The sequence below is a fragment of the Rhodococcus sp. H36-A4 genome (genome assembly GCF_027158005.1).
Taxonomy (GTDB): Bacteria; Actinomycetota; Actinomycetes; order Mycobacteriales; family Mycobacteriaceae; genus Rhodococcoides.
This window is the reverse complement of record NZ_JAPVLQ010000005.1, coordinates 226088-283758: the sequence shown is the minus strand read 5'-3', so window position 1 is coordinate 283758 and position 57671 is coordinate 226088. Positions and strand designations below refer to the sequence as shown.

The following is a 57671-nucleotide window of genomic DNA, read 5'->3' as shown; positions in this document are numbered from 1 at the left end:
GAAGTACGGTCCAGGCTCGCCGGCGGAGGCCTCGGCCGAATCCTGGCTCGACGGCGCCGCGTCGTCACCGGTTCCGCAGCCGGCCAGCAGAATGCCGCACACCGCCAGGCCGATGGCTACTCTCCCCCGCATGCCCAGGACTCTACTGAATGTCCGTCGGAAGAATTAACCCTTGTGTAGGGCGGTCACGGTGTCGTCCTGGCGAATCCGAAGGGACGCGTCGAGGACGCCCGCCCAGGCCCGAACGATCTCGGCGCGCCGTCGCGAGTCGTCGCTGAGTACATCGGCCAACCCCAAGCCGCGGGCCAGGTCGAGCGTCGCCTGTACCAACCGATGGGTCTGCGGATCACGATCGTCGGCACCGAGATGTGCGACGGCAGTGCGATGTGCGACGCGACCGAACTTGTCCTCCAGTGGCAAGACCCTGGCGCGCATCTCCGGATCCGCCGCGGCCGCGGTCCACACCTGCAGCGCTGCCTTGAACAGTGGCCCGGTGTAGTAGTTCACGAGCCGATCCACCACGGCCTCGGTTCTTGCCGGACCGACCGGCAGTGCCACCGCTTCGCGTCCGGCGTGCTCCATTCGGGTATCGAACATGTACTCGAGGGCAGCAGTGATCAGGTCTTCGCGCGTCGGAAAGTGATGTTGCGTAGCACCGCGAGACACCCCTGCTCGTTCTGCCACGACGCTCACCGTCGTGGCGCCCCAGCCCTGCTCGGCGAGAGAGTCGATCGTTGCTTCGAGCAGCCGCAACCGCGTGGCCCTACTACGGTCCTGTTTGGGTTCACGCGGCGACGCCATCTTCCTTACTTCTTCCCTGTGTTCGGTATCGCCCAACTCGGTGGACGCTTCTGTAGAAAGGCCATCATCCCTTCTCGCGCCTCCGCCGACGTGAACAGCCTCGCCGAATGTGCGGCGAGCTCCTCGCCGCGACGATCGAATTCGGCAAGTATAGAAGCGGTGGTCAACCACTTCGACTCCGACAACCCTTGCGGTGACGCCTGCGAAATCGATGCGATAAGTTCCTCGATCAGCGACTCGGGATCCGGGCCTGCTGCACTGATCAGCCCGATGGCCTCGGCCTCATGGGCCCCGAACTTCTCGCCGGTCAGAAAGTACCGGCTCGCCGCTCGCGAATCGAGTCGCGGAAGGACAGTGAGCGAGATGACGGACGGCGCAAGCCCAAGCCGCGCCTCGGTGAGCGCGAACGTACTGCCAGGCCCGGCCACGACGATGTCACAGGCACCGACGAGTCCCATTCCTCCCGCACGTACGTGGCCATCGATCTTCCCGATGACCGGCTTGGGTGTCTCCAGAATCAGTCGTAGCAAGCCGAGCATCTGAGCGGTTCTGCTCTCGACCGATCCGCCCGCCTCGGACATATCGGCTCCGGCGCAGAAGGTATTGCCCGTGTGCGCGAGTACGACCGCACGAATATCGATGTCCTTGCCCGCATCGACAAGTCCGGCGGTCAGTTCGTCGACCAGGACGGTGGATAACGCGTTTCGATTGTGCGGTGCATCCAGGGTCAGCGTGGTAACCGCATCTGCGGTATGAACCTGCACTGCCATCAGTACGACCTCGGCAAACCCAGCGAATGCTGCGAGACGAAGTTCAGGATCATCTCGCGGCTGACCGGCGCAACGCGGCCGATGCGAACGGCGCCGAGCATCGAAGCCAGTCCGTACTCCTCGGTCAGTCCCGCGCCGCCATGGGTCTGAATGGCCTGATCGAGTGCTTTGATGCTCGCCTCTGCTGCTGCGTACTTGGCCATGTTGGCGGCCTCCGCGGCACCGAAATCGTCACCGCTGTCGTAGAGAACTGCTGCCTTCTGCATCATCAGCTTGGCGAGCTCGAGCTCTATCTTGACCTGCGCGAGGGGATGCGCAATGCCCTGGTGCGCTCCGATCGGCGTCTTCCACACGGTGCGTTCGTTCGCGTATTTGACCGCTTTGTCGATCGCGTAGCGGCCCATACCGACCGCCATCGCGGCACCGAGGATGCGTTCAGGATTGAGCCCGGCGAACAGTTGCATGAGCGCGGCATCGGCTTCACCGACAAGGGCGTCGGCCGGCAACCGAACATCATCGAGGAACAACGTGAACTGGTGATCCGGCTCGATGATGTCCATCTGCATCCGAGTCTTCTGGAATCCCTCGGCGTCCGTCGGCACGACGAACAGAGCCGGCTTCAACTTGCCGCTCTTGCTGTCTTCCGTCCTGGCGACGATGAGTACGGCATCGGCCTGATCGACCCCGGAGATGTAGATCTTGCTGCCGTTGACGATCCAGTCGTCGCCATCTCGTCTGGCCGTGGTCGTGATCTGATGCGAGTTCGATCCGGCGTCGGGCTCGGTGATACCGAAAGCCATGATCTTCGACCCGTCGGCAAGCGCGGTCAACCATGTCTGCTTCTGGTCCTCGGTGCCGTACTTACCGATGATGGTGCCGCAGATCGCCGGGCTCACCACAACCAGGAGCAGACCTGCCCCATGGGCAGAGAGTTCTTCCTGCACGAGCGCGAGCTCGTAAATGCCTGCTCCACCACCGCCGTACTCCTCGGGAAGGTTCACCCCCAGGAATCCGAGCTTGCCGGCTTCGTTCCACAATTCGGTCAGCGGTTCACCGCGCCGCGCTTTGGGGAGCACATAGTCGATGTAATTGAAGCGCTTGCCGAGAGAAGAGACTGCCGTACGTAGCGCCTTCTGCTCCTCGGTTTCGATGAAGCTCATATGCTCTCCTCTTCGTTCACTACTGCTTCGGTGACTGCTGCTTCTGTGACTTCTACTTCGGTGACCACGGCGAGTAAGGCGCCGACTTCTACCTGCTGTCCCACTTCGACATTCAGCTCGGTGAGTATGCCCGCTGCTGGAGCGGTGACCGTGTGTTCCATCTTCATCGCTTCGAGCCACAGAATCGGCTGACCGGCCGTCACCGTGTCACCTGCTACTGCGCCGACGCGAACGACGTTGCCCGGCATCGGAGCAAGCAATGATCCCGCCGCCACTTCCTCGCTCGGGTCGGTGAAGCGCGGTGTCCTGACCAACCGAACAGGCCCGAGAGAAGAGTCGACGAAGATGTCGTCGCCGTATCGTGCGACGTCGAAGAACCGACGAATACCGTTCTCGTCGAGCACTACTCGCGTAGGCGAAGTGGACACCAAGGTGATGCCGTCCAGACCTGTCGTGAGCCCATACCGGCCGAGCGTGTATTCGACGGTGATATCACCGGACTCGACCTCACCCAACGACGCGTCAATCCGATAGGACTTCCGCTGCGGCTGGGAGGGCAGGTTGCGCCACCCGCTCGGCAACCCTTTCTCGACCCGTGCCGTACTGCGATTGACGGCGGCATCGGCGAGCGCGGCGGCGAGCGCCGAGAGCTGCACTGCGTGGGTGCCTCCTACCGGACGAGCGAGAGTACCTAGCCCATGGGTGTCGAAGAACGCAGTGTCGGTGTCCCCTGCCACGAAAGCCGGATGGCGCAGTACATTGACCAGGAGGTCACGGTTGGTCTTCAGACCGTGAATCTGCGCATTCTGCAACGCTTTCGCCAGCAGCTTCGACGCCTGCTCACGGGTGGGTGCATAGGAGATGACCTTGGCCAGCATCGGATCGTAATGAACGCCGACGACATTGCCACTCTCGATGCCCGAATCGACCCTGATACCTGCCTTCTCGAGGACCGCGAAATGCGCACCCGGAATGTCGAACCGATGAACCGGCCCACTCTGTGGTTGCCAATCCTGCGACGGGTCCTCCGCGTAGAGCCGAACTTCGATCGAATGGCCCGAGGCGTCAGGCTGGTCTGTGGGCAACGAACCGCCCCCGGCAACGTGGATCTGCAATGCGACCAGATCCAATCCCGTCGTACATTCGGTGACGGGATGCTCCACCTGAAGGCGAGTGTTCATCTCGAGGAAGAAAAAGTTCCCACTTTCGTCCGCCAGGAATTCGACGGTTCCGGCTCCCTCGTACCGGATGGCCTCGGTGGCCAAGCGGGCCGCGTCGAAAAGCCGTGTGCGCATACCCGGAACCCGCTCGACGAGTGGCGACGGCGCCTCCTCTACGACTTTCTGGTGCCGACGCTGCAGCGAGCACTCTCGCTCGCCGACGGTCCACACGTTGCCCTGACGGTCGGCCATGACCTGTACCTCGATATGACGACCGGTTTCGATGTATCGCTCGCAGAACACCGTCGAGTCACCGAATGCCGACAGCGCTTCCCGCTGTGCCGCTTCGATTTCTGCATGCAGCGCGGCGAGTTCACGCACAATCCGCATACCTCGTCCGCCGCCACCCGCCGATGCCTTGACGAGAACCGGGAGATCGTCCTCGCCGATCGCGGCGGGATCGAGCTGCGTCAGCACCGGTACCCCGGCGTCGGCCATCATCTTCTTTGACTCGACCTTGCTGCCCATCAGTTCGATGGCCTCGGCCGGCGGTCCGATCCAGGTCAACCCCGCGTCCTGCACTTGTCGTGCGAAATCCGCGTTCTCGGAAAGGAATCCGTAGCCGGGGTGGATAGCATCGGCACCAGCGCGAATCGCTGCTGCGATGACGAGTTCGCCGCGCAGGTACGTCTCGGCCGAGGAATTTCCCGGCAGACGTACCGCGGCGTCGGCTTCCCGCACGTGCGGAGAATCGGCGTCTGCGTCGGAGAAAACGGCGACCGTGTCGATTCCCTCCCGACGGCAGGTGGCGAAAACGCGTCGAGCAATTTCGCCGCGGTTGGCGACCAGGATCGAGTTGACAGTCATGGCGTCACATCCGGAAGACACCGAATTTTGCGGTGCCTTCGATCGGGGCAGAGGCGATGGCCGAGAGGCACATTCCCACTACCGTACGGGTGTCACGGGGGTCGATCACGCCGTCGTCGTACAGGCGTCCGGAGAGGAACAGCGGCAGCGACTCCGCGTCGATCTGCTTCTCGATCATCGCGCGCATGCCTGCGTCTGCTGCTTCGTCGAACACCTGGCCGCGCCCTTCGGCAGCGGCGCGTCCGACGATGGAGATGACACCCGCGAGTTGGGCACCGCCCATGACTGCGGACTTGCTCGACGGCCAGGCGAACAGGAAGCGCGGGTCGAATGCTCGCCCACACATGCCGTAGTGGCCCGCGCCGTACGACGCGCCCAGCAGGATCGAGATGTGCGGGACGGTGGAGTTGGAGACGGCGTTGATCATCATCGAACCGTGCTTGATCATGCCGCCTTCCTCGTACTCCTTGCCGACCATGTAGCCGGTGGTGTTGTGCAGGAAGAGAAGTGGCGTGTTCGAGCGGTTCGCAAGCTGGATGAACTGCGTCGCCTTCTGTGATTCCTCACTGAACAGGACGCCTCGGGCGTTGGCGAGGATGCCGATCGGGTAGCCGTGCAGTTCGGCCCAGCCGGTGACGAGTGAAGATCCGTACATCGGCTTGAACTCGTCGAAGTCGGAGCCGTCGACGATGCGGGCGATGACCTCGCGCGGGTCGAACGGAATCTTCAGGTCGGTGGGAACTATGCCGAGGAGTTCTTCGGGATCCACCAGGGGCTCGATGACGTCGGCGCGCGGTTCCGGGCCCTGCTTCTTCCAGTTCAAACGCTCGACGATACTGCGACCGATGCGAATGGCGTCCTGCTCATCGGCGGCGAAATAGTCTGCGAGACCCGACTTTCGGGCATGCATTTCGGCACCTCCGAGTGACTCGTCGTCGGAGTCCTCGCCGGTAGCCATTTTGACCAGCGGTGGTCCGGCCAAAAATACCTTGGACTGTTCCTTGATCATGACGACGTGGTCCGATAGACCGGGAATGTATGCACCACCTGCGGTGGAGTTACCGAAGACGAGGGCGATGGTGGGGATGCCCGCAGCGGACAGTTGCGTGAGGTCACGGAACATTCGCCCGCCAGGAATGAAGACTTCCTTCTGCGTCGGCAGATCGGCACCACCGGACTCGACGAGCGAGATGACCGGCAGACGGTTCTGGGTGGCGATGTCGTTGGCGCGAAATCCCTTCTTCAACGTCCACGGGTTGCTGGCGCCGCCGCGGACCGTCGGATCATTTGCCACAATCAGGCATTCCACGCCGCAGACGACGCCGATGCCCACCACGGTGCTGGCGCCGACCGGAAAGTCGCTGCCCCAGGCGGCAAGTGGGCACAGTTCAAGGAAAGCCGAGTCCTCGTCGACGAGTAATTCGATGCGCTCGCGAGCTAGGAGTTTGCCGCGCCCCCGATGACGCTCGATGTATTTCTCGCCACCGCCGAGCAGTGCCTTGGTGTGCTCGGCATCGATCTCGGCAAGTTTGGTGTTCATCGCCTCGGTTGCCTCGACATACTGCGCGGAGGCAGTGTCGAGAGTGGACTTCAGCACGCTCATGCTTGATACCCCAATCGTTTTGCTGCGAGTCCGGTCAGAATTTCGGTCGTGCCTCCGCCGATGCCGAGGATGCGCATGTCGCGGTATTGCCGCTCGACTTCGCTTTCGCACATGTAGCCCAGGCCACCGAACAGCTGAACCGCCTGGTTGGCTACCCATTCGCCGGACTCGACGGCAGTGTTCTTCGCGAAACACACCTCGGCGATGAAATCGTTGTTCTCCTGCATCGAACGCTCGACGATGCTGCGGGTGTACACGCGGGCGATGTCGATCTTGCGGGCCATCTCGGTGACGGTGTTCTGCACTGATTGCCGGGCGATGAGTGGCTTCCCGAAAGTCTCACGATCACGGACCCACTGCAAAGTCAGATCCAAGCACCGTTGGGCACTGGAGTACGCCTGCGCGGCGAGAGCGATACGTTCGGTGAGGAAGGCCTGCGCGATCTGCGCAAAACCGGAGTTCTCGGCCCCCACGAGATTGCCCACCGGTACACGTGCGTCGACGAACGACAGCTCCGCGGTATCGGAGGCACGCCAGCCCATCTTCTCGAGTCTGCTGGTCACCTCGAAACCTGGTGTGTCCTTCTCGATCACGAGCAGAGACACCCCCGCTGCCCCTTCGCCGCCGGTACGCACCGCCGTCACGACGAAGTCCGCGCGGCAGCCCGAGGTGATGTATGTTTTGGCGCCGTTCACCACATAGTGGTCACCGTCTTTCACGGCCTTTGTTCGTAGATGCCCGACGTCGGAGCCGCCGCCGGGTTCGGTGATGGCCAGCGAACCGATCTTCTCGCCGGCGAGAGTCGGTCGAACCCACTTGTCGACCTGCTCGGCGTCGCCTGCGGCCACCAGGTGCGGCAGCGCGATTCCGGCGGTGAACAGCGACGCGAACAACCCACCAGAAGCACCGGCCTGGTGGATTTCCTCGCAGATGACGACGGCGTCGGCGAAATCCCCGCCCTCACCACCGACGCTCTCCGGGAACCCGGCGCCGAGCAAACCGAGTGCCGCCGCTTTCCGATGTAGCTCGCGGGGTAGCTCCCCCGCTGCTTCCCAATCGTTCAGGTACGGCGCGATATCGTGTTCGACGAAGCTACGCACGGTCTTTCGGAGTTGTTCGCGCTCCGGAGTGTTCCACATTGTCATGAGAGTGTCCCTGTGAAGACGAGAGTTTCGGGGATGTCGATGTGGCGCGAACGCAGCCATTCACCGAGCCCCTTGGCCTGTGGATCGAAACGAGCCTGCGACGCGACGCCTTCCCCGAGGATGCCTTCGATGACGAAGTTGACGGCCCGAAGTTTCGGAAGAACATGTCTGGTGACGACGAGATCCGCGGTCTCCGGCAGCATGAGTGCGACCTGCTCGACTGTCAGAGCGTGTGCCAGCCAAGCAAATTCGTCGTCCGTGCGAACCCAGACACCGACGTTCGCGTTCCCACCCTTGTCTCCGCTGCGTGCGGCGGCGATGGTGCCGAGTGGAACGCGAATGGTCGGTTCCGTCTCTCGCGCCGGTGGTAGTTCCGGTTCGGTCAGCGGTTCGAGTTCGAGCGTCTCGGTCGCGGGTCCGATTTCCCGTTGCGTTCCGTCCGGAAGCACGACCACGTGGGGCACTTCGCCGATCGGCACATAACCGGCGGTGAACACGCCGTACGGCGCACCGTTCCCTGGAGGCGCCGTCACCGAAAGCCCCGGATAGCTGGCCAGTGCCAGCTCGACCGCCACCGAGGAGAACTGCCGCCCGACAACATTCGGATCGGTGTCGCGAACGACGCACCGGAGCAAGGCACTCGCGGTCTCCTCGGTCTCGGCGTCGGGCTTGTCGGTGCGCACGAGCGTCCAGTCGAGTTCGGTCGGCCGCGACGGAAGCCACGACTCGAACTGCTGCTGCGCAAGTGTGGCTTTGGCCTCGATGTCGAGGCCGGTCAGGATCAGGGTGAACTCGTTGCGGAATCCGCCGAGTGCATTGAGCGAAACCTTGGCAGTGGGCGGGGGCGCTTCACCCTTCACTCCGCTGACCAGGACACGATCGGCTCCGACCTGTGACACCGACGCAGTGTCGATTCGAGCGGTGACATCGGGGTTCGCGTAGCGGCCACCGGTGATCTCGTACAGCAGCTGAGCTGTGACGGTACCGACGCTCACCGCTCCCGACGTGCCTTCGTGTTTGGTGATGAAGGACGATCCGTCGGCCTCGATCTCCGCGATCGGAAATCCTGGCCGCGACATATCCGCGATCTCGGTGAAGAACGAGTAGTTGCCACCGGTAGCCTGCGTACCGCATTCGATGATGTGCCCGGCAACAACGGCTCCGGCGAGAGAGTCGTAATCGGTTTTACTCCAACCGAAGTGGGCGGCTGCTGGTCCGACGATGACGGAAGCGTCGGTGACTCGCCCGGTGACGACAACGTCGGCGCCTGCGTTCAGGGCCTCGACGATGCCCCAGGCGCCGAGGTACGCATTGGCGGTGAGCGGACTACCGAGGCCGAGTTCTTGGGCTCGCGGGAGCAAGTCGTCGCCGTGCACATAGGCGATTTCGGCGCCTGTGCCGAGCCTGTCGAGTGCCTCGACCAGGCCGCTCGGGTTGAGGCCACCAGCGTTCGAGACGATTTTGACGCCCTTGTCGAGCGCGAGCCCCAGGCAGTCCTCGGCCTGGCGGAGGAAAGTCTTCGCGTAGCCTCGCGACTTATCCTTCGCCCGGTCACGGCCCAGGATGAGCATCGTCAACTCCGCGAGGTAATCGCCGGTGAGATAGTCGAGTTCGCCACCCTCGAGCATCTCGCGCATCGCCGAGAGTCGGTCGCCGTAGAAGCCGGAACAATTGCCGATTCTGACTGTCATCTTTTGGGTCGTCCTGGTCCTGGAGGGCCTGCGAAGGCTTGAGCGATGGTCAGCCAATGCTGAGCGTCCGGTCCGACGGCCTCGATGTCGAGATTCTCGGGGTGCGCCCGCTGCGTCACCAGCAGACAGAAATCCGCTGCCGAGCCGGTGACGCGTTGAGCAGCGTCACCGGGGCCCCAGGTCCACAGCTCACCCAAGGGGGAGGTCAGCTCGACTCGGAACGGCTCGGACGGCGGAGTCTGTTGGTTGATCACATACGCAAAATCACGGGTACGGACGCCGATGTGCGCGACGGCTTCGATGCGCTCGGTCGGCTCGCGGGTGATGCCGAGTGCATCGGCGACGTCCTGGCCGTGGGCCCATGTTTCCATGAGGCGAGCGGTTGCCATCGAAGCAGCGCTCATGGGCGGTCCGAACCACGGAATCTTCACACCGGACGGGACACGTTTCAGCGCATCGGTCATGGCATGCCTGCGGGTACGCCAGAGCGCGAGAAGATCAGAATTTCCGGCCTCCTCCGCTGCGGCGCTGTCGACGAAACCAGCGGGATCGGACCATGCCGCCTTCAGCACGCCGTCGAACTCTGCAGCAGCGGTCGCGTCCCCCGATGCCCCCGAGGTGGTGCGTTCGGCAACATTGTCGGTCCAGGACAGATGCGCGATCTGATGCGCGACGGTCCAGCCCGGCGCAGGTGTGAGCGTCGCCCATTGGTCTTCGGTCAGTCCAGCTACGAGAGTGTCGAGCGCATCACCCTCGGCGCGGAGGTCATCGACGATCGAGTCGAGGTCGGCCATGGAGAAAGTTTCACATCTGATCGATAAAAAAGCAAGCACGCTTGCTTGTTAATAATGCGATGGCTTTGTGATGGCCGGGGGTGCGGTTCTTGCGCGAGCGCTCGTTCGCAATCAGTCCGGGCTGCGCGATGCGTCGAGGTTGGGCGGAGGAGAACGTCGAGGCTGGCCGGAGCCCCGGGGCCGACCGGAGGGAGAAAGTCGAGACTGGCGGGTGAGAGACAGGGGCCGGCCGCAGTGAGAGGGCTTGCCGGAGTGAGAGGGCTTGCCGGAGCGAGTGGGGCTTACGACACGATCAGCACCCGCAGCCGATAGAAGCCAGGGCGTGCACAGGCCGCGAGCAGATCGACCACGAGCAAGTGCGGACTGACAGAAGACCACAGGGTGCGAGCTCAGCACGGGGGCTGAATGAACACACAACAAGAGCGAGCCGGCCGACCGCAGGCCAACAGGCTTCCGGCTGAAATGTCGGCGACATGGCGTAGGCACGCGAGTTTCGCATTCGACTGCACTACAGGCGAATCAGAGAAGAAACCCCTTGACGGGGACCTCAACACTCGATATTATCGAACATACGTTCTAACGTCGACTTGCCGGGGGGCTTCGATTCATGGGTTCGAGTCGCAGAGGTGCTTTCGCTTCATACGTAGGTCCACAGCCCACGCCGGTCATTGATCGATCAACACTTCAAGGACTGTCTGACACGGCCGTGATCGAGAACCAGGCCTGCGCACGCAAAGTTCGGCTTGCCGCGTCGATCTGGGATTCGTGCATTCACCAGAACGTCCAAGTCGGTGACGTGATCATGGATGCGGGGAGCTATGCGGCATCGGAGACAGCGAAGGCGCTGGGGTGCTCGAAGGCTGTGGCGGACACTTATGCGGAGATCGGTATGGATCTCCGGCTCCGATTGCCCAGGGTCAGAGCAGCTTTCGACGCCGGCGAGTTGGATCTCGCGCGGGTACGGGCGATCTATCGGAACACCAGCCCGCTCTCACTCGAAGTTGCCGTCCGCATCGAATCTGAAGTACTCCACGCAGCGCGCCGCCTCTCCCCCGGGCCACTCGCCACCGAAATCTGTGAAATCGTGCAGCGCGTTGCGCCGGAGGAGGCCGCTGCGCTTCGCAAAGATCTCGTCAAGCTCACCCGAGTTCGATACCGCGACAGAGACATGATCGCCACCATCGAGGCGGACCTCGAAGCAGGTGACGCCGCGGCGTGTTGGCAACTGGTCAACGAAATGGCGAACACTCTGTGCCACCGTGATCCGCGTACTCGCGGCCAGCGACTCGCGGCCGCATACGTGACGCTCATGCATCAAGAGATATTTGTTCCGTGCGCGTGCGAACAGGATGAAGACAACCCGTGCACTGCCCGCCGGGAGTTGCCTGACCGCCGTAGCCCACTGACGACCGTGACGATCGATCTGCCGACGCTTGCCGGACTCGCCGACCTACCCGGATACCTCGCAGGACACGGACTGATCGATGCGGACTATGCCCGCGAACTTGCTGCAAACGGAGACTGGCAGCTACTGCTGACCGAAGCTGCCGACCTCGCAGCCTCACTCGGTCTTATAGACGTGATCCCTGATCAAGATGTCGATGTTCGGTCGGAGCGTGGAGAGGGTGACGGTGTGTCTGACGAGCGGACGGGTGCGGGCGAGGGTCGAATTGCAGGTGATGGTACCGAAGGCTGTGGACCCAGCGAGAGTGTCGGGGCAGGCGGGATTGGAGGGTCCAGTAGGAGCGACAGGGCCGTTCAGGGTGACAAGGCCATTCAGGGTGACGAGGCCGTTCAGGGTGACAAGGCCGTTCGAAACAGAACAGTTCAAAACGTGGCAGGTGAAATTGTCGAACCCGGTGATTGCGCAGGCAGCGGCGATGGCACTGGCGCTGACACCGATCTCGGTAAGCACACGGTGCTCAATCCGTTGGGTCATGGGCGCCGCAGGCGCGGACTCACCTTTCCAAAGCGTCCGGCAAAGTTGCAACCGTGCACGACACTGCCGAACGCGACTGAGTCCGTTACCGATTACATCGGGTCCTACACGCTGACAGCGCATATCGAAGAAATTGTTGCAACTGATCCGGCGATTGCTGAGGCTCTGAACCCCGATGGCCACGGCGGATTCCTTGAACCACCCGACGGTGCGCTCACTTATCGCCCGAGTAGCGAACTTGCCAAATGCGTTCGACAACGGGATCGCACCTGCCGCCATCCGGGATGTGATGTTACGGCCGCAGCCTGCGAAATCGACCATGTGGTGCCCTATCGCCACCACGACCCGAAACACGGCGGATGGACGGTATTGACCAATCTGCATTGCCTTTGCCGCTATCACCACATGCTCAAGACGATGGGCGTCTGGGTTCCTGTCATGCTTCCGCGGGGTATCGACTACTGGACCTCGAGTTCCGGATCAACGGCGATCACTCTGCCTGGGGGCACAGTCGGGACGACCGATCTCTCCGACTACCGCCTGATCCCCCACATTCCACGCAAGCGACGCCCCCACTGCAGCCTCAAGCCTGCGAACACGAACAAGACGGACACCGAACTCACCGCACCTGACGAACCGGGCGCACCGTTCGCCGATCGCCCGGCCGCGCAATCGGGCCGGCACAGCGGAAGCCAGCGCGACGCAGCGCGCAGCAATAAGACGTCCGCGAGCAGCAGCAGTCCCAACAGTCCGAGGAGTCCCGGAAGTCCCGCGAGCACGGAGGATGCAGATGGCCCTGCGCAGTTCTGAACTGTGAAAACAGGAGGTCCCTCGTAACCATCGAAGGGTTACGAGGGACCTGAGAGTGTTCCGAGGGATCGATCTCTTTCCTGAGCGCAGCTTTCGCTAAAGATCCCCGCCTGCTCTTGCAGCCTCGACCTTTGCCGTGTCACCCCTGACAGCTTCGTCCTTGGCAGCCTCGTCCTTCGCAGCTTCGTCCTTCGCAGCTTCGTCCTTAGCAGCCTCGTCGCGTTCTTGCTGGGCCGCCGCGAGGCCGGACATCGTCCGCAGCGGCACCTCCTTGACGAAGATGACCAGCACGAATCCGATAACCATCAAGATGGAGACGGCAAGGAAGACATAGTCCATGGCATCGGAGAATCCGACGCGGAATGGTTCTGCCAGCGCACTGTCGAGCTTTTGCATGAAGGAACTGTCGACCAATGCACTACCAGCGATCGACGAGTCCTGCGCAATGATCGCGTCGGCGAAGCCCTTCTCCAGTGGGTCCGTACTCGTCGACGCGGACTGGACGGCTTGCTGGAACTCCGGCGTCGAACTGGCCGCGACCAGCGCGTCAGTGGTCTTCGGCGTGAGCTGTGTGAACAGCATCGACAGGAAGACTGCGACACCGAGCGTCGCACCGATCTGGCGGAAGAAGGTCGCAGCAGCAGTCGACACTCCCATGTCCTTGGGCGGCATCGCATTCTGAATTGCCAATGTCAGCGGCTGCATCATAGAACCGAGACCGATGCCGAACAATGCCATGACCAGCATGGTCTGCCACAGCGGAGTATCTGCGTGCACATAGTGGAAGAGGAACATCGCGATCGCCATCAGCGCTGTGCCAACTACTGGAAAAATCTTGTAGCGGCCTGTTTTCGAGATCATGCGACCCGACACGATCGACGAAATCATGAGGGCCCCCACCATCGGAAGTGTCTGATAGCCGGCGAGCGTCGGCGAAGACCCCTTGACGACCTGCAAATACTGCGGCAGCAACGAAATGCCACCGAACATTGCCGCACCAGCGATGACACTGACCGCGATACACAACGCGAACAGTCGATTACGGAAGAAGCGCATCGGGATCAAGGCCTCGTCGCCCATCTTTATTTCCACGAAAACGAATGCGAGGACACCCACGACACCGATCGCAAAACACGTCAACGCGAGCGGCGAAGTCCAACCCCACACCCGGCCTTGTTCGGCGATGATGAGCAACGGGACAAGACCGACCGACAACAGGAGCGCGCCCCACCAGTCGACGCGTGCCTCGCGTCGGAACACCGGAAGGTTCAGCACGCGCCACACGACGACAAGCGCGATAATTCCGAGAGGGACGTTGATGTAGAACACCCACCGCCAACCCGTGATGCCGAGAATCGTGGACTGGCCGGCGAGCAGACCGCCGATGACCGGACCGAGCACACTCGAAGTACCGAACACAGCAAGAAAGTAGCCCTGATATTTCGCGCGCTCACGCGGCGGAACGATGTCCCCGATAATGGCGAGCGCCATCGACATCAACCCACCGGCGCCGAGGCCCTGCACCGCCCGGAATGCCGCGAGCTCGTACATCGACGTCGAGATTCCGCACAGCATCGAGCCGATGACGAAGATCGAAATCGCCGTCATGAAGAACGGTTTACGGCCGTAGAGGTCGGAGAGCTTTCCGTACAGCGGCGTCGATATCGTCGAGGTGATCAGGTACGCCGTGGTGACCCATGCGAGTACCGAGAATCCGTTGAGGTCGTCGGCGATCGTGCGGACCGACGTAGACACGATCGTCTGATCGAGTGCTGCGAGGAACATGCCCATCATCAGCCCCGACAGGATCGTCATGATCTGCCGGTGCGAGAGTTCGCCGGACGCAGGCTGCGTCACTTCTTGTTCGGTTACCACCGCTTGGTCACACCTTTACGATATGTTTGCTTGCAACACACAAGTAAATTGGGAACACCAGCATGCTCTCGGAAACTCGAGATTGCAATCCGATTTGTCAGACGTGCAGCCCTGCCACCGCGGCGTCCAATTACGATTCTCGACGCGACTCCATGATCTCCCGCATCGTGCGCGGACGGATCCCTTCCTCTGCCAACTGACGTCGAGTCTTGCAACGCGTCAGCAAGACTCCGGTGATCGCAACCACCCGCACCGGATACTGCGCGAGAAACGCCAACCGAAACCCCTCGAAGGTATACCCACCGTTCGCTTGCAGAATCGCCCCGATGGACGCAATCACGAGCAACGAAGCCAGGAACCCCCGATGTTCACCATTCCCTGGGCAGTGCCCAGATTGGCGCGGCCGCGTTCAGGCCTGCCACTCCGAACGCGGTGCGGTGCAGGACGGCGACGATGTACGCGAAGACGCCCACACCCCATACCAGCCACACACCTTTCACTAGGACAGTGCGTCGACGACCTGTGAAATGATCTCCTTCGGAAGTACGCGCCCTGAATGAAAGTGAGCAATCACATGGTCGGCGACTCGAGCGCAGCCCTAGGACACATCCTCGTGCTCAACGGACCGAACCTGAACATGCTCGGCACTCGCCAACCCGAGGTGTACGGCCACGAAACCCTCGCCGACGTCGTCGCACTGTGCGAGAAGACCGCCGCTGCACACGGCCGAACCATACGTGCCGAGCAGTCCAATCACGAGGGACAGCTCATCGACTGGATACACCAAGCACGCGGTACCGCGTCGGGAATCGTCATCAATCCCGGCGGTCTGACGCACACATCCGTGGCATTGCGCGACGCGCTCGTCATTCCCGAAGTCCCCATCATCGAGGTGCACATCAGCAATGTGCACGCTCGCGAGGACTTCCGTCACCACTCGTTCGTTTCCGCCATAGCCAGTGGCGTCATCGCCGGCCTCGGAGTGGCGGGTTACGGATTCGCCGTCGAACGAATCATCTCGCTGACCTGACAGTCCTTCGCTCAGCCTGACCTCAGGTTTACCCGCCTATGATTGTGCCGGACTTCATTGGTCGGGCGAGCAAGGGATCTGCAGTGAGCAACGAAAGCAAGAAGAAGGCACAGGCTGCCACAGCTGCCATGCAAGGAAAAGACAAGAAGCGACGCACGCTGATCCAGATCGGAATCGCCGTCGTACTCGTCGCCTTGATTGCCGTCATCGGATTCTCCATCGCATCGAAGAACTCCGACTCCGACGCACCGGCCGCCGCCCCCTCGTCGACTCAGGACAACGGGGCGATTCGAATTGGTGATCCGAATGCCGCCGTCGTCGTCAGCGTCGTCGAGGACTTCCAGTGCCCGGCGTGCAAGCAGTTCGAGTCGATCAGCGGTGACACCCTCGCCGAACTGGTCGCGGACAACACCATTGCCGTCGACTACCGTCCGATCGCGATCCTCGACCGTATGTCCTCGACCAACTACTCCACGCGCGCCGCGAACGCGAGCCTGTGTGTCGCCGAGGCCGATGTCTCCGCGTGGCCGGTCTGGCACAAGGCGATGTTCGATCAGCAGCCCACCGAGGGTGGTGCGGGCCTCAGCGACGACGAACTCTTGGCCATCACCCAGCAGGCAGGCATCGAAAGTCCAGAGCTGTCGAGCTGCATCTCCGACGGGACCTACTCCGACTACGTGACGAGTCAGACGAAGGCCGCGCTCGACGAGGGGATCTCGAGCACACCGACCGTCTCCGTCAACGGGACCGTCGTGTCGAACCCGACTCCGGACGGACTGCGCGCCGCAATCACCGCTGCACAGTAACTATGCGACGTAAGAGGACGGGTGCGAAGTGAGAGCGAGTAGAGCCACCGCCTGGGTCCTCACGATCGGCGGCTTTCTCGGTCTCCTCGGGGCGCTGACCCTGACTATCGAACGAATCAAACTGCTCGAAGACAGCGCATACGTACCGTCCTGCAATCTCAATCCAGTGCTGTCCTGCGGGTCGGTCATGACGACCGAGCAGGCTGCGTTGTTCGGGTTTCCGAATCCGATCATCGGAATCGTTGCCTTCACCGTGGTGCTGATGACGGGGATTCTGACGTTCGGCCGAATCGCGCTGCCGCACTGGTATTGGCTCGGTCTCAGCACCGGCACGGCACTCGGTGTGGTGTTCGTGCACTGGCTGATCTACCAGAGCCTCTACGAGATCCATGCGCTGTGCCCGTACTGCATGGTCGTGTGGGCGGTGACGATACCGATCTTCATCGTCTCGCTGTCCCAACTGGTCGACCGCGAACGCGCAGGCACCCTCACCCGAGCTCTCCTCGAATGGCGATGGACGATCTTGGCCGTCTGGTACGCCATCATCATCACCGCGATCGGAATCGAGTTCTCCGACTACTGGTCGACCCTCGTCTAAAGCACCGCGATCGCATCGATCTCGATCAGCAACTCGTCCATCGCGAGCCTGCTGATTTCGACAACGGTCTGCGCAGGCCTGCTCTCGACGAACAGCTCACCCAAAATGCCGGTGTACGTGTCCAAGTCATCGAGGTCGGTGAAGTACACGGTCAGTTTGACGACGTTGGCCAAGGTGCCGCCGGCCGCGTCGAGAATGAGACGAATGTTCTCGAACGCCAACCGGATCTGAGCCGAGACGTCCCCGATGCCCGCGAACTGACCATCTGCGGTGATCGACGTCTGGCCGGACAGATACAGCGTGCGGTCGGCGTTCTCCACGACGACGCACTGCGACAGTAGCTGTGCACCGGGGTCCCACACGGTCTCGGGCGACAGCACGTATTTGTCGATGATCTTCGCTCCCCTTGCTCGGATAGTCGATAGTGATTTCTCACCGCCAACTTACGCGGAACACCAGCTCGAGTCGGTGCGACGTGTGGGTCAGGGGTGATCTTTTTGTCGACAGGCACTAGAACGTGTTCTATTTCGCTCCGCGATTCGATTCCAACGTGCATGATGTGTGAGTCACCTCACATGGATGGGTCGACATGGAACGTCGGGGAGAGCTCGAGCACCAGGAGTTGTTACATGGCAGGCGATCCAATCGCAGTCATCGTTGCCGTAATCGTGTCCGCTGCAGGAGCGGTGGCGGCGACGGACCTTCCCCCGCAGGTCAAAGACGGCGCCCACAGCGTCGCGGCGGCCGCGGAGGACACCGGTCCAACGTTGCAGAAGCAACTCGATGATCTGCTCGGTACTTTGCCCACGCCGGCAGCAGATGTCGCAGGCACTGCCCTCGACAACGCAGCGACGGCCGTCGAAGATGCAGCCGAACCGATGTTGCCCCCGAAACCAGCAGAACCCGCCCAGCCGGAAACTGCACCCGCCGCCGACGTTCCGGCGTCTGTTGCCGCCGTGATGTCGACGACAACCGATACGACCACTACACTAAGCGCCTTTGCGCCCTCGGTGTTTCCCACCAACGCAGGATCGGTCCAGTTCGGCGGATTGACGTACTCGCTCGGGCAGATCACCAACCAGACCGCATTCATGCCTGCCGCCGAAGCCCTCAGGCGGGCACTGTTCCCCGGTCTACCTGCGACTTTCACCGGGGTCTCACTGTCACCGATAGGTGCAATCACCGCATTCGTTCCGTGGCTGACCCGCGCTGGATCGATCTGTGGCGGAGTCAAAGCACCGACGATCGCCGCGTTGTACGCAGCGGAGAACGGATTCCGGCACGGGCCGACCGCACCGGTATCGGTGTCCGGTGCCCGCGGGCCAGGCCAGTTCATGCCCGCTACCTGGCGCACCTACGGCAAAGATGCCGACGGCGACGGCATAGCCGACATCAACGGCATCGCCGACTCGGTCATGGCGTCCGGAAACCTGCTCTGCGACATCAACAGTCAAGTCGAGAAGTGGAAGTCGGCCGGATTGGTCAAGGGCGACAGTCTCGACCTGACCATCGCCGGATACAACGCAGGTGCAGGCGCGGTCCTCAGATCCGGCGGAATGCCGTCGGGAACACCCGATTACGAGAACCAGACGAAGCCTTACGTGGCCAAGATTCGAGCGACGGAAATGCAGTTCGCCGCAATCCTGACGCCGTTCGCCGGCATCGATATTGCCGGTATCGGTGGACGAGCAGTGCAACTCGCAATGGACTACCTCGGCCTGCCGTACGTGTGGGGCGGCGGTAATATCAACGGGCCGTCCGGTGGTGGCTTCGACTGCTCGGGGTTGACGTCCTACGCGGTGTTCAAGGCCTCCGGTGGCACGGTGACACTCCCCCGAACCTCCGAGACCCAATGGGGTGTCGGCACCGAGATTCCGATGTCGATGGCTCAGCCCGGGGATCTGCTGTTCGGAAACTGGCAATCCGGTGGGCCGGGGCACGTTGCCATCTACATGGGCAACGGTCAGATGGTCCACGCCCCCACCACCGGTGACGTCGTCCGTGTCGGTCCGGTCTTCGACGGAATGAAGGCTCGTCGAGTTCTCTGACCCGCACCGGGTAGGTTCGGTTCGAGCACGAACCCACCGGTAACAAGGAGCGACACGTGGACAATGCCGGAACCGTAGAGCCAGCGGGCTTCGACGACGCCCTGGCACCACTACCTGCCGAAGGCGAAGGGTTCGAAACAGATTGGCCGATACGTACCGGTGATGTCGCCCCAGCCGGCCGCTTGCGCTTCGACGGGATCGCGCGCTACCTGCAGGACATCGGGTCGGACAATCTTGCAGCGACACCTCTCGGTCTCACCGATCCTTTCTGGATCGTTCGACGTACGGTCATCGACATCCACGAACCCGTACAGTTTCCCGACCACATTCATCTGCGGCGCTGGTGTTCGTCGATGTCCACTCGTTGGTCCAACATGCGGGTCTCGATGTCCACAGGGAAGGGCGGTTCCATCGAAACCGAGGGCTTCTGGATAAGCATCAGCGCGAAGACCGGTATGCCGACACGGATCAGCGACGATGCCCTCGACATGCTTGCACGCACCACCGATCAGCATCGACTCAAATGGAAGGCATGGCTCACCGAGCCGGTGCCGCCCGAGTCGGACACCGATATCCAGTTTCCATTGCGTGTCACCGACATCGACTCGTTCGATCACGTCAACAATGCGGCATACTGGCATGCCGTCGAGGAGTTCCTGATCGATTACCCGGATCTCGTCGCCGGACCGCACCGGGCCGTCATCGAGTACCTGTACCCGGTTCTCGGCAAAGAACAAGTCGGTATCCGGCACCGCTACGAAAGTGGTTCGCTGACAGTCTGGTTCGTCGTCGACGGCGCAGTCCGGACGGTCGCGAAAATTGCCCCGATCTCCTGACGATCGACCTTTCCCCGAGGCGTCCGCGGCAACTGTTCGAGCGTCAGAATCTGCACCGGAACACTAGGGCTCGGTAGCTCTCGACGCAGATGCCGCCAGATCTCGGCGGTGGACGGCGGGTTCGCCCCTTCCACGATCACCACCGCGGGAACTTCCCCCATACGAACGTCCGGGACTCCGACGCATACTGCCTCCACAATGCCAGGAATCGCGGTGAGCGCGGACTCGATGGGAGCCAACTCCACATTCAGACCTGCCCGAATCAGAATTTCCGTGTCGCGGCCAAGCAGCGTCAGCTGCCGGCTCGCGAGTGATCCCGTGCCCTCGGGACTTCCCCGGCCTTCGAGGTTTCCACCGCCCGCCAGGTTTCCACCGCCCGCCAGGTTTCCACCGGCCTCCAGGTTTCCACCACTCCCGAGTCTTCCCCGGTCCCCCACGGTCATCCAGCCGTCGACGGGGCCACCGGCCACACCGTCTTCGGTGAGGTAGCCGTCGAACAGCATGTCACTGCGCACGTGAACGATCGAATCCCGGATCTCGACGTCTACGCCGTCGAACAATGTCCCCGGCCCCGGGTCGATACCGCGGTCGAAGGAAACGAAACTCAACTCCGACGCTCCGTAGAAGTGCACGAGCGAGGCATTCGGGAGTGCCTCCTGCAGCGCCGATCTGCCGGAGGACGGCCAACGCGCGGCACTGGACAGCACTTCGCGCACACTCGGCACCGGGCCGATTCCGGATCGAACCACATCCCAGGCAATTGTCGGAACCGAATATAGGTGCGTGGCGCCGCTGGGAAGCGACTTGTCCACCGGCCGGAGGTCGACGATCGCGCTTCGGGTGAGTCCGTGCAGCGCACCGTAGAGGAAGTGCGTGTGATCGAGCACCCCCGGCGTCGCCACTCGGTCGCCCGCGCGGATGTCGAACGTCGAATCGGAACGGTCGAGGGTTCGGGCCCAGGAGCGTTGATCACGGACGAACAGTTTGGGTTCCCCCGTGGTGCCCGAGGTGACTCCGATGAGAAGTTCACTGTCGTCGTCGGCAGCGCACTGTGCCCGAACACCCGTCACCTGGATGCTGTCGACAGAAGTCGGGGACGCGGCGCCCATCCTCCGCAACCGCGCGTGCTGATTCGGTCCTGCCAGAACAACATTGGGTTGCGTCAGAGACAGCACGCGGGCGAACTGCTCGGGCAGCAAGTGACGATGCAGAAGTACCACACCGATTCCCGACGCCATCGCCGCGGTCACGGCTACGAGCGACCCGATGTCCGACGTCGGCAGGACAGCCACTCTTCGCATTCCCGACATGCCTGCCGCCGTGGCAGTGACCAGCTCACCCAACTCGCCGTACGTCACTGCGCTTCGCCGGTCGACGACGGCAAGAGAGGAAGGCTTGTCGCGGATATGCCGCGCGATCCGATCGGTCAGCAGTTCGCTCACTGAAGAACCTCAGTCATCGTCGACACCCCTCGCGACGAGGGCATCGCCCATCGCGTCCGCGGTTCGCAGCGCACGGACCAGCACGGGCGTCACGAGTGCGGTCATGGACCATTGCAGGCCTCGCGCTTTCCGTGCCTCGGCGACCTCGTGCACGATCGTCGCCAGAATAGGTATGCATCTGATGGCCAGGGCGAGCATGAGGCCGATCCGGTCGGGGTCGACGCCGAATCTGCGCAGCGGCCCCAGAGCGCGGGTGACCGTGTCGAGCATGTCGGTCACCCGGGTGGTGAGAGTGACCAGCGCGGCCAGTGCCACCGAGATCAGCAGAACGCCGCACACCACGACCGCACGAGCGGGAGAGGTGATGATCACTTGGAAGACGCCGATGATCAGCAGCATCCAGATGATCGGGCGCATTTGGGCGAGAGCAACTTTCACAGGTATACGCGCAAGAAGGAACAGTGCCGCGACCAGCGCAGCGACGATCCCGACCTGAATCGGTGTTCGGACCACGACGGTCGCGGTGACGATCGAGATGATGAGCAGGAGCAGCTTGACCCCCGCAGGCAATCGGTGGAGAAACGACGTCCCCGGCCGATACAAGCCGATCATTCGACGAGTTCCCGATATGCCGGAACCGCATCTTTCGGGGCGCCGTCGAACGCGACGAGCCCGTCGTCGATGACGATGACGCGCTCGAAGCTGTCCAGCAGCGCTAGATGATGCGTCACGACGATCACCTGCTGATCCATCGAATCGAGTGCCTCGGCGACAACGCGGGCATTGCGCAGATCGAGGAGCGTCGTCGGCTCGTCGGCAATGACGACCTCGGGGCGCCGGATGAGGACGGCTCCGATCGCCAGGAGCTGCTTCTGCCCGCCGGACAACAGATGGGACGGATGCTCTGCGTGGTGGTCGAGGCGGAATCGCACCAGGATCTCGTGCACACGTTCGGCGATCTCGGCCTTGCTCAGGCCCGAACGGCGCAGCGAGAACGCGAGATCCTCCGAGACTGTAGGCATGACAATCTGCGTATCTGGATCGGTGAAGACGAAGCCGACCTTCTTACGGACCTGCGCGCCCTTCTTGGATGCGTCCACACCGTCGACAGTCACGGTCCCCGACGTCGGCGCCAACAAACCGTTGATCATCCGAGCCAGTGTGGACTTACCCGAACCGTTGGAACCGATGATCCCCACACGCCGCTCACTGAACCGAAGGTCGATGCCGCGCAACACCTCACGATCACCGAACGCATGCTTGACACCCTCGAACACCACTTCACTCACCATGCACGCTCCACGATCATCGAAATCCCTTGTCCGCCGCCGATGGCGCACGCAGCCAACCCCAACTCGGGGCCACCGTCAGCCAGCATCTGAGAGGCCAAGCGCACCAACAGGATTGCACCCGAAGCCCCCCACGGGTGACCCATCGCAATGGCTCCACCCTGCGGGCACAGCAGGTTTTCGTCGAGCCCCAGTTCGTCCGACACCGCGAGTACCACCGCCGCGAAAGCCTCGGTGATCTCCACAACTCCCACATCGGACAGGGCGACGCCCGTTCGACGCAACACCTTCTCGATAGCGGGAACCGGCCCGAGGCCGGGCAATGCCGGATCCGAGCCGGCAACGGCCGCGCCCAGAACACGCAGCGCTGGAAGGCCTTTGGCGCGCGATTCGGTGGTGATCGCGAGCGCCGCTGCGCCGTCGGAGATTCCGCAGGAGTTGCCGGCCGTACCGGTACCCGACGGCGAGAAACTCGGTCGAAGCCGCGCAAGCCGTTCGACGGTCATATTCGCTCTGATGCGTTGATCTCGCTCGATCCCGGCGATCGGCACGATCTCGGACGTGAAATTCGATTCGGCGGCAAGCCGGTGTGACCGTGCGGCATACGCGTCCAGGCGAACACGGTCGATACCTCGACGTTGTGCAAGATCGTCGGCAGCGACGCCCATGTCCGGGTCATCGAAGTCGCCGGGTGCAAAGGGCGCACGGGTGTAGCGAACTGGTTCCGCCCCTGCCTGCGGTGGCCAGAATCGCCACGGTGCGGTACTCGCCGACTCGACTCCACCCGCAAGGATCACGCTCTCGTCCCCGCTGCGCACCCGCATCGCGGCCTGCATCACCGCATCGAGCCCCGAACCGCACTGCCGATCGACCGTCACCCCCGGCACCTCGACGCCGAGGCCGGCGCTCAGTGCAGCGATACGGGCCGGATCGCCGCCGGGCCCCAGACAATTGCCGAGAACCACGTCGTCCACTGCGTCCTCGCACCCCGAGTCACGCAACGACGCCAACACCGCCCGCAGCACCGGAGCAGCGAGGTCGGTCGTCGTCAGATCGGCAAATCCGTGACCGGCTGTACCGATCGGGGTCCGCCACGGAGCGACGAGAACTGGAGCAGAGGTCATGAGATCGAGTCTGTCACCCGCGCACGGGCGATCTTGCCGCTACCGGTGCGCGGTAGAGCCGGGACGACTATCCAGCGCCTGGGCACGGCCTCACGGAACAAGCGTCCACGAGCCTCGGCCTTGACGGAATCCACGTCCGCCCCGTCGTGAAGCTCCACGACGGCAGTCACCGTCGCACCGAGCACCGAATGCGGCGTTCCGACGACAGCCGAAGCCCGGACACCATCGATCGAATCCAGCACCAGCTCGACGTCCTCCGCGATCACCGTAGTTCCGCCCACGTTGACAGCGGCATCACCGCGCCCGCGCACGACGAGCTGCCGATTAGGCCCGAGCTCGGCCAGGTCTCCGACACCGAACCACTCCGGAACTCCGAGGACCCGATACGGCGACCGCACGAACAGAAGCCCGTCGCGAAGCTCCGCTTCGAGGCCCGCCAGCAAAGTCAACGGTTCCGGCACCCGACGCGCAGCGACCAAGGACAGCTCCGCCGCCCCGTAGTACTCGACGAGGTCGATCCCGTGCGCGCGTTCCTGCGCTCCCGCATCCAGAGCCGTACCGGCCACGACGGCGAGGCGGAGCGCCGGCGCACTGCCGAGAAGATCGCGAAGGATCGCCGGGACCGCATGAGCCACCGTCGCACTCGTGCGGTCGTCCGTGACACAGGCACCGATCCACAGAGCATGGACGGCCGCGAACAGGTGCATCGTGGCGTGCAAAGGTCCGGTGACCAACACTCGATCAGCAGCGGTGATGCCGGTGATCGAGGTGAACTCGGCGAAGCTGTCGGTCCACGACGCGACAGTGCGAGCCAGTCCGCGCGGCCGGCCGGTCGACCCCGACGTCGCGACGAGCAGGAACGCGTCGGGATCCACGTTCCCGCGGACCGGTCTGGCGTCCGGGTTCTCCACTCGCACCGCTGCCCCCTGGCGCGCAGCGGCGAACACACAGATCAGCGCATCGGGAAGATCCAACTCCGAGGCGTCGTGCATACGGGACTCGGGCCATCGGTCAACGGCGGCGTCGAGCTGTTCGTAAGTGAGGGCTCGCCCGTTCCAGTCGATCGCGAGCCGTGACCCGCGCCCGCCCAGGAACAGACTCACGAACGAATCAGACCGGGATACGCTCGGTGGACACTTTTGGCGACGACGGCGCCGATGACGACCTTCACCAGGTCACCAGGGATGAATGCGAAGTTGGTGGAGATCGCGCCCCACACGCCGATGTCGGTGCGCAGCAACAGGCCGATCGTGCCGAAAATGTAGATGATCACGATCGCGCCGAGGGCATTGATCGCCAGACCGAGCGCTATCGGATATTTCGGGAGGATGCGGGCCGTCAGCAGGCCGATGACGAATGCCGCCGGGATCCATCCGATGAGATATCCGGCGCTGGGGCCCGCAAGTGCTGTCAGGCCGGTGCGACCACCGGACAACAGTGGCAGACCGATGAGGGTCAGCGCGATGAACACCACGACGGCGGCCGTTCCCTTGCGGGCACCGAGGATTGCACCGGCGAGGATGACGCCGAGTGTTTGGAGCGTGATGGGAACGCCACTGAAACCCACCGTGATTGCGCCGGGGAGTCCCAGGGCGGCCAGCAGCGCGGCGAAGACGGCGATCTGCGCCATGTCCCGGGCCGAAATCCTCACCTTGGAACCGGACACTGCTTCGGAACTGGACGCTGCCGAGCTCTGTGCACCTTCGAGACCTGCCATGACGACTCCTTGTGAGCGCAAACTTGAACGGCGTTCAAGATAGCAGGTACGCACCCTACGGTCTGCATCGCGACCTCCACCGCCCAAGCATATGGAAGTGGTGGCCCCGGCCCGATACGGTGGAACGATGGCCGAACTGCGCACCCTCGTACTCATGCGACACGGTAAATCCGGCTACCCAGAAGGGACGCCGGATCACGATCGCCCCCTCGCGGAACGCGGCCAGCGCGAGGCAGCACTCGCAGGCCGTTGGATCGCCGAGAACGTCGGCAACATCGACGCCGTCATATGCTCCACTGCCACTCGCACCCGCGAAACCTTGATCGCGACCGGTATCGAAGCGCCGGTGCGATTCGAACAACGGATCTACGGCGGCTCTCCCGAAGAAATTTTCGAGGAGGCCACGCTGACCGAACCCGCCACTTCGACGCTGCTCATCGTTGGACACGCCCCCGGAATTCCCTGGACTGCACTGGAACTGGCGTCGGAAAACGAGTCTTCGGCAATCGATGCCATCACCATGAAGTTCCCGACGTCAGCCATCGCCGTACTGACCACCACCGCATCATGGGCAGAACTGGGGCCGGGTATCGGCTCGCTCACGCAGTTCCATGTCCCCCGGGAAACGTCGGACTAACTGCGCAACTTGGCGACGACCAGGCCCACGACGCCGATCGCCAGAAGTAGAACCACAGCGGTTCCGAATCCGGCGAGCCACCATACGAGACCGAAAACGACCAGGGCAGGCGCCGCTGCGATCACCGCGATCAGCGGGTTCTCACGCACTGTTTCGAGCGCGGATTGTGCATGAACTCTGTCCAGCTTCTTGCCTGCCATGACGACCTCTCCGGTAACTGATTCGTCTCTTTCATCACTGTACTGCGCAACGACCGCACGCGGCGATGGCTCAGCGCGACAGCGAAGGAACAAACAGCTGCCGCAATTCGGCGTCGGCCGCTGCCAGCGCGGTTCGGTCGTACGTCGACGTCGACGCCAGAATCTCGTCGGCGTCGGTGCGCTCGACCAACTCCTCGAGCCGAAGGCCAACCTCGTGAGCCGTGCCGTGCACCGACGAGTCGATCGACCGTTCCATCCGCTCCCTCGTTCGGGTGGGCGCTGCGTCGAAATCGATTTCTCGGGTCGGGACGAGCGGTGGAAACTCTCCGGTGGTCCGCGATCGAGCCATAGCCCAGGCCTCGGGCAGCATCAACTCGCGAGCAAGGGCTGCCGAGTCCGCGATCATGACGTCGAGCGAGACGATGACACGGGGATTCGGCGTGAGCTCGGTGGGACGGAACTGACGTCGATAGGCTGCGATCTCGGCACCGTCGCCCCAGAGAATCGGGCCGCCGACCACCACGGGCAATCCCGCTTTCGCTGCTATCGCCAACCCCTTCCCTGTTGCCAGGACGTACATCGGTGGGGCAGGCACCGCAGGCCTTACCGTCACCGGGCCCGTCCCGTCGAGAAATCCCGAGAGTTCGGCGAGATCGTCGGCGAACGTCTCCGCTTCATCACGACCGGTTCGGAGCGCGCGGCGGACAGGTTCGGTGAAGCCGAGCGAGCGTCCGAGACCCACGTCCACACGCCCCGGATAGAGAGCGGCGAGCATCGCGAACTGCTCGGCGACGACGAACGGCTGATGGTTCGGCAACATGACACCACCGGAACCGAGCCGGATCCGCGAGGTGTGGGCACCGATTGCCGCAAGCAACACCGGCGGGGCGCCACTGGCAATACCGGGAACCCCGTGATGCTCTGCCACCCAGAACCGATGGTAACCAAGCTGTTCGGCGTGGACAGCCCGCTCGATCGAACCGGCCAAAGCGGAAGCGTCGTCGAAACCTGTCCTCGTGCGGGAGCGATCGAGTATGGACAGAAGCACACCAGCGTCAACAGTCGATCGGTCGTGCATATTTCTCCGGCCAGCAGTGGTCACGTAACGAAAATTCTGATCGCGGACCGAAACTGTCCGCAATACTTGGCAGGCTTGCTGTCACCACAACGAAAGGGAGCGAACGAAACATGGACATCAAACTCGAACTCGTCATGATCCCGGTGAGCGACGTAGACCGAGCCAAGGACTTCTACGTCAAAATCGGGTTCAACGCAGACCACGACGAGCGGCCCATGGACGGGATCCGCTACGTCCAACTGACCCCGCCCGGATCCGCCTGCTCCATCGCCATCGGCGAAGGCATCACCACCGCGGCACCGGGAAGCGTCGAGGGCATGCAGGTCGTCGTCGCCAGCGCCGAACAGGCGCGCAAGCACCTCATCGCAGCAGGCCTCGACGTCGACCCCGTCGTCGACTTGGGATGGGGCAAATTCGTGTTCTTCGCCGATCCCGACGGAAACAAATGGGCCGTCCAAGAACTCCCGGACTACGCCCCCAAAGACTGACCGCCTCAGGGCGCGCGTAGCAGTAATTCCGCGCGGATGCCGCGGTGATCGGAGCCAGGAAGCTCGACGACTCCCACATCGATCACGGCGGCGTCGCTGACGAGAATATGGTCGATCGCTATCAACGGCGGGTACCACGCGTCGGCAGAATACGTAGCCAAGTGACCAGCGCCGACCTCCATCGCGGCGTCACGGTAACGATCGCTCAGCAAGTCTCGGTACCGCTTGTGGTCGAACGTCGCATTGAAATCCCCCGACACCACCACCGGGCCCTCGTCGAGCGGGATCTTGTCCATCAACTGCCTGAGCGCGGCAAGTTCGCGCACCCACGCCGATGGGTGCCGTGGCCACGGCGGCACCGGGTGCACCGCAAACACCAGCGGCCACGGACCATCAGGCACCTGCACACGCGCCGACAGCAATTCGGTGATGTAGCCATCGTGCCGAGTCTCGTCACCGATTGGATACCGCGAATAGATGCCGGTTCCGTTTCCACCCGACGCCGCGCTGACGAACGTGTACGGAAGGCGTTCGAGAATCCCCGCCGCAACGAGCCCCTCGTGCGCCGAACGAGTCAACTCGACCACGGTCAGCACATCGGGCGCGTGAGCATCCACTGCAGCCACAACAGCACCCGGATCAGCCTCACCGAGCAGGATGTTGGCACTCATCACACCGAACGGCGTGCCCTGAACGCTGCTCTTACGAAGCCGCGCCCGAACCAGAGGGAACTGAGTCCAGACCGCAACTGCGACAACCAAAGACCCTGCTACGACGCCCCACCACCCGGCACCCACACCGAGAAGAACAGCACCCGGAACGGCTGCCACCATGAGAAGTCGCGCAAGCGCGGCCGCAACGAGCATGAACTGACCCGTCGAATCAACAAAATGCGCGGCAATGCCCAGCAACGCGACCGCAACGAATACGGCCCCCAGAACGATGATCATTCGCGCCAGTGTCCCAGTTACACCTGTGGAACAGCTGGCAAAGCTGCTCACTTCGCAAGCTCCGCTCCTGGGAAATCTCACGTAATCCGAAAGACCAGTCGCTTTTCTGCTGCGCAATGAGGAACAATGGCCGACGAGCCGCGATCGACGTCAGGGGACAGAACACACGTGAAACGCAGGCAACTCCTTCAACTGGCAGCAGCAGGGCTCGTTGGACTTACCGCACCTCCACTTCTTTCCGGACCACGAGCACACGCGATCCCTATCGGCGTCGGCTCCATCCGGTCACTCGTCCCAGAAATCTTCGTCGACCCGCCACGACCGCCGGAGCACTCGTCGGTCATCGTCATCGGTTCCGGCTTCGGTGCCAGCGCGGCCGCGTTGCGCCTCGCGCAGGCCGGTAGTCAGGTCACCGTCCTCGAACGCGGTCTGCGCTGGCCGCGAGACCCATGGCGCGAGATCTTCACCGCCGACATGACCGCCGACGGCCGTGGCCTGTGGCAACAAGATTCGTTCACCAACATCACCGGCCTACCGGTCGGGCCCGTGGACCTGTTCGGCGGCGTCCTCGACACCACGCGCTTCGAGAACCTTTCCGTCTGGCGCGGTGCCGCTGTCGGCGGAGGATCCATCGTCTACACCGGCGTCACGATCGCCCCGGAACGCCGATTCTTCGACCTCTCCTTCGGCGGACGGCTCAGCTACGACGACATGGCCGGAACCTGGTACCCCAAGGCCCGATCGATGCTGATGCCGTCGCAGATGCCCGACGACATCTACAACAGCCCAAATTTCGCGCACTCTCGAACCTGGGACGACCACGCCCGACGCGCCGGCTACCAACCCGAACGAGTCGACGGCAACTGGAACTGGAACGTCCTGCGCGACGAAATGACCGGACGGTCCCGTCCGTCCGCAACCGTCGGAGCAAGCACCTTCGGAAACTCGAACGGCGCCAAGCACGACCTGACCCAGAACTACATCCCCCAGGCCGAGAACACCGGACGAGCAACCGTGTGCCACAGCCACGAGGTCGCCTCGATCGGCAGTGAATCCGGTGGCCGCTACCGCGTCGAGGTGCGACGCCTCGACCCCGAAGGCAACGTTCTCGAAACTCGGACGCTCACGTGCGACAAACTCGTCCTCGGAGCCGGATCCATCGGCACCACAGAGCTTCTCGTGCGCGCGCAAGCCACCGGCACCTTGGGCAATCTGAACGAGTTCGTCGGTCGTGGCTGGGGCACCAACGGCGACGCCTCGATGACGCGATCCCTCGGACCTGCTGCCGGCGTACCGCAGGGCGCACCGTGCGCATCCCGAATCGTCGACGACTCCGGACTCCCCCTCACCGTCGAGAACTGGTATGTCCCCGGTGTACCCATCGATCTCGGCTTCATCGGCTCGCTCGGCATGACGATCGACCCACTCCGGGCCGATTTCCATTACAACGCCGCCACCGACTCGATGACCCTGAACTGGCCGAAGGGGGGCAGCAGTGACACCGTCGAAGCACTTCGCGCAGTACAGAACAAGATGGCTCAGGCCGGCGGCACTGTGGTCTCTGCGGAGCCGTTCACCCGCGACGTCGACGACACCTTCACCGCCCACCCACTCGGTGGTGCAGTACTGGGCGACGCCACCGACTCGTACGGACGCATCAAAGGGCACGACGGACTCTACGTCGTCGACGGCGCCCTGATCCCCGGAAGTACGGGTGCAGCCAACCCGTCGCTCACCATCACCGCCCTGGCCGAACGGAACATCGCGAAAGTGATTGCCGACGGGCGGTAGCTCGGTTCGAGCCCGGCCATACCCGCGCACGAAGAAAGCCCCGCCACCCGACCGAAGTCGGAGTGCGGGGCTTGATTCGTTACCGCACGAAAAAGCCCCGCCACCCGACCGAAGTCGGAGTGCGGGGCTTTTGCGTTATTGGCTAGCGGTACTCGTTGGAGAAGCCGTAGTCGTCGAGCGGCACTGCTGCGCCGGTGTTGGCTCCGAAGCCATCCGGGCTGTAGTACTGATCGTCGTACGACGGCACCGCGTATGCCGCGGCACGCGCCTCTTCGGTCGGCTGCACCTGGATGTTCCGGTACCGGTTGATGCCGGTACCAGCCGGGATGAGCTTTCCGATGATGACGTTCTCCTTCAGACCTATGAGCTTGTCGCTACGGCAGTTGATAGCCGCATCGGTGAGCACACGAGTGGTCTCCTGGAAGGACGCTGCAGACAGCCACGAATCGGTTGCCAGCGAGGCCTTGGTGATACCCATCAGGACCGGACGACCGGCTGCGGGCTCGCCACCTTCGGACACGACGCGACGGTTCGACGCCTCGAATTCGCTGCGCTCGGTAAGTGAACCGGGCAGGAATTCGGTGGAGCCGGAGTCGATGATCGTGACACGACGGAGCATCTGGCGCACGATCGTCTCGATGTGCTTGTCGTGAATCGACACACCCTGCGACCGATACACCTCCTGGACCTCGTTGACCAGGTGGATCTGAACCTGGCGAGGACCCATCACGCGCAGAACCTCGTGGGGATCGGCAGCACCTTCCATGAGCTGCTGGCCGACCTCGACGTGGTCACCGTCCGACAGGAGTCGCTCGGTGCCGTCGTCGTGTTTGAAGGCACGCAGACGCTGACGCTTGGAGAGCTTGTCGTAGACAACCTCCTCACCGCCGTCGTCCGGGACGATGGTGATCTTGTAGAAACGATCGCCGTCCTCGAGCTGGATTCGACCCGACACGTCCGCGATCGGAGCCTTGCCCTTCGGCACACGTGCCTCGAACAGTTCCTGGACGCGAGGCAGACCACCGGTGATGTCATCTCCGGCGACACCACCCTGGTGGAAGGTACGCATTGTCAGCTGAGTACCGGGCTCACCGATCGACTGTGCGGCGACGATACCGACGGCCTCACCGATGTCGACCAACTTGCCGGTGGCCATCGAACGGCCGTAGCACGTGGCGCAGACGCCGGTGCCGGTGGTGCAGGTCAGGACCGAACGAACCTTGACCGACGTGACGCCCGCTTCGAGCAACGCGTCGATGGCCGGATCGCCGAGGTCGTGTCCACGAGAGACGATGACCGTGCCGTTCGCGTCGACAGCATCGCTCGCCAAGGTGCGGGCGTACGTGCTGGTCTCGACGTGAGCGTCGCGGATCATCGTGCCATCGGCGAGCTTCTCGGCGATGATCGTGTTGATGCCACGCTCGGTGCCACAGTCGGTTTCCCGAACGATGACATCCTGCGAGACGTCGACGAGACGACGGGTCAGGTAGCCCGAGTCGGCGGTACGAAGTGCCGTATCCGCCAGCCCCTTACGAGCACCGTGCGTGTTGATGAAGTACTCGAGGACCGTCAGGCCTTCCTTGAAGGAAGACTTGATCGGACGCGGGATGAACTCACCCTTCGGGTTGGTCACCAGGCCCTTCATGCCGGCGAGCGACCGCACCTGAGTCATGTTTCCGGCTGCGCCGGACTTCACGATCATCGGGATGGGGTTGTCGTCGGGGAAGTGCGCCTCCATGGCCTTACCGACCTGCTCGGTCGCGTCCTGCCAGATCTTGACCAGAGCAGAGTTGCGCTCGACCTTGTCGAGTGCGCCACGCTGGTACTTCTTCTCGATCTGATCGGCCTGCGCCTCGAAGGTCTCCATGATCGCCGGCTTCTCCGGCGGCACGAGGACGTCGGAGATCGAGATCGTGACACCAGAACGAGTGGCCCAGTAGAAGCCCGCATCCTTCAGCTTGTCCACGGTCTGCGCAACAACGATCATCGGGTAACGCTCGGCGAGATCGTTGATGATCGTCGCCTGACGCTTCTTCGGCATCTGCTCGTTGACGAACGGGTAGTCCGCCGGCAGCAGCTCGTTGAAGAGCACGCGTCCCAATGTCGTTTCCGCGATCCAAGACTCGCCACGACGCCAACCGTCGGGGAAACGCTCCGTCTCGATGTCGCGCGGCGGACGCTGCAACGTCAACCGAACCTTGATCTGCGACTGCACGGTGAGCGAACCGCGGTCGACGGCCATCTGGGCCTCGGCCGGGCTGGAGTACGCACCGAACTCGGCATGGTCCGTCTTGGCGTCGGCACGTTCACCGACGGCACCGTCGTCGAGACGAGTCAGGTGGAACAGACCCGTGACCATGTCCAGACGCGGCATGGCGAGCGGACGACCCGACGCAGGCGAGAGGATGTTGTTCGAGGACAGCATCAAGATGCGTGCCTCGGCCTGAGCCTCTGCGGACAGCGGCAGGTGGACAGCCATCTGGTCACCGTCGAAGTCGGCGTTGAACGCCTCACACACGAGCGGGTGCAGCTGGATTGCCTTGCCCTCGACGAGCTGTGGCTCGAACGCCTGGATGCCCAACCTGTGCAGGGTAGGTGCACGGTTCAGCAGCACCGGGTGCTCGGCAATGACCTCTTCGAGGACATCCCACACCTGCGGGCGCTGACGCTCGACCATGCGCTTGGCCGACTTGATGTTCTGCGCGTGGTTCAGATCCACCAGACGCTTCATCACGAACGGCTTGAACAGCTCGAGTGCCATCAGCTTCGGCAGACCACACTGGTGCAGCTTGAGCTGAGGACCGACAACGATCACGGAACGACCCGAGTAGTCGACGCGCTTACCGAGAAGGTTCTGACGGAAGCGACCCTGCTTGCCCTTGAGCAAGTCGGAAAGCGACTTGAGCGGACGGTTACCCGGTCCGGTGACCGGACGTCCACGACGGCCGTTGTCGAACAGTGCGTCGACCGACTCCTGCAGCATCCGCTTCTCGTTGTTCACGATGATCTCGGGAGCACCGAGATCGATCAGACGCTTGAGGCGGTTGTTGCGGTTGATGACACGGCGGTACAGGTCGTTGAGGTCGGACGTCGCGAAACGTCCACCGTCGAGCTGAACCATCGGGCGAAGCTCCGGTGGGATGACCGGAACAGCGTCGAGAACCATGCCCATCGGCGAGTTGCGGTTGTTCTGGAAGGCCGCGACGACCTTCAGACGCTTGAGCGCGCGAAGCTTCTTCTGGCCCTTGCCGCTACGAATGGTTTCGCGCAGCGACTCTGCCTCGGCGTCGATGTCGAAGGTCTGCATGAGCTTCTGGATCGACTCGGCACCCATGGCGCCGGTGAAGTACTCGCCGTACCGGTCGATGAGCTCGCGGTAGATGAGCTCGTCGACGATGAGCTGCTTCGGGGTCAGCTTCGTGAACGTAGTCCAGATCTCTTCCAGACGATCCAGCTCGCGCTGCGAACGGTCGCGCAGCTGACGCATCTCGCGCTCGCCGCCGTCCTTCACCTTGCGACGTACGTCCGACTTGGCACCCTCGGCTTCGAGCTCGGCGATGTCGGCTTCGAGCTTCTGCGCACGAGCTTCGAGGTCGGCGTCACGCTGATCGGCGACCGACTTCTTCTCGACCTCCATCTCGGCCTCGAGAGTCGAGAGCTCGTTGTGACGGAGCTCGTCGTCGACCGTCGTGATGACGTAGGCAGCGAAGTAGATGATCTTTTCGAGATCCTTCGGAGCCAGGTCGAGCAGGTAGCCCAGACGTGACGGGACACCCTTGAAGTACCAGATGTGCGTGACGGGAGCAGCCAGTTCGATGTGACCCATGCGCTCACGACGCACCTTGGCGCGAGTGACCTCGACGCCACAACGCTCACAGATGATGCCCTTGAACCGGACACGCTTGTACTTACCGCAGTAGCACTCCCAGTCCCGAGTGGGGCCGAAGATCTTCTCGCAGAAGAGGCCGTCCTTCTCGGGCTTGAGCGTGCGGTAGTTGATGGTCTCCGGCTTTTTGACCTCACCGTAGGACCACTGACGGATGTCGTCCGCAGTGGCGAGGCCAATGCGAAGTTCATCGAAGAAGTTGACGTCGAGCACGTAACTTCCTTTCCCCGTTATGGGTGTTGTACCAAACTGCCATTGAGAACAGTCATATGAGAAAGAGCGCCCTCGGGCCTGCGATCACCGCAGGCCCGAGGACCGTAGAACTACTGAGCGAGGTCGTCGACCGTTGCAGCTTCGTTGCGGGAGAGGTTGATTCCCAGGTTGGCTGCGGCACGCTCGAGGTCCTCGTCGTCACCGTCGGCCATCGTGATAGCAGCGCCGTCCGAGGACAGCACCTCCACGTTGAGGCACAGTGACTGGAGCTCCTTGAGGAGCACCTTGAAGGACTCGGGGATACCGGGCTCGGGAATGTTCTCGCCCTTGACGATTGCTTCGTACACCTTCACGCGGCCGACAACGTCGTCCGACTTGATGGTGAGAAGCTCCTGCAGCGTGTACGCAGCGCCGTAAGCCTGCATGGCCCAGCACTCCATCTCACCGAAGCGCTGTCCACCGAACTGCGCTTTACCGCCGAGGGGCTGCTGCGTGATCATCGAGTACGGCCCGGTCGAACGAGCGTGGATCTTGTCGTCGACCAAGTGGTGCAGCTTGATGATGTACATGTAGCCCACGGACACCGGGTATGGGAACGGCTCGCCGGAACGGCCGTCGAACAAGGTGGCCTTTCCGTCGGATCCGACCATCTGCTCGCCGTCACGGTTGGGAATCGTGCTGGCCAGCAGGCCGGTCAGCTGATTCTCCTTGGCGCCGTCGAACACCGGGGTAGCGATATTGCTGTCCGCAGGTGCCGAGAGCATCTCCTCCGGAAGACGCTCGGCCCAATCGGGCCGGGTGCCGTCCGTGGCCACTTGAACGTTCCAGCCGGTCTTGCCGATCCACCCGAGGTGGGTCTCCAAGATCTGACCGATGTTCATACGACGCGGAACGCCGTGGGTGTTGAGAATAATGTCGATCGGGGTGCCGTCGGAGAGGAACGGCATGTCCTCCTGCGGGAGGATCTTGCCGATGACGCCCTTGTTACCGTGGCGGCCTGCGAGCTTGTCGCCGTCCTGAATCTTGCGCTTCTGGGCGACGTAGACCCGGACCAACTCGTTGACGCCGGGAGGCAGATCGTCATCGTCGTCGCGTGAGAACACGCGAATGCCGATGACCTTTCCGTTCTCGCCGTGCGGAACCTTGAGGGAAGTATCGCGAACCTCGCGAGCCTTCTCACCGAAGATGGCACGCAGGAGACGCTCTTCCGGGGTCAGCTCGGTCTCGCCCTTCGGCGTGACCTTTCCGACCAGCACGTCGCCGTCACGAACCTCGGCACCGATACGGATGATGCCGCGCTCGTCGAGGTCAGCGAGGACCTCGTCGGAGACGTTCGGAATGTCACGAGTGATCTCCTCGGCACCGAGCTTGGTGTCGCGAGCATCGATCTCGTGCTCCTCGATGTGGATCGAGGTGAGAACGTCCTCTTCCACGAGACGCTGCGAAAGGATGATCGCGTCCTCGTAGTTGTGGCCTTCCCACGGCATGATCGCCACGAGCAGGTTCTTACCGAGCGCCATTTCACCGTCTTCGGTGCATGGGCCGTCGGCGAGGACCTGGCCGGACTCGACGCGCTGACCCTCGTCCACGATCGGACGCTGGTTGGCACATGTGCCCTGGTTGGAACGCGCAAACTTACGCATCCGGTAGGTCTTGCGGCTACCGTCGTCGGCCATGACCGTGACGTAGTCGGCCGAGACCTCTTCGACAACACCGGTCATTTCGCTGATCACGACGTCACCTGCATCGACTGCGGCGCGCAGTTCCATGCCGGTACCGACGATCGGCGATTCGCTGCGTACCAGCGGAACGGCCTGACGCTGCATGTTCGCACCCATCAGGGCACGGTTTGCGTCGTCGTGCTCGAGGAACGGAATCATCGCGGTTGCGACCGAGACCATCTGGCGCGGTGAAACGTCCATGTAGTCGATGTCCGAGGACGACACGAACTCGACCTCGCCACCCTTACGGCGAACAAGAATCTTGTCCTCGACGAAATGGTCGCTGTCGTCCAGAGGCGCGTTGGCCTGTGCGAGCGTGTGGCGATCCTCTTCATCGGCCGTCAGGTAATCGACATCGTCGGTGACCTGACCGTCGACGACCTTGCGGTACGGGGTCTCGATGAAGCCGAACGGGTTGACCCGTGCGTATACCGACAGCGAGCCGATCAGGCCGATGTTCGGGCCTTCAGGGGTCTCGATGGGGCACATACGGCCGTAGTGCGACGGGTGAACGTCACGAACCTCGAGGCCGGCGCGCTCACGGGAGAGACCACCCGGTCCGAGAGCCGACAGGCGACGCTTGTGCGTCAGCCCCGACAGCGGGTTGTTCTGGTCCATGAACTGCGACAGCTGGGAGGTTCCGAAGAACTCCTTGATCGCGGCGACGACGGGACGGATGTTGATCAGGGTCTGTGGCGTGATGGCCTCGACATCCTGAGTCGTCATACGTTCGCGAACGACGCGCTCCATGCGGGAAAGCCCCACGCGGATCTGGTTCTGAATCAGCTCACCGACGGTACGTAGACGACGGTTACCGAAGTGGTCGATATCGTCGACCTCGACAGGAACCTCGACACCATCCGGCGCCGTCATCGAGGTGTCACCTGCGTGCAAACGCACGAGGTACTCGATGGTGGCGACGATGTCTTCTTCAGTGAGCGTCGAAGCGACAATCGGCTGACCTGCATTGAGGCCGAGCTTCTTGTTGATCTTGTAACGACCCACGCGAGCGAGGTCGTAGCGCTTGTCCTTGAAGAACAAGTTCTCCAGAAGCGTCTGCGCGCTCTCCTTCGTGGGCGGCTCGCCCGGACGCAACTTGCGGTAGATGTCGAGAAGCGCCTCGTCGGTACCGGCTGTGTTGTCCTTCTCCAGCGTGGCCATGAGGATCTCGGAGAAGCCGAAGCGCTCCGTGATCTGCTCCGTGGACCAGCCGAGAGCCTTCAGCAGCACCGTGACGGGCTGACGACGCTTGCGGTCGATACGAACACCTACGGTGTCGCGCTTGTCGACGTCGAACTCCAACCAGGCACCGCGACCAGGAATAACCTTGACGCTGTGCAGGTCCTTCTCCGTCGTCTTGTCGACCGAATGATCGAAGTAGACGCCTGGAGAGCGGACGAGCTGGGAGACGACGACACGCTCGGTGCCGTTGATGATGAACGTGCCCTTGCCGGTCATCATGGGGAAATCACCCATGAAGACCGTCTGGCTCTTGATCTCACCGGTGTTGTTGTTGATGAACTCGGCCGTCACGAACAATGGCGCCGCGTACGTCATGTCCTTGTCTTTGCACTCGTCCATCGAGGCCTTGACCTCGTCGAACCGTGGATCAGAGAAGGAAAGGGACATAGAGCCCGAGAAGTCCTCGATCGGGGACAGCTCGGTCAGGATGTCCTCGAGACCGCCGGAGACACCACTGTCTCCGCGCGCGGCGGCACGGTCGCGCCAACTTTGCGCACCTACCAGCCATTCGAAAGAGTCCGTCTGTACATCTAGGAGACCGGGTACCTCCAACGGTTCGCGAATATTCGCGAACGAAACCCTCCTCGGGGCTCCCGGTGTTCCGACAACTGCCTTGGTCTGGCTAGAGACTGCCAAGATGCGTCCTTCCAGCACCTCACGCGGGCCGCTCGTGCAGTGCGACCGCCGCTGTATCTGCTTGCTTAATGTGGGGCGAATTCGCTGGTCACAACCCGAACGAATCCCCATCACAACACCGACGAAGTAATCACTTCACGGCACAGCAATCGAGAGGTGGACAGGAGGCACCCAGCGCAACGTCCAAAGGTACCCCATACGTGCGCACAGCGCAACAGGGGCATCAAAAGTAGCACCCGGGATTCGAACCTGCGAGGCCTTCAGAACGGCGTGTCGCAGACCGTGCGTTCCGACCGAACACTCCGGTCGTTCACCGCGGGGGTGCTTACTGACGACAAGACTGGACCCTGCGCGCCCGCGCGTCAAGAGGGCCGGGCGGCGAGTCCGCATTCCCTGCGCTTTCCATGCGCGTTCTACTCGAGTTTCGCCTGACCGAGGCCCGCACCCACCCCACCATCGCTTCAATGGGCAACTCATACGATCAGATGACTTGGGTGCGCCATTCATGCGACCGAGACGCTCGTTGTCGACATCGGAACGCTGTTCCGCTCTCACTTTCCGATCGTCGATATCGCTTGTTCACCTCGAGCGGGCGACGTGCCGGGCGGGCCGTAGGCACCCGACCACGCCCAACCGTCACCACCGTTGCCGGCTCGTTCTACTTCTTCTCGCGCCAGCGGGTCGCCTCGGCCAGCTCGAAACCGTAGCGGTCGGCCAGCTCTCCGAGCCGTTCGACATTCGCACCGTCCAGAGCGGTACCGAGGCTACGAAGTTCGAATTGCCGCGACAGCGACAACAACATCGTCTCGGCGAAGCATGCGTAAGTCAGGCCAGGTGCGAGGCCGAAAGTAAGACCGAAATCCGAACCCTCGGGCAGACGCACGATCCCACCGTCGAACACGGTCACGTCGGGGCGGACGAGGCCGACATCGTAAGGAATGTTCGGCGGCTGAGCGACGTCACACACAATCGCGTTCGGAGCCAGGTCGGCTGCTTCGATCAACGCGTGTGGGGCCGAGGTCGCCGCGATCACGATATGTGCGCGCGCAACGCCCGCTGCCGGGTCGTCGAAGAATTCCAGATGCCCCGATCCGATCAAGTCGTCGACCGAGCCCCCTGCCCGCTCAGCCGCATCGGCCAGCGCACCTCTCCCCCCACGCGCGGCAGCTGCGATTTCGATTGCGGCATCCCACAGTTTCGGGGCAATCTGTCCTCGTTCACCGGGACGGCCCACCAAAGTGACGGTGCCGACGTCGGGCGCCAGTGCTCGCGCAATCGTCCGACCGATCGCACCCGCGGCACCGAGGATGGTCACACGAAGATCTGCAAGGTCGAGCCCACGCTCAGCGCACACACGTCGCACCGCTCGGATACTGGCTGCTGCGGTGAACGAGTTACCGGTCGTCACGACGCCCGACATCTCACCGAGCGCCAGACCGTTCGCGGTGACCACTGAGGAGTACCCACCCAGACCCACAACTTCGGCTCCCGCGTCGAACGCCAAATCCACTGCCGCCGACACCGACGCCACAGCTACCTCGGGCGGCAACTTCAGCAGTGCCGCCGAGGTATACGGCAAGCCGATCAGGTACCCGTGGGCCGCAGCCCCTGATGTCGGAACCACTCGGCCACTGCCGATGACGAACGGGGACGGATTCAATTCCGATGTTGCCGAGGCGAATCGATTCAACAGTTCCGCTCGCTCCGCATGTGTGAATTCGACAAGAGTCGGGTCGAACGCACCGAACACCTCCAAGTTCAGAGGGTGCGCGATGAAGCCGAATCGGTGGTCGCTCTCCTGCGCCGGTAGGTGCGGGATCCGCCGGGCTCCAGTCGGATATACCGTCGGCTCCGCTTTGGCCGGCCGTCCGACGAGGTGGCCGATCAAGCCGCCCAGATCACCCTCTGCCACGAAGGAGAGGGCACGATCCAAAGCCGCCACGAACTGACGACATTCGGAGTCGGACACCGTCAGCGGTGGCTCTACACGAAGCACCCGCGCCCCGAACAGCGTCGGCGCGAGACGTATTCCTTCGACCCGTGACAGATAGGAGGAGATCATCACCGCAAGGTTCTCCTGATGCGCGATGGAGCCGAGGAGCGACTGCACCCCCACGAAATTGATGTCGCCCGTCAGCTCGACACCGAGGAGAAGTCCACGCCCACGAACACCGGTGACGACCGACGGATACTTCTGTGCGACCCTTTCCAATTCACGCTTCAACACCTCACCGCAGTCACGGACTCTTCGGACCAACGCTTGACTGTCGGCAATCAATGCATTCACCACGGCCACTCCGACGCGAGCGGTCAATGCATTTCCGGCGAACGTCGAAGTGTGACGGAGAGAGAAGCTTTCACCAACCAACTCCGGCTTGCACAGCACTGCGCCACTGGGGAGAACACCGCCGCCCAGAGCCTTGGCAAGCGTCAAGATGTCCGGGACTACCGATTCGTGCTCGCAGGCGAACATCCTCCCAGTTCGCCCCAGCCCGGTCTGCACTTCGTCCACTCCCATGAGAACTCCATGCGCAGAGCAGATTTCACGTACGCGACGCAGGTATCCCTCCGGTGGCGTGATCACCCCACCCTCCCCCTGAATGGGTTCGACCATGAACACCGCGTACTGATCTGGATTGTCGGTGAGCGCTGCGTCGAGCGCGTCACTGTCGCCGAACGCAATAGTGGCAAACCCGGGGGCCGGAGCGCCGAAGCCCGCCTGATACTTGACATTCCCGGTGGCCGACAGTGCGCCGAGAGTTTTGCCGTGAAAGCTGTTGTGGGTGCTGAGAACTCCCAGTCGCCCTGTCGCTGATCTTGCGATCTTGATGGCGACCTCCACCGCCTCAGCGCCACTGTTGACAAACGTGACGCGCCCCAAGCCTGCAGGCGCGACCTCGACCAAACTCGACGCAAGATCCCCCGCCGCAGAGAGCACCGCTGGTTGCACGAAGACGGCCTCACCACTGTTGCGTACGGCGTCCATCGCCTGCCACACACGTGGAGGATTGTGCCCGAAAGGCAGGGCTCCATATGCGCCCGCAAAATCGAGATAGCTTCGACCTTCGGCGTCGAACAAGACTGTGCCGTCGCCCCGTACATACTCCGTGTCCAGGTCGACGGCGCTCAACAGCCGCATCAGCTCGGGGTTCACCCGCTCCGAAAATCCGACTCTCCCGGTGGACTGCGTTGAAACTCGTGCAATTGTCGTGTCGGTCATGAATGCTCCGTCATCTCGCGAAACCCGCCCCTGGCCGCCCGCGCACCCCCGCGGCGACCTCGAGCAACCAGAGCTCGCCCCACTGCAGGACGCAGTCGCGATGTTAACCGCCGACAGTGTTCACCCTGCCCGTGAATCCAGTCACAGGGGTGCATCCGACCGACGAAACAGCACCTGTCAACCACTCATGGAATGCGAAACGAGAACGGCCCTACTTATCTGACAGCGCCGACAACAGCCACTTCCCGTCGACCTTCTCGAGGTTGATGGTGATCGGTCCTTCGGCATTGCCCTGCGCGACACCGGCCTGCGTCGCACTGACATTCAGGTTCGCCACCAGTTCGGCTTTGTCGTCCTCGAGGATCGCGACACCGATGTCGGTCAAGCTTGCCTCTGTCGCCGTCTGGGTCTGCTGAACCGCCGACTTGGTCGTCTCGGCTGCCTTGTCGAAATCGGACAGCATCTGCGGATTCAGGTACGACCGCGCTTTGTCGAAATCCTCGTCGATGGTCGTGTCCTTGTACGAGTACAACGTTACGACGGCATCAGTAGCAGCACGAGTGGCCTCCGATGTTGCGCCCTGATCTACCCATGCCTGGTTGTCGATCGTTGCGCCAGGCCGAAACGCCGCAACCACTGCAAAGGCCGCCAGGACGACGGCGACAGCGCCGACCGCAACGACCGGTTTCCAGCTCGTTCGATTCGAAGCAGTGACAGTGCCGGCTTTCGGAGCTTCGACGGGCTCTGCTGTGTCTGCTTTCTCGGCCTTCGCAGTGGACACCCTCGGCTTCGCTTGCGCTGTAGCACTGTTGGACTGTGAGGTTGGCTCGACCGTGCTCCCAGGGAACGTCGTGTCGGCCGCTTCTGGAGACCCTTCGGGGGCGACAGAATCCTGCAGCTGTGCAGGTTCTTCGTGTGGAGGTCGGTTCGATCCGGCGACCTTCTTGCGAGCCTTGCTGGTGGTGTTGGGGGGAACTATTTTCCGGCGCTGAGGAGGCACTTCGGACAACTCCTTGTGAGATATGTTCTTCGACCGACGCATACGTGGTTCGACGAACCATCGGGATGGACTTATGGTCCACCGGTCGCGTCGGGTACTGGCGCGGGACCTTCGACTGTGGACGGTGCAGTACCTGGATCGACCGGCACGGCATTCGGGTCCGCCGGGATTGCATTCGGATCGACAGCACCGTTGTCGAGGGCGATTCCGGTCCCTACGGGGTCGACCTTGCTGGCCTTCCACGTGCCGTCGATGTCTTCCATGAACAGACGCAAGGTCAGCTTGCTTTTGACTGCGGGGCGATCCGGCCAGGTCGTGGTCGTGGCGATGACCACGAGCGCCGTTGCGGTTCCCTCGTCGGCACTGAGTTCGGTGAGAGTGCCGTGCAGCAGTTCGGCTGAACCCTTGGCGCCCGAGTTGCGTACCTCGTCGGAAATTGTCGATTGAGTGGAAGTCAGGTCGTTCAACATCGAGTCGCCGGTGATAGAGGACTTCATGTCCTCGAACGACTGGTCGATATTGGCTGCATCGACGGTGTTGAGATTGATCGCCACCTGCTGCGCACCGGTCAGGGCGGAATCACGGGTGTCGGCGATGGGCTTGTCGACGAAGAGAGCTCGACCCCAGCCAATTCCGAACCACACTGCAGCGACAAGCGCTGCGACGGCAACGAGGGATACGCCGATCAGGACCGGCCTTGCTTTGTTCTTCGACCCAGGAGACGACGGTGTGGCCTCCTGGGCGTCGGTGTTTGACGTCACACTCACAACCCTACTACTCAGTAACTTCGTTCCCTGTCTTCTATCGTTCCATCGGTAGGAACGCAGCCACCGGCCACGCTACCGACGCCTACTTCGGCGACGCTCCTACCAGGGGCGCTAGCTGAGTGGCGATCGGATTCAGGTTGAGCTTGTCCGGATCGACCTTCGGCTTCAGATCCCATGGTTGGGGGGTAGCCGGGTCTGCGAAAACGATGCGATTCGAGCTACGCACACCGGTGATACTGCCCTGTGGTGTCGCACAATTCGCTTGCAAGTTCAGGGGATAGTTTTCTTGGGTGAGATCGAAGTTGGGGTTCTTCGCCTTCTCCTCGTCGAGAATTGCCTGCGAGGCCTCGTACCCGATGGTGCACGGTGGCGGATTGTTCGTTTCCAGCAGCAGACCCTGGTGAATGGTCCCGTCACCCGGTGTGAGCGTGCCTGCGCCCGCGGCCAAGGCAGGCAGAAAAATCAGCAAGGGTCTCAGTGCCAACGCACGCGGTGCGGCAAGTGAGGTCACCGAGTTGATGTTCGTCAGATCGGTCGTCAATGCAGGGCCGCCTTCGGCGATCAAGGCACCCACCTGATCGCTTGCCGCTGTCCCGGTATTGATGAGGCGCCTGATATCCGGGTCGCTGCTTCGGAGTTGGGCAGTCACGTTGTTCAAATCGTTGCTGAATTGCCGAATCGACGAGGACTGTTCGGACTGCGTGTCCAGAACTGTTCGGGTGTCGCGAACGAGCGCGAGCGTCTCGGGTAACGCCTCGTTACCGGTCTCCGTCAAGGTTCCGAGCGAATCGATCAGTAGCTGCAGGTCGTCACCCTTACCGTTGAAAGCGGTACCGAGTTCCCTCACTACGGTCGTCAGATTCTCCGTCGGAACCGAACTCACCAGCCGATCGGTGCTCGCGAGCACCTCCTCCACCGGAACAGGAGTCGCCGTGTTCGCCTCGGTGATGATCGAACCGTCTTCCAGATACGGCCCCTCGTCGCTGGTCGGCTGCAGATCGACATACTGCTCTCCGATAGCGGATCTGTTGGCCACCACTGCTTTTGCCGAAGACGGAATGCTCGGTCCGCCATCGTTCAACAGCAACTCCACGTTGATGCCGTCCGAGGTCAGCGACAAAGCGCCGACAGTGCCCACTGGCACACCTCGGTAGGTCACTTCGGCATTCTTGAAGATGCCCCCGGAGTCCGCGAACTGCGCGTTGACGCTGTACTGCCCGAAACCGAGCAGGTTGTCGAGACGAACGTACTTTCCGCCGACGTAAAGAACGCCGAGCACGGCGACGAGGACGAACGCGATGAGCTGAAATTTGACCAGCCGCGACCTCACTGTCCACCTCCGAATTGCTCGATCAGATCATTGAGCGGACCGAACGGCGTCGGTTCCGCACCACCGTTCACAACTGCCGACACCGGCTCGGTGCCTGGCGCCACCGGCACCCCGGGCGCCGGTGTAGGGGCAGGAGTGATCGGCGGTAACGGCAGCAACGAGACGGTCGGCCAGCCGGGGCGTGGACCGTTGCCGTTGTAGTACGGGTTCGTCGGGTCGACCAACGGCAATGTGTCACCGAACTTCGGCGGGATGTACACCGGATCACCCTCTCCGACACCGAAGTTACGCAGTGCAGTTCCGATCGACAGATCGAGTGAGAGGAACAGATTGGCCGAGTTTCCCTGAGTGACCTCTTCGATGCCGTCGGGGAACGGAAGCGTCGGGACCAGAGGCGCCGAGGAGACGATGTCGTCCGCCGAGGCTGCGAGTGCTTGTAGCGTCGGCCGCAACGCGCGCAGATCGGCGATGAGATTGTCCTTCGACTGCTCGATGACATCGGTACCGACTGCGCCGAGACGATCCAACTGAGACAACATCTGAGTGAGCTGCGGACGCTGCTGCTCCAACGTCTCGGTAGCGATCGGAAGGTCCTGCAACACCCTGTCGATCTTCTCCGTCTGACCACTGACCTCGGTCGTCAGAACATCGAGTCCGTCCAACGCCCTGGTGATGTCGTTGCGCTGCTCATCCAACCCACCGATCAGCGTGTTCGCCTGCTCGAGCAAACTTCGGGTCGTCCCCTCTCTACCGGAGAAAGCCGCGTTGAGCTCCTTGACGATCGGCGCGAGCTGTCCGACGCCACCGCCGTTGAGCAGCAACGACAACGCGCCGAGCACCTGCTCGATATTGACGGTCGCGGAAGTACGGTCCAGGGGAATCGTGTCACCGTCGGACAGCTTCTGCGGATCCGCATCGCCCTCGGGCACCGTCAGCTGAATGAATTTCTCACCGAGGATCGACGTCTGTTCCACCGCGGCAAAGGCATTGGCAGGCAGATCCACCGAGTTGTTGACGACGACACCTACGTTGGCCGTCCATTCCCCGTCCGCGACTGTGATCGAGTCGACGCGGCCGACCTCGACGCCGTCGACCTTGACTGTCGACTGTGGAACCAGATCGAGAACGTCCTCGAACTGAAGGGTCAGGTGCATCGGATCACTGCCAGTGTCCGCGCCGCCCGGTAGCGGAATCGAGTAGACACCCTGCGAGCACGCGGTAGCCGACAATGCGACGACAGCAGCCCCGACGATGGCGACGAGTGGGCGCCTACCCATGTTCGACGTGCTCACTGTCCCCCTCCAAGCGACTGCTCGATCCCGGGCAATGGGGTGCCACTGCTGAGCCTCGGTGAGACAGTTCCAGGCACGGTGCCCGGAACCACATTCCGTTGTTCTTTTTCACCGCTGAGCAATCCGAACGGAAGGATTAGATCCGGATTGTCGAGAACCGGCCCCTGGATCAGCTTGGTGAACTCACCACAACGGTCGATGATCGGCTGGATCTGGGCGCCCAGTTGTTCGAATCGCGGGTCGCCCGGCACGAGCTTGCCGAGGTCGATCAGCTTGCATACCGTTCCCAGCGGATCTTGAGTCTCGCCTTGCAAGTTGGCACGGGATGCAAGAGTTCCGGACTCCGCGTCGTACGAGTTGACGAGATTACTGATGGCCAGCGGCAGCAGGGTCAACGTCTCGGCCAGCGAATCCTTGTTATCCGAGAGCGTCTGCGTCGGCTGCACCAATCCGTTGGCGGCTGTGACGAGCTGTTCGCGGTTGTCTGCGACGAACACAGCGACGTCACCGAGCGAGATCGACAGTTGATTCAACGCAGCGCCGAGGTCGTCTCGTTCTCCGTTGAGGAAGCCCGTCAGGTCTGCGAGCTGATTGTTGAACTCCCGAACCTGCTGATCGTTGGCAGCGAGCGCCGACACGAACGTCTGCAGGTTCTTCACCGTGTCGAACAAGTCGGCGCGTGAGTCGCTGAGAGTTCGCGATGCCTCGGACAGCTGAGTAATCGTGTCCCCCAAGGCCTCCCCGTTGCCATCGAGATTGGCTGCGCCGGTGTTCACCAGATCGGTGAGAGCACCGTTCTTGTTCGCCCCGTCCGGCCCGAGGGCGGTGGAGAGTTCGTCGATGCTCGCGTAGAGCTGATCGACCTCGACCGGGGTTGCGGTGCGCTCACGCGGAATCACTGCGCCATCGGCCATCGTGTCGCCACCGGTATATGCGGGGGCTAGCTGAACGTATCGGTCGGACACCAACGACGGCGTGATCTGAGCGGCCTTGGCATCCGCGGGAATGTCGACACCACGCTGGACGCGCATCTTCACCTCGACCTGATCCCCCTGTGGCACCACGGAGGTCACTTTCCCAACCTCTACTCCCAGCACGCGTACATCGGACCCGGAATAAATTCCCACCGACTTGTCGAAGTAAGCGGTGATGTTCGTCGAACCAGCGCGGGTGAGCAGCCACCAACCGCCGACTGCGACGACCAGCGCGACAATCACGACGCCGATGATGACCACACGGCCCCCGCCGGCCTTCTTCACGGATTCTCCGGTGTCACTCATCAGTTGCCCCCCAGGTCTTGCGCAGGCTGACGGTAGCCCGGGATGAGCGGCAGTCCAGGAGGCGTGAGGTTGGCCAACGTGATGTCGAGCCAGCGTCCGTTACCGACGACGTTGGCGTAGAGCCGCACGAAGGGTGCGTAGAGCTCCAGTCCACGGGAAAGCGCGTCGTTGTTCTCGTTGAGAATGTCGATCACTCCGTTCAACTGCTGGAGCATCGGGTTGATCTGCTCTTCGTTGTCACGAACAAGCCCTGTGAGCTGCGTCGACAGGCGCTGAACGCCGGTCAGGAGCTGCGAGATCGACTGCTGCCGGTTGTTGAGTTCGGCCAACAATGGGCCGGCGTCGGTGATGAGGCGGTTGAACTCTTCGTTTCGGTCGGCGAGAACCTTCGACGTCTTGCCCGTCGCCTCGAAGAGCTTTTTCAGATCCGTGTCACGGCTGGCGATGGTCTCCGACAACCGGCTCACCCCGTCCAGCGACGCTCGAACGTCGGCCGGGGTTTCGGAGAACGCTTGCGATAGCGCCTCGAAGCTCGATGCCAGCTGTGGGGTGTCGATGTCGGTGATGGTCGATGCCGCGTCGGAGAACGCGTCGATGACGTCGTACGGGGACGTGGTGCGCTCCAACGGGATCGGGTCCTTGGGTTTGAGCACCGCGTCTCCGCGGGGATCGATGGCAAGGTACTTCTGACCCAGCACGGTCTTGATCTGGATGGACGCGGACGAGTTGTTGCCGACCCATGCGTCCTGGACTCGGAAGTCGACGACCACGCGGTCGCCCGCGAGTTCCACGGAGTCGACTTTGCCGACCTTGACCCCGGCGATGCGAACTTCGTTGCCGGGCTTCAGGCCTGCAGCTTCCGAGAACTCGGCGCTGAACGTCGAGCCGGCTCCGAGAATGGGAAGCTTGTCGAGAAAGAAGACCGAAATTGTCGCAAGCAGCACGATCGAAATGCCGAGCGCGCCTAGTACCAGCGGGCTGCGCTTTGTCATCCTTGAATCCCCCCAGCTTTGCAACGCGAAGCCGAGTTCGTGTACAGCGGCTGATTCACAGTCGGAAGTCCTGTCGGCAAATTCAGATTGGGTGAGGACCCCGGCCCTGCCTTGATGTCGAGACCACACAGGTAGAACGTGAACCACGATCCCTGCTGTGCGGTACGAACCAACTTGTCGAGCTTCTTCGGCAACGTCTGGATTACCTTCGTCAGGTCGTCTTCTCGGTTGTTCAACGTTGTTGCCAACGTATTGAGCGCAGCGATCGAACCCTGAATCGCCGGGCGTGTCGGCTCGAGCAAATCAGCCGTCGCGTCGGTCAGGCCTGCGAGTGAGGTGACGGCCGAACCGACAACCTCACGATCAGCGGAAAGTCCCGACACCAGTTGCTGGGTATTGACAATCAACGAATCGAGTTCCTTGTCATGCTGATTGACCGTTTGCAGCACAGTATTGAGATTGGTGATCACGGCGCCGATCACCTGGTCCTTGTCTGCAACGGTGTTCGTCAGGCTCGCGGTGCTGCGTACCAACTCCGAGATCGTTCCCGACTCACCCTGGAACACCTGGATGATCTGGTACGACAGCTTATTCACGTCGTCGGCGTTGAGTGTGGTGAACAACGGACGGAAACCGTCGAACAGCGTCGTCAGATTCACGGCCGGTTTCGTCTGCGCCAGCGGAATCGTCTCGCCTGGGTTGATCTTGCGGCCTTGCTCACCGGCACCCTGCTCGAGCGCGATATATCGCTGGCCTACCAAGTTCCGGTACCGCAGATTCGCAGTGACCGTCGCCGGCAGCCAGTCTCGACCCGACACGGAGAACTCGACTTCGGCCTCGCGCTCGTTGACGATCTTTATGTCTTTGACATCACCGACGCGGACGCCTGCGATGCGGACCTCGTCGCCTTTGTTCAGCGATGCCACATCGCTGAACACAGCGCTGTACGTCTCACCACCGCCACCACTGATGTTGGCAATCGAGAACGCGAGCGTCGCGGTGGCCAATATCGTCACCACTGCGAACACGATCAACTTGACGAGTGGAGCAAGAAGTCCTCTCATTTGATGGTCACCTCCGCTCCCCTCAGTGCCGGTGCTCCCAAAGATGTCGTCCACGAGGGAATCTCATCCGGGGCCACTCCCCCTGCCTCGCCGTAGATCACGGCCAGGGTGTCGCGCTCGAAATCGGAACCCTCGTAGCTTGCCGGAGCAACATCACCGGTCGTCGCACTGGGCACTGCCGAGTACTGCGGGGCCGGTAGCTCCGGAATATCCTGCGGGCCTGGATTTCTCGATGGAACCTGGTAGGAGCCGTCGTTCGCCGAACCACCCGGGTACTGGGGGAAGAACTCTCCCGCAGCAGTGTCCGCCGGGGTGTAGCAGCGCGGGCCGCGATCGTCGAACAATCGGGGCTCGTCCTGATTGGGCAGATACCGCCCCTTCGGATTGACGAAGGACGCCGAGACGTTGATGCCTCGATATTCGTCACCGACACCGATGACCTCCTGCGCGCGCGCCACAATTGGAACGAACTGCGCGAATGTGCATCCGAACGACGGCGAATACTCTGCCAGCAATCCCAGTGCCTCCCGCGAATCGGCAGCAATATTGATCAGATTCGACGAGTTGGCCTGGAGGAAATCGGCTGTACTCGAACTGGTCGACGTCAACGAGGAAATCAACGTATCCACCGCAGGACGCTGTTCTACCAACGTGTTTCCGGTGACGCTGAGATTGTCGAGAGCGTCGATCAGCTGCGGAGCCGCATCGGAATAGGTCTCGGAGAAGTCGGCGAGGCCACGCAGACCCTGCTGAATGTTCGGGAGTTCGGTGTTCAAGCCCTTGAAGATATTTTCCAGCCGGTCGATCGTGAAGCCGAGCTGTTCACCGCGCCCGCTGAGCCCCTGAGCCAGCGCACCGAGCGTACTCGCCAGGTCCTGCGGCGGAATCGCCTCGAGCAACGGAAGCAGATTGTCGAGCAACTGACCGACCTCGATCGCATTGCCGCTGGTGTCCTGCTTCAACACAGTGCCATTGGTGATCGGCGACGCCGTATCACCTGGCGGGACTATCAGCGATACGTACCGCTCACCGAACAACGTCTTCGGAAGCAGCCGAGCTGTGGTGTTCGACGGGATCAACTCCGCCTTGTCCGGATCGATCGCCAGATGAGCGGTGACGACTCCGGCTTCGGTGGACGCCGAACGCACCTCACCGACAATGAGGCCACGAACCTTGACATCGGCGTTGGACGGCAGAGCGTTGCCGACCGAATCGGTCACGAGATCGATACTGACGACTTTCTTGAACGTCTTGTTGTACGAGGTGATCGACCATCCGACGAAGAGGATGAGAATCAAGAAAAATGCAAGACCGAGCAGAAGTCGCCTCAATCGCGATGGCGAGTCGATCATCCGGCAACCCTCACTGTGGTGGTGGTTCCCCAGATAGCGAGACTGAGGAAGAAGTCCAGAACAGCAATCGTCACGATGGCAGTTCGAACGGCGCGTCCCACGGCGACACCCACGCCCGCCGGACCGCCCGAAGCATGGAATCCGTAGTAGCAATGGATCATGATCAACACGAAGGCGAAGATCAATACCTTCAGGAACGAATACAGAACATCTTCCGGCGGTAGGAAGAGGTTGAAGTAGTGGTCGTACGATCCGCCGGACTGGCCGTTGAAGATCGTGCTGATCCCCCGTGAAGCGATATACGACGCGAGCAAACCCACGATGTACAAGGGAATGACGGCGACGAAACCGGCAATCATGCGGGTCGTGACCAAGAACGGAACGCTGGGGACTGCCATGACCTCCAGCGCGTCGATCTCTTCCGAGATGCGCATCGCCCCGAGTTGCGCAGTGAAGCCGGCTCCTACCGTCGCGGACAAAGCGAGACCGGCAACGATAGGAGCGATTTCGCGGGTATTGACGTATGCGGACAAGAACCCGGTGAGGACGGAACTGCCGAGCTGCTCCAGTGCGGCATAGCCCTGCAGTCCGACGACGACGCCCGTTGCGCCGGAAAGCATCACGATGACACCGATAGTGCCACCGATGACGGCGAGCGCACCACTACCGAAGGTGACCTCTGCAAGAAGACGCAGAACTTCCTTCTTGTAATGAATCAGAGTCCGAGGTATCCACCCGATGGCACGGGCGTAGAAGGACATTTGCTCGCCGGCTTTGTCGAGCACGTTCAGCGGTGCACTCGCAACGCGTTTGACGCGCATGAGGGTACGGTCGCCCCGACCTTTCGAGATGGTCATTGCGGGTCAGCTTCCCTTCGCCGGAACGACCTGGAGGTAAACCAGGGTGAGAATGAGGTTGGCGAAGAACAACAACAGGAAGGTGATGACCACCGTCTGATTCACTGCCTCACCCACGCCCTTCGGACCCGGGTTCGGGTTGAGGCCCTTGTAGGACGCGATGATTCCGGCGATGAGGCCGAAGATTGCCGCCTTCAACTCCGCAACGTAGAGATCCGGAAGCTGGGCGAGCGCCGAGAACGACGAGAGATAGGCGCCCGGAGTGCCACCTTGGAGAACAACATTGAAGAAGTAACCACCGGTGATGCCGACGACCGATACGAGGCCGTTGAGCAGCAACGCGATAAGAATCATCGCGAGGACTCGAGGAACCACCAGTCGATGCACCGGATCGATCCCCAACACGCGCATTGCGTCGATCTCTTCGCGGATCGTCCGCGAACCGAGGTCGGCGGTTACTGCAGAACCAGCAGCGCCGGCAATGAGTAGTGCCGTGACGATCGGACTTCCCTGCTGAATGACGGCCAGAACACTCGCGGCGCCGGTGAAGGACTCTGCACCGAGCTGCTTGATCAGCGAACCGGTCTGAAGTGAGACGACCGCGCCGAACGGAATAGCGACCAGAGCCGTCGGCAAAATCGTGACGCTGGCGATGAACCAGGCCTGCTCGATGAACTCACGGAATTGAAAAGGCCTTCTGAACGTATTCCGTGCGACGTCTACGAGCAGTTCGACAATATTTCCGGCTTGCGCAATTGCGGCTTCCGCCGGAGCGAAAACGGACTTTTTGGAACTGCCCATATCCCTTACTGTCCCCGCCCCTGCGATGGGTTGTGGCCCGGATCGCTGTTCCCCGCCCCGTAACCAGAGTTGTCGTACCCGGAGTTGTCCTGACCCGGGTTGCTGTAACCGGAGTTGTCGTAAGCAGCGTTGTCATAAGCAGCGTTGTCATAAGCAGCGTTGCCGTAACCCTGGTTTCCGTAGGCTGCGTTGTCGTTGACCTGGCCCTGACCTGATTCGGCGTAAGTGCCATCTTCGTATGAGCCCGCGCCACTGTATGCCGGAATGTGGTCACCCGGGTCGGTGGTGTCGAGGCTTTCCTGAATGGCGACCTGTGCGCTGTGCGGGAGCGTGTGCATGATCTGGCGTACTCGTTCCTGACGACGCCCCACCGCCTTGCGCACCGGTGTGCCTGGGGTGGCCTTCATCTGCGGGACAATGCCTTCGACGTCCTCGACGCCGCCGGCATGGTGCCCGGCATCGACCATCGCCTGCTCCTGCGCCATCTGCGCTTCGTCCTTCTCCTCCGACATTCCGATCGGTCCGATCATCGTGCCGTTCAAGAACTGCTTCACCACCGGCTCGTCGGAGGTCAAGAGCACCTCACGGGGACCGAACATCACCAGCTGACGACGGAAGAGCATCCCGATGTTGTCCGGGACCGTCCGCGCCAGGTTGATGTTGTGCGAGACGATCAGAATGGTCGCATCGATCTCGGCGTTGATGTCGATCAAGGTCTGAGAGATGTAGGTGGTGCGCACGGGGTCCAAACCGGAGTCCGGCTCGTCGACGAGGATAATTTCCGGGTCGAGTACCAGAGCACGAGCTAGGCCGGCTCGCTTGCGCATACCACCGGAAATCTCACCGGGAAGCTTCTCCTCCGCGCCGATCAGACCCGTCAGCTCCAGCTTCTCCATGACGATCTTGCGGACGTCCGACTCGGACTTCTTCGTGTGCTCACGAAGCGGGAACGCGACATTGTCGTAAAGATTCATCGAGCCGAACAGTGCGCCGTCCTGGAACAGGACCCCGAACAACTTGCGGATCTCGTAGAGCTCACGTGAGGAGCACTGCAAGATGTCCGTGCCGTCGATGAAGATCTTGCCGTGCTCAGGACGGAGCAAACCGATCAAAGACTTCAAGAACACCGACTTGCCCGTACCCGACGGCCCCAGCAGGGCACTGACTTCGCCCGACGGCAACGTCAAAGAGACGTCCTGCCAAATCTTCTGTACACCGAAAGACTTGGTCAATCCCTCGACCGAAACCTCGACTCCCACGCTGACCTCCACAGTTCATTGACATCGACCCTCATGTGGGTTGCGTCACTCTATCGCATGTAAGTGTCCGCACCGACAATGGAGCCTACTGCCGGGTAACAACATCCTCGGATCCGGGCCCGGATCCTGCAGTCAGTGTGACCTATCACAGCGCGGCACGCGGGCAACTCGCCGAATTTCCGCTCAGCTCCGAGTGTCGGCGCTGTGAACGAGCGCCTGTATGTCGTCGAACACTGTTTTCGGATGGTCGATCGACCATCCGGTCACCATTCAGCCCATAAAGCAGAAGGCACGCTCCGAACGAACTCTCTCCAGACAGCACGAAAGGGCCATCCCCGTTGTGGGGATGGCCCTTTCGTAGTAACAGAACAGACCGTCAAGACGGCCCATCAAGAATTACTTGATGGAGATCTTCGCGCCTGCTGCTTCGAGCTTCTCCTTGGCTGCCTCGGCAGCATCCTTGGCGACCTTCTCCAGGATGGCCTTCGGAGCGCTCTCGACGAGATCCTTGGCTTCCTTCAGGCCGAGGCCGGACACGACCTCACGGACGACCTTGATGACCTGGATCTTCTTGTCGCCAGCCGACTCGAGCACGACGTCGAACTCGTCCTGCTCTTCTGCAGCCTCGGCCGGAGCGCCGGCTGCGCCTGCAGCGGCAACTGCGACGGGAGCGGCTGCGGTGACCTCGAAGGTCTCCTCGAATGCCTTTACGAACTCACTGAGCTCGAGGAGGGTGAGCTCCTTGAACTGGCCGAGCAATTCTTCGGTGCTGAGCTTCGCCATGGTGGCGGGTCCTTCCTGATAAGTACTCCAGTCGCTGATCCGCGACAAAAGTGTTTCGGGTTGAGCTGTTCGCTGGTGCGCGGATCAGCTTTCGGCGGGAGCTTCCGCCGGGGCTTCTGCTTCTACAGGAGCCTCGGCAGCTGCGGGTTCTCCTGCTGCCTTCTTCTCCTGCAATGCGAACGCCAAGCGGGCGAACTGCGATGCGGGAGCGTTGAACAGGCCTGCAGCCTTCGACAAGTTGCCCTTCATGGCACCTGCGAGCTTTGCCAACAGGATTTCGCGCGACTCGAGGTCGGCGATCTTGTTGATCTCGTCCACGGACAGCGTTGCGCCGTCCATGTAGCCGCCCTTGATGACCAAGGCCTTGTTGTCCTTAGCGAACGCCTTGATGGCCTTCGCAGCGTCGACCGGCTCGCCCTTGATGAATGCAATGGCGGTCGGTCCGACGAACAATTGGTCGAGCCCGGTGATACCGGCCTCGGCAGCTGCACGCTTGACCAGGGTGTTCTTGGCGACGGAGTACGTGGCACCATCGCCAAGTGCACGTCGGAGCTGCGTCAGACCGGAAACCGACAAACCGCGGTATTCCGTGACGACAGCAGCCGTCGATCCCTTGAACTGTTCGGTGATCTCCGATACTGCTGAGATCTTTTCGGGCTTTGCCATACTTCGCCTCCTCTCGTTGAGGTTTTGTCGATCGCGAGAGGGCCGGAAAACGACGAACGCCCCGGCGCAAGAAGCACACGGGGCGTAGACATACGTACGGCTCGGAGGCCGTGCAGCAGGTCCCTGACCTCGTTCTCCTGCGTGGGTCGTCCGAACATGCTCGGACCTTCAACCGCATACCTCTCAGGACGTTCTTAAATCAGAACAAGCCCTCGAGAAAGGCGGTGACCAACGGTCTTGGGTAGAACTTGATTTGGGCGGATCATCGCGCGGTCACTCGAAAGTCACCGTGATCAGAACCGTCGCCCAGGCTACCTCAGCCAGGGCGCCAACTCCAAAACGAGCGAAGACCGGCCCGCCTGGCTTCTGGAAAGGGCTGCATGCGGGGCATGGTCGCTTCCTGTGATTGCACACCAACTACTCGCCGGACGTACTGTCAGTTGGGACAATATTGCCCTGTTGTAAGACAAACGGCGTCGATGACTGTTCAATCGGATACATGACGGCAGCACAACTACGTCCACTGCTTCGTCCCGGTCGCGCTCCCGGGTCGGGAAGCGAGCGCGACCCCAGCGGGGGTACTGCAGCTCAGCGGTGGCGTGCACTGATCGATGAGCACCCTCTCCACCCGAAGATCGCGATCTCGAAGAACGTACGAATACCGATGAGCGACGGCGCTGTGCTGCGCGCCTACGTCTTTCGCCCTGCCGATGCATCTGGACGTGCTGTGCACGCCGAATTTCCTACCGTCCTCAACATCACGCCCTACAACAAACTGCTGATCAAGGGGATCGACTCGGTCCTCGACACGCCGGTGCTCGGCCCCCTGATCAGAAAGTTCTCTGCATCGTTCGACCTGAGGGGAACCCCATTCGACGGCATCACCGAGATGACTCGGGTCGTCGCAGGTGGAGCCGCCGACCTTATGTCGGTCAATCGCCATTTGGTTCGCAGTGGATACGTGCAGATCATCGTCGACGTTCGCGGAACCGGGTCATCGACGGGTACGTGGGATGTTCTCGGCACCCGTGAGCAACTCGATTCGCTCGAGATCATCGAATGGGCAAGGGCCCAGCGATGGTGCAACGGTCGAATTGGCATGGCAGGAATTTCGTATTCCGCTATCAACGCGCTTCAGTCTGCTTCGAAACGCCCCGCCGGCCTCGAGGCAGTGTTCGCCGTGGAAGGGTCCGTGGACATAGTTCGGGAAATCTTCGCGACCGGTGGCGCGCCGTCGCTGTTCATTCCCTTGTGGCTCACCGCAGTCAATGCGCTCAAGTGGGTACCGTCCCTCGGCGATCTCGAGTACTCGCGCTGGCTACGGGACCGATTGCGTTCGCCCGCAACCGATCTCCTGGACTTGGCCAGGGGCTTCATCACAGGCGGCGATCCACGAATCTACGACGTCGACTACTACGACACGATCAACGCAACGATCGAGGAGATCACTGCCCCGACATTTCTTTACGGCTGCTGGCACGACATCTTCGGCGGATCGGCACCTGATATCTACAACCGGTTGTCACTACCGCGCGGAGACAAGCAACTTCTCGTCGGTGACGGATACCACGGGAACCCGGGTATCGGATTCGGCGAACCCGGGTTTCCACCACGACTCGATGTGCTCGAGCGCGCCTGGTTCGACAAGTGGCTTCGCGACGAGGACAACGGAATCGAGCACTACGGGCCCGTCACCCTTCGGCAGCAAGGCGGACAGTGGACCGCGCACGGCAGGTTCCCCGCACCGCAGGCGCAACCCACGCGGCTGTATCTCTCGGCTGCGACGTCGGGGACGGCGTCACATGCGGTGGACGATGGAAGCCTCGGGACCTCACCCGACGGGACGAGGGGTGAATTCACAGTGCGGCCGTCGTTGTGGTCGGTTATCTCGCGCGACACAACTCAGGTTCTCGCCGGCATCCCCGCAATTCTCGGTGGCGGATTCACCTATGACAACAGAACCGCCGAGCGCGGGGCACTGACCTTCACGACGCCCGTCGCCCATTCCGACACCGTCATTTCGGGGCCGATGAATCTCCACCTCCGAGTGGTATGTCATGCCCCGGAAGCACTGTGGGCGATCATGCTCTGCGACGTCGATCCCCACGGGCGATCCACCGTCCTGACCAACGGAGCCCTATTGACCACCCGTCGCGCGGTGGACGACGAGTTGTCCCTCTACGCACCCAACGGTGACTACACCCGCCCACATCACCCCCTCACGTCGGCCACGCTTCTGCCGGTTCCGATCGGTCGGCCGTTGACCCTCGATATCGATCTACTGACCACCGAAGCGATGATCGCAGCGGGACATCGTCTCCGAGTCGACGTCTTCCCCACCGACGCACCACGATTCATGCCTATTCTTCCGGATCTTCTCCGTACCCGGGGGCGAAGACAAGACCTGATCCTCGACCCCGAGCACCCAAGTTTTCTCGTGGTTCCGCTACTCGGCGAGCCTGGCTGGTAAGGAGAATCATGCACTCCACAACGGGTTTCGCGCCGTCGAATTCGATCGAGATCGCCTATGAGGACATGGGCAATCCGAACGACCCTGTGGTGCTCATGATCATGGGCCTGAGCGCCCAGATGACGTTGTGGCCGCGTGAGTTCTGCGAACGGATTGTCCACCAGGGCTTTCGAGTGATCCGATTCGACAAC

General features: G+C 62.1%; 48 protein-coding genes and 1 pseudogene (2 of these 49 running past the window's edge). 11 read left to right on the top strand and 38 right to left on the bottom strand.

Annotated features, from left to right (window positions below; genetic code table 11):
* The 9 genes in view from O1W68_RS15720 to O1W68_RS15680 are tightly spaced (at most 33 nt apart) and all read right to left on the bottom strand, a layout consistent with a single transcriptional unit that may run on beyond the window.
* Positions 1–132 carry the 5' portion of a DUF3558 domain-containing protein gene (locus O1W68_RS15720; RefSeq protein WP_269305026.1) on the bottom strand. Its footprint begins 387 nt before the window's first position, so only the first 132 of its 519 coding nucleotides appear in the window; it begins with the start codon at positions 130–132; its stop codon lies beyond the left edge, outside the window.
* A gap of 33 nt (positions 133–165) precedes the next feature.
* The gene (locus O1W68_RS15715) at positions 166–801 is read right to left on the bottom strand and encodes a TetR/AcrR family transcriptional regulator (protein WP_269305025.1); all 636 of its coding nucleotides are present in this window, start codon (positions 799–801) and stop codon (positions 166–168) included.
* A gap of 5 nt (positions 802–806) precedes the next feature.
* Positions 807–1571, bottom strand: coding sequence for an enoyl-CoA hydratase family protein (locus tag O1W68_RS15710; protein WP_269305023.1), 765 nt, complete (start codon positions 1569–1571; stop codon positions 807–809).
* Positions 1571–2731: an acyl-CoA dehydrogenase family protein gene (locus O1W68_RS15705; protein WP_269305021.1), complete on the bottom strand. Its 1161-nt coding sequence runs from the start codon at positions 2729–2731 to the stop codon at positions 1571–1573. The genes O1W68_RS15710 and O1W68_RS15705 overlap by 1 nt, the downstream gene beginning before the upstream one ends.
* Positions 2728–4758, bottom strand: a complete 2031-nt coding sequence (locus O1W68_RS15700; protein ID WP_269305019.1) for an acetyl/propionyl/methylcrotonyl-CoA carboxylase subunit alpha — start codon at positions 4756–4758, stop codon at positions 2728–2730. Before O1W68_RS15700 ends, O1W68_RS15705 begins: the two co-directional genes overlap by 4 nt.
* Before the next feature lie 4 nt (positions 4759–4762).
* Positions 4763–6361 (bottom strand): acyl-CoA carboxylase subunit beta, encoded by a 1599-nt coding sequence (locus O1W68_RS15695; RefSeq protein ID WP_269305018.1) that lies wholly within the window; start codon positions 6359–6361, stop codon positions 4763–4765.
* Positions 6358–7506, bottom strand: a complete 1149-nt coding sequence (locus O1W68_RS15690) for an acyl-CoA dehydrogenase family protein (RefSeq protein WP_269305017.1) — start codon at positions 7504–7506, stop codon at positions 6358–6360. The genes O1W68_RS15695 and O1W68_RS15690 overlap by 4 nt, the downstream gene beginning before the upstream one ends.
* Complete coding sequence (locus O1W68_RS15685; protein WP_269305015.1) at positions 7503–9197, bottom strand: acyclic terpene utilization AtuA family protein; 1695 nt, start codon at positions 9195–9197, stop codon at positions 7503–7505. The genes O1W68_RS15690 and O1W68_RS15685 overlap by 4 nt, the downstream gene beginning before the upstream one ends.
* Positions 9194–9991, bottom strand: a complete 798-nt coding sequence (locus O1W68_RS15680; RefSeq protein ID WP_269305013.1) for a TIGR03084 family metal-binding protein — start codon at positions 9989–9991, stop codon at positions 9194–9196. Before O1W68_RS15680 ends, O1W68_RS15685 begins: the two co-directional genes overlap by 4 nt.
* Positions 9992–10697: 706 nt before the next feature.
* Between O1W68_RS15680 and O1W68_RS15675 the strand changes: the two genes are divergently transcribed.
* On the top strand, positions 10698–12740 hold the full coding sequence (locus tag O1W68_RS15675) for an HNH endonuclease signature motif containing protein (RefSeq protein WP_269305012.1): 2043 nt from the start codon (positions 10698–10700) through the stop codon (positions 12738–12740).
* 96 nt (positions 12741–12836) lie between these two features.
* On the opposite strand, the gene O1W68_RS15670 is transcribed toward O1W68_RS15675, so the two are convergent.
* The 3 genes and pseudogenes from O1W68_RS15670 to O1W68_RS15660 form a co-directional block, all read right to left on the bottom strand.
* A complete protein-coding gene (locus tag O1W68_RS15670; protein ID WP_269305377.1) occupies positions 12837–14555 on the bottom strand; it encodes a DHA2 family efflux MFS transporter permease subunit in 1719 nt (572 codons plus the stop codon).
* A 190-nt stretch (positions 14556–14745) separates the two neighbouring features.
* Positions 14746–15011, bottom strand: a pseudogene (locus O1W68_RS15665) (MFS transporter); the annotation flags it as partial.
* A complete protein-coding gene (locus O1W68_RS15660) occupies positions 14984–15115 on the bottom strand; it encodes a hypothetical protein (RefSeq protein WP_269305408.1) in 132 nt (43 codons plus the stop codon). The pseudogene O1W68_RS15665 and the gene O1W68_RS15660, both read right to left, overlap by 28 nt.
* A 56-nt stretch (positions 15116–15171) precedes the next feature.
* Between O1W68_RS15660 and aroQ the strand changes: the two genes are divergently transcribed.
* From aroQ to O1W68_RS15645, 3 genes are all read left to right on the top strand, one after another.
* Entirely contained in the window at positions 15172–15645 is a 474-nt protein-coding gene (aroQ, locus tag O1W68_RS15655; protein WP_269305010.1) for a type II 3-dehydroquinate dehydratase, read from the top strand.
* Between the two features lie 83 nt (positions 15646–15728).
* Positions 15729–16451, top strand: a complete 723-nt coding sequence (locus O1W68_RS15650) for a DsbA family protein (protein ID WP_269305009.1) — start codon at positions 15729–15731, stop codon at positions 16449–16451.
* A gap of 28 nt (positions 16452–16479) precedes the next feature.
* Entirely contained in the window at positions 16480–17049 is a 570-nt protein-coding gene (locus O1W68_RS15645; RefSeq protein ID WP_269305007.1) for a vitamin K epoxide reductase family protein, read from the top strand.
* Here the strand turns inward: O1W68_RS15645 and O1W68_RS15640 are convergent.
* Positions 17046–17429, bottom strand: coding sequence for a RidA family protein (locus tag O1W68_RS15640; RefSeq protein WP_269305005.1), 384 nt, complete (start codon positions 17427–17429; stop codon positions 17046–17048). The two genes, O1W68_RS15645 and O1W68_RS15640, sit on opposite strands and share 4 nt — an antisense overlap.
* Before the next feature lie 249 nt (positions 17430–17678).
* Here O1W68_RS15640 and O1W68_RS15635 point away from each other — a divergent pair, with 249 nt between their 5' ends.
* The gene (locus O1W68_RS15635; RefSeq protein ID WP_269305004.1) at positions 17679–19097 is read left to right on the top strand and encodes a C40 family peptidase; all 1419 of its coding nucleotides are present in this window, start codon (positions 17679–17681) and stop codon (positions 19095–19097) included.
* Positions 19098–19153: 56 nt separating this feature from the next.
* Positions 19154–19933, top strand: coding sequence for an acyl-[acyl-carrier-protein] thioesterase (locus tag O1W68_RS15630; protein WP_269305002.1), 780 nt, complete (start codon positions 19154–19156; stop codon positions 19931–19933).
* Here the strand turns inward: O1W68_RS15630 and O1W68_RS15625 are convergent.
* Genes O1W68_RS15625 through O1W68_RS15600 form a run of 6 tightly spaced genes read right to left on the bottom strand, consistent with a single transcriptional unit; the run spans position 19852 to position 25418 of the window.
* Positions 19852–21375 (bottom strand): AMP-binding protein, encoded by a 1524-nt coding sequence (locus O1W68_RS15625; protein ID WP_269305000.1) that lies wholly within the window; start codon positions 21373–21375, stop codon positions 19852–19854. The two genes, O1W68_RS15630 and O1W68_RS15625, sit on opposite strands and share 82 nt — an antisense overlap.
* Positions 21376–21384: 9 nt before the next feature.
* A complete protein-coding gene (locus O1W68_RS15620; protein ID WP_269304998.1) occupies positions 21385–21987 on the bottom strand; it encodes an energy-coupling factor transporter transmembrane component T family protein in 603 nt (200 codons plus the stop codon).
* Positions 21984–22664 carry an energy-coupling factor ABC transporter ATP-binding protein gene (locus O1W68_RS15615; RefSeq protein ID WP_269305375.1) on the bottom strand — a complete coding sequence of 227 codons (681 nt, stop codon included), beginning with the start codon at positions 22662–22664 and terminating at the stop codon, positions 21984–21986. Before O1W68_RS15615 ends, O1W68_RS15620 begins: the two co-directional genes overlap by 4 nt.
* Positions 22661–23788: a thiolase family protein gene (locus O1W68_RS15610; RefSeq protein ID WP_269304996.1), complete on the bottom strand. Its 1128-nt coding sequence runs from the start codon at positions 23786–23788 to the stop codon at positions 22661–22663. The genes O1W68_RS15615 and O1W68_RS15610 overlap by 4 nt, the downstream gene beginning before the upstream one ends.
* Positions 23785–24891, bottom strand: coding sequence for a class I adenylate-forming enzyme family protein (locus O1W68_RS15605; RefSeq protein ID WP_269304994.1), 1107 nt, complete (start codon positions 24889–24891; stop codon positions 23785–23787). The genes O1W68_RS15610 and O1W68_RS15605 overlap by 4 nt, the downstream gene beginning before the upstream one ends.
* Positions 24888–25418 (bottom strand): biotin transporter BioY, encoded by a 531-nt coding sequence (locus O1W68_RS15600; RefSeq protein WP_088942907.1) that lies wholly within the window; start codon positions 25416–25418, stop codon positions 24888–24890. Before O1W68_RS15600 ends, O1W68_RS15605 begins: the two co-directional genes overlap by 4 nt.
* A 214-nt stretch (positions 25419–25632) precedes the next feature.
* On the opposite strand from O1W68_RS15600, the gene O1W68_RS15595 reads away from it, so the two are divergent.
* Complete coding sequence (locus O1W68_RS15595) at positions 25633–26142, top strand: SixA phosphatase family protein (RefSeq protein ID WP_269304991.1); 510 nt, start codon at positions 25633–25635, stop codon at positions 26140–26142.
* On the opposite strand, the gene O1W68_RS15590 is transcribed toward O1W68_RS15595, so the two are convergent.
* Both O1W68_RS15590 and O1W68_RS15585 read right to left on the bottom strand, forming a co-directional pair.
* Positions 26139–26342, bottom strand: coding sequence for a hypothetical protein (locus O1W68_RS15590; protein WP_084346120.1), 204 nt, complete (start codon positions 26340–26342; stop codon positions 26139–26141). The genes O1W68_RS15595 and O1W68_RS15590 overlap by 4 nt on opposite strands.
* 70 nt (positions 26343–26412) lie before the next feature.
* A complete protein-coding gene (locus O1W68_RS15585) occupies positions 26413–27390 on the bottom strand; it encodes an MsnO8 family LLM class oxidoreductase (RefSeq protein WP_269304989.1) in 978 nt (325 codons plus the stop codon).
* A 140-nt stretch (positions 27391–27530) separates the two neighbouring features.
* Here O1W68_RS15585 and O1W68_RS15580 point away from each other — a divergent pair, with 140 nt between their 5' ends.
* Entirely contained in the window at positions 27531–27908 is a 378-nt protein-coding gene (locus O1W68_RS15580) for a VOC family protein (RefSeq protein ID WP_269304987.1), read from the top strand.
* Between the two features lie 5 nt (positions 27909–27913).
* On the opposite strand, the gene O1W68_RS15575 is transcribed toward O1W68_RS15580, so the two are convergent.
* Positions 27914–28858, bottom strand: coding sequence for an endonuclease/exonuclease/phosphatase family protein (locus tag O1W68_RS15575; protein ID WP_269304985.1), 945 nt, complete (start codon positions 28856–28858; stop codon positions 27914–27916).
* 126 nt (positions 28859–28984) lie between these two features.
* On the opposite strand from O1W68_RS15575, the gene O1W68_RS15570 reads away from it, so the two are divergent.
* On the top strand, positions 28985–30649 hold the full coding sequence (locus tag O1W68_RS15570; RefSeq protein ID WP_442972379.1) for a GMC oxidoreductase: 1665 nt from the start codon (positions 28985–28987) through the stop codon (positions 30647–30649).
* A gap of 142 nt (positions 30650–30791) precedes the next feature.
* Here the strand turns inward: O1W68_RS15570 and O1W68_RS15565 are convergent, their stop codons facing one another.
* From O1W68_RS15565 to rplJ, 16 genes are all read right to left on the bottom strand, one after another.
* On the bottom strand, positions 30792–34748 hold the full coding sequence (locus O1W68_RS15565) for a DNA-directed RNA polymerase subunit beta' (RefSeq protein ID WP_269304983.1): 3957 nt from the start codon (positions 34746–34748) through the stop codon (positions 30792–30794).
* A gap of 110 nt (positions 34749–34858) precedes the next feature.
* The gene (gene rpoB, locus O1W68_RS15560) at positions 34859–38365 is read right to left on the bottom strand and encodes a DNA-directed RNA polymerase subunit beta (RefSeq protein ID WP_088942755.1); all 3507 of its coding nucleotides are present in this window, start codon (positions 38363–38365) and stop codon (positions 34859–34861) included.
* A gap of 640 nt (positions 38366–39005) precedes the next feature.
* Positions 39006–41567, bottom strand: a complete 2562-nt coding sequence (locus tag O1W68_RS15555; RefSeq protein WP_269304981.1) for an aminotransferase class III-fold pyridoxal phosphate-dependent enzyme — start codon at positions 41565–41567, stop codon at positions 39006–39008.
* A 211-nt stretch (positions 41568–41778) separates the two neighbouring features.
* Entirely contained in the window at positions 41779–42348 is a 570-nt protein-coding gene (locus O1W68_RS15550; RefSeq protein ID WP_269304979.1) for a hypothetical protein, read from the bottom strand.
* Between the two features lie 290 nt (positions 42349–42638).
* Positions 42639–43328, bottom strand: a complete 690-nt coding sequence (locus O1W68_RS15545) for a hypothetical protein (RefSeq protein WP_269304977.1) — start codon at positions 43326–43328, stop codon at positions 42639–42641.
* Between the two features lie 88 nt (positions 43329–43416).
* A complete protein-coding gene (locus tag O1W68_RS15540) occupies positions 43417–44664 on the bottom strand; it encodes an MCE family protein (RefSeq protein WP_269304975.1) in 1248 nt (415 codons plus the stop codon).
* A complete protein-coding gene (locus tag O1W68_RS15535; RefSeq protein ID WP_269305371.1) occupies positions 44661–45941 on the bottom strand; it encodes an MCE family protein in 1281 nt (426 codons plus the stop codon). The genes O1W68_RS15540 and O1W68_RS15535 overlap by 4 nt, the downstream gene beginning before the upstream one ends.
* An 11-nt stretch (positions 45942–45952) precedes the next feature.
* Positions 45953–47236: an MCE family protein gene (locus O1W68_RS15530; RefSeq protein ID WP_269304973.1), complete on the bottom strand. Its 1284-nt coding sequence runs from the start codon at positions 47234–47236 to the stop codon at positions 45953–45955.
* A complete protein-coding gene (locus tag O1W68_RS15525; protein ID WP_084346131.1) occupies positions 47236–48228 on the bottom strand; it encodes an MCE family protein in 993 nt (330 codons plus the stop codon). The genes O1W68_RS15530 and O1W68_RS15525 overlap by 1 nt, the downstream gene beginning before the upstream one ends.
* The gene (locus tag O1W68_RS15520; protein WP_269304970.1) at positions 48225–49292 is read right to left on the bottom strand and encodes an MCE family protein; all 1068 of its coding nucleotides are present in this window, start codon (positions 49290–49292) and stop codon (positions 48225–48227) included. Before O1W68_RS15520 ends, O1W68_RS15525 begins: the two co-directional genes overlap by 4 nt.
* Complete coding sequence (locus O1W68_RS15515; RefSeq protein ID WP_269304968.1) at positions 49289–50644, bottom strand: MCE family protein; 1356 nt, start codon at positions 50642–50644, stop codon at positions 49289–49291. Before O1W68_RS15515 ends, O1W68_RS15520 begins: the two co-directional genes overlap by 4 nt.
* Positions 50641–51501, bottom strand: coding sequence for an MlaE family ABC transporter permease (locus O1W68_RS15510; RefSeq protein WP_084346134.1), 861 nt, complete (start codon positions 51499–51501; stop codon positions 50641–50643). Before O1W68_RS15510 ends, O1W68_RS15515 begins: the two co-directional genes overlap by 4 nt.
* 6 nt (positions 51502–51507) lie before the next feature.
* Entirely contained in the window at positions 51508–52302 is a 795-nt protein-coding gene (locus tag O1W68_RS15505) for an MlaE family ABC transporter permease (RefSeq protein WP_136171191.1), read from the bottom strand.
* A 5-nt stretch (positions 52303–52307) separates the two neighbouring features.
* Positions 52308–53561, bottom strand: a complete 1254-nt coding sequence (locus O1W68_RS15500) for an ABC transporter ATP-binding protein (RefSeq protein ID WP_269304964.1) — start codon at positions 53559–53561, stop codon at positions 52308–52310.
* A 396-nt stretch (positions 53562–53957) separates the two neighbouring features.
* A complete protein-coding gene (rplL, locus tag O1W68_RS15495) occupies positions 53958–54344 on the bottom strand; it encodes a 50S ribosomal protein L7/L12 (protein WP_084346137.1) in 387 nt (128 codons plus the stop codon).
* An 84-nt stretch (positions 54345–54428) separates the two neighbouring features.
* Entirely contained in the window at positions 54429–55010 is a 582-nt protein-coding gene (gene rplJ / locus O1W68_RS15490; protein ID WP_084346138.1) for a 50S ribosomal protein L10, read from the bottom strand.
* A 499-nt stretch (positions 55011–55509) separates the two neighbouring features.
* On the opposite strand from rplJ, the gene O1W68_RS15485 reads away from it, so the two are divergent.
* Positions 55510–57480, top strand: coding sequence for a CocE/NonD family hydrolase (locus tag O1W68_RS15485; RefSeq protein WP_269304960.1), 1971 nt, complete (start codon positions 55510–55512; stop codon positions 57478–57480).
* 8 nt (positions 57481–57488) lie between these two features.
* Positions 57489–57671, top strand: partial view of an alpha/beta fold hydrolase gene (locus tag O1W68_RS15480; RefSeq protein ID WP_269304958.1) — the start only. The gene runs 729 nt beyond the window's last position; 183 of the gene's 912 nt are visible here — the first part of the coding sequence; its start codon is at positions 57489–57491; the stop codon falls past the right edge of the window.

Coding starts and splice junctions, on each gene's coding strand:
- O1W68_RS15715 (WP_269305025.1), bottom strand. CDS start 801: ATGGCGTCGCCGCGTGAACCCAAACAGGACCGTAGTAGGGCCACGCGG.
- O1W68_RS15710 (WP_269305023.1), bottom strand. CDS start 1,571: ATGGCAGTGCAGGTTCATACCGCAGATGCGGTTACCACGCTGACCCTG.
- O1W68_RS15705 (WP_269305021.1), bottom strand. CDS start 2,731: ATGAGCTTCATCGAAACCGAGGAGCAGAAGGCGCTACGTACGGCAGTC.
- O1W68_RS15700 (WP_269305019.1), bottom strand. CDS start 4,758: ATGACTGTCAACTCGATCCTGGTCGCCAACCGCGGCGAAATTGCTCGA.
- O1W68_RS15695 (WP_269305018.1), bottom strand. CDS start 6,361: ATGAGCGTGCTGAAGTCCACTCTCGACACTGCCTCCGCGCAGTATGTC.
- O1W68_RS15690 (WP_269305017.1), bottom strand. CDS start 7,506: ATGACAATGTGGAACACTCCGGAGCGCGAACAACTCCGAAAGACCGTG.
- O1W68_RS15685 (WP_269305015.1), bottom strand. CDS start 9,197: ATGACAGTCAGAATCGGCAATTGTTCCGGCTTCTACGGCGACCGACTC.
- O1W68_RS15680 (WP_269305013.1), bottom strand. CDS start 9,991: ATGGCCGACCTCGACTCGATCGTCGATGACCTCCGCGCCGAGGGTGAT.
- O1W68_RS15670 (WP_269305377.1), bottom strand. CDS start 14,555: ATGACGATCCTGTCGGGGCTGATGATGGGCATGTTCCTCGCAGCACTC.
- aroQ (WP_269305010.1), top strand. CDS start 15,172: ATGAAAGTGAGCAATCACATGGTCGGCGACTCGAGCGCAGCCCTAGGA.
- O1W68_RS15635 (WP_269305004.1), top strand. CDS start 17,679: ATGGCAGGCGATCCAATCGCAGTCATCGTTGCCGTAATCGTGTCCGCT.
- O1W68_RS15620 (WP_269304998.1), bottom strand. CDS start 21,987: ATGATCGGCTTGTATCGGCCGGGGACGTCGTTTCTCCACCGATTGCCT.
- O1W68_RS15610 (WP_269304996.1), bottom strand. CDS start 23,788: ATGACCTCTGCTCCAGTTCTCGTCGCTCCGTGGCGGACCCCGATCGGT.
- O1W68_RS15600 (WP_088942907.1), bottom strand. CDS start 25,418: ATGGCGCAGATCGCCGTCTTCGCCGCGCTGCTGGCCGCCCTGGGACTC.
- O1W68_RS15595 (WP_269304991.1), top strand. CDS start 25,633: ATGGCCGAACTGCGCACCCTCGTACTCATGCGACACGGTAAATCCGGC.
- O1W68_RS15590 (WP_084346120.1), bottom strand. CDS start 26,342: ATGGCAGGCAAGAAGCTGGACAGAGTTCATGCACAATCCGCGCTCGAA.
- O1W68_RS15580 (WP_269304987.1), top strand. CDS start 27,531: ATGGACATCAAACTCGAACTCGTCATGATCCCGGTGAGCGACGTAGAC.
- O1W68_RS15575 (WP_269304985.1), bottom strand. CDS start 28,858: ATGATCATCGTTCTGGGGGCCGTATTCGTTGCGGTCGCGTTGCTGGGC.
- O1W68_RS15570 (WP_442972379.1), top strand. CDS start 28,985: ATGGCCGACGAGCCGCGATCGACGTCAGGGGACAGAACACACGTGAAA.
- O1W68_RS15555 (WP_269304981.1), bottom strand. CDS start 41,567: ATGACCGACACGACAATTGCACGAGTTTCAACGCAGTCCACCGGGAGA.
- O1W68_RS15535 (WP_269305371.1), bottom strand. CDS start 45,941: ATGGGTAGGCGCCCACTCGTCGCCATCGTCGGGGCTGCTGTCGTCGCA.
- O1W68_RS15530 (WP_269304973.1), bottom strand. CDS start 47,236: ATGAGTGACACCGGAGAATCCGTGAAGAAGGCCGGCGGGGGCCGTGTG.
- O1W68_RS15525 (WP_084346131.1), bottom strand. CDS start 48,228: ATGACAAAGCGCAGCCCGCTGGTACTAGGCGCGCTCGGCATTTCGATC.
- O1W68_RS15520 (WP_269304970.1), bottom strand. CDS start 49,292: ATGAGAGGACTTCTTGCTCCACTCGTCAAGTTGATCGTGTTCGCAGTG.
- O1W68_RS15515 (WP_269304968.1), bottom strand. CDS start 50,644: ATGATCGACTCGCCATCGCGATTGAGGCGACTTCTGCTCGGTCTTGCA.
- O1W68_RS15510 (WP_084346134.1), bottom strand. CDS start 51,501: ATGACCATCTCGAAAGGTCGGGGCGACCGTACCCTCATGCGCGTCAAA.
- O1W68_RS15505 (WP_136171191.1), bottom strand. CDS start 52,302: ATGGGCAGTTCCAAAAAGTCCGTTTTCGCTCCGGCGGAAGCCGCAATT.
- rplL (WP_084346137.1), bottom strand. CDS start 54,344: ATGGCGAAGCTCAGCACCGAAGAATTGCTCGGCCAGTTCAAGGAGCTC.
- rplJ (WP_084346138.1), bottom strand. CDS start 55,010: ATGGCAAAGCCCGAAAAGATCTCAGCAGTATCGGAGATCACCGAACAG.
- O1W68_RS15485 (WP_269304960.1), top strand. CDS start 55,510: ATGACGGCAGCACAACTACGTCCACTGCTTCGTCCCGGTCGCGCTCCC.